General features: G+C 67.4%; 52 protein-coding genes (1 of these 52 running past the window's edge). 24 read left to right on the top strand and 28 right to left on the bottom strand.

Going from position 1 to position 55,850, the window contains the following annotated elements:
- A protein-coding gene (lplT, locus tag AACH00_RS09845; protein WP_341398945.1) for a lysophospholipid transporter LplT crosses the window boundary here: on the bottom strand, positions 1 to 1,154 show its 5' portion. Its footprint begins 64 nt before the window's first position; only the first 1,154 of its 1,218 coding nucleotides appear in the window; it begins with the start codon at positions 1,152 to 1,154; its stop codon lies off the left edge, out of view.
- Positions 1,155 to 1,265: 111 nt separating this feature from the next.
- On the opposite strand from lplT, the gene AACH00_RS09850 reads away from it, so the two are divergent.
- Genes AACH00_RS09850 through AACH00_RS09860 form a run of 3 tightly spaced genes read left to right on the top strand, consistent with a single transcriptional unit; the run spans position 1,266 to position 2,519 of the window.
- Positions 1,266 to 1,823, top strand: a complete 558-nt coding sequence (locus AACH00_RS09850; protein WP_341398946.1) for a hypothetical protein — start codon at positions 1,266 to 1,268, stop codon at positions 1,821 to 1,823.
- A 22-nt stretch (positions 1,824 to 1,845) separates the two neighbouring features.
- Positions 1,846 to 2,061 (top strand): DUF4287 domain-containing protein, encoded by a 216-nt coding sequence (locus tag AACH00_RS09855; protein ID WP_341398947.1) that lies wholly within the window; start codon positions 1,846 to 1,848, stop codon positions 2,059 to 2,061.
- 11 nt (positions 2,062 to 2,072) lie between these two features.
- Entirely contained in the window at positions 2,073 to 2,519 is a 447-nt protein-coding gene (locus tag AACH00_RS09860) for an SRPBCC family protein (RefSeq protein ID WP_341398948.1), read from the top strand.
- 16 nt (positions 2,520 to 2,535) lie between these two features.
- Here the strand turns inward: AACH00_RS09860 and AACH00_RS09865 are convergent, their stop codons facing one another.
- A complete protein-coding gene (locus AACH00_RS09865) occupies positions 2,536 to 3,282 on the bottom strand; it encodes a type 1 glutamine amidotransferase (RefSeq protein ID WP_341398949.1) in 747 nt (248 codons plus the stop codon).
- 25 nt (positions 3,283 to 3,307) lie between these two features.
- Positions 3,308 to 5,155: a sensor histidine kinase gene (locus AACH00_RS09870; RefSeq protein ID WP_341398950.1), complete on the bottom strand. Its 1,848-nt coding sequence runs from the start codon at positions 5,153 to 5,155 to the stop codon at positions 3,308 to 3,310.
- A gap of 210 nt (positions 5,156 to 5,365) precedes the next feature.
- On the opposite strand from AACH00_RS09870, the gene AACH00_RS09875 reads away from it, so the two are divergent.
- Entirely contained in the window at positions 5,366 to 5,947 is a 582-nt protein-coding gene (locus tag AACH00_RS09875; RefSeq protein WP_341398951.1) for a thioredoxin fold domain-containing protein, read from the top strand.
- On the opposite strand, the gene mnmA is transcribed toward AACH00_RS09875, so the two are convergent.
- Positions 5,948 to 7,051 carry a tRNA 2-thiouridine(34) synthase MnmA gene (gene mnmA / locus AACH00_RS09880; protein WP_341398952.1) on the bottom strand — a complete coding sequence of 368 codons (1,104 nt, stop codon included), beginning with the start codon at positions 7,049 to 7,051 and terminating at the stop codon, positions 5,948 to 5,950.
- A gap of 132 nt (positions 7,052 to 7,183) precedes the next feature.
- On the bottom strand, positions 7,184 to 7,672 hold the full coding sequence (locus AACH00_RS09885; RefSeq protein WP_341398953.1) for an NUDIX hydrolase: 489 nt from the start codon (positions 7,670 to 7,672) through the stop codon (positions 7,184 to 7,186).
- A 203-nt stretch (positions 7,673 to 7,875) separates the two neighbouring features.
- Here AACH00_RS09885 and AACH00_RS09890 point away from each other — a divergent pair, with 203 nt between their 5' ends.
- The 9 genes from AACH00_RS09890 to AACH00_RS09930 all read left to right on the top strand — a co-directional run bounded on the left by AACH00_RS09890 (position 7,876) and on the right by AACH00_RS09930 (position 16,790).
- Positions 7,876 to 9,006 carry a Re/Si-specific NAD(P)(+) transhydrogenase subunit alpha gene (locus AACH00_RS09890; RefSeq protein ID WP_341398954.1) on the top strand — a complete coding sequence of 377 codons (1,131 nt, stop codon included), beginning with the start codon at positions 7,876 to 7,878 and terminating at the stop codon, positions 9,004 to 9,006.
- 5 nt (positions 9,007 to 9,011) lie between these two features.
- On the top strand, positions 9,012 to 9,335 hold the full coding sequence (locus AACH00_RS09895) for an NAD(P) transhydrogenase subunit alpha part 2 (RefSeq protein ID WP_341398955.1): 324 nt from the start codon (positions 9,012 to 9,014) through the stop codon (positions 9,333 to 9,335).
- Positions 9,332 to 10,768 (top strand): NAD(P)(+) transhydrogenase (Re/Si-specific) subunit beta, encoded by a 1,437-nt coding sequence (locus tag AACH00_RS09900; protein WP_341398956.1) that lies wholly within the window; start codon positions 9,332 to 9,334, stop codon positions 10,766 to 10,768. Before AACH00_RS09895 ends, AACH00_RS09900 begins: the two co-directional genes overlap by 4 nt.
- Before the next feature lie 166 nt (positions 10,769 to 10,934).
- On the top strand, positions 10,935 to 12,617 hold the full coding sequence (locus AACH00_RS09905; protein ID WP_341398957.1) for a long-chain-fatty-acid--CoA ligase: 1,683 nt from the start codon (positions 10,935 to 10,937) through the stop codon (positions 12,615 to 12,617).
- 88 nt (positions 12,618 to 12,705) lie between these two features.
- A complete protein-coding gene (locus AACH00_RS09910; protein ID WP_341398958.1) occupies positions 12,706 to 13,311 on the top strand; it encodes a hypothetical protein in 606 nt (201 codons plus the stop codon).
- A gap of 28 nt (positions 13,312 to 13,339) precedes the next feature.
- Positions 13,340 to 14,077, top strand: a complete 738-nt coding sequence (locus AACH00_RS09915) for a 16S rRNA (uracil(1498)-N(3))-methyltransferase (protein ID WP_341398959.1) — start codon at positions 13,340 to 13,342, stop codon at positions 14,075 to 14,077.
- A gap of 168 nt (positions 14,078 to 14,245) precedes the next feature.
- Positions 14,246 to 14,665: a YidB family protein gene (locus AACH00_RS09920; RefSeq protein WP_479723910.1), complete on the top strand. Its 420-nt coding sequence runs from the start codon at positions 14,246 to 14,248 to the stop codon at positions 14,663 to 14,665.
- A 192-nt stretch (positions 14,666 to 14,857) separates the two neighbouring features.
- Entirely contained in the window at positions 14,858 to 16,438 is a 1,581-nt protein-coding gene (locus AACH00_RS09925) for a methyl-accepting chemotaxis protein (protein WP_341398961.1), read from the top strand.
- 13 nt (positions 16,439 to 16,451) lie between these two features.
- Positions 16,452 to 16,790, top strand: coding sequence for an energy transducer TonB (locus AACH00_RS09930; RefSeq protein ID WP_341398962.1), 339 nt, complete (start codon positions 16,452 to 16,454; stop codon positions 16,788 to 16,790).
- Here AACH00_RS09930 and AACH00_RS09935 read toward each other — a convergent pair.
- The 7 genes from AACH00_RS09935 to argS form a co-directional block, all read right to left on the bottom strand.
- The gene (locus AACH00_RS09935; protein WP_341398964.1) at positions 16,765 to 18,102 is read right to left on the bottom strand and encodes a THUMP domain-containing class I SAM-dependent RNA methyltransferase; all 1,338 of its coding nucleotides are present in this window, start codon (positions 18,100 to 18,102) and stop codon (positions 16,765 to 16,767) included. The two genes, AACH00_RS09930 and AACH00_RS09935, sit on opposite strands and share 26 nt — an antisense overlap.
- Positions 18,099 to 19,613 carry an RNA polymerase factor sigma-54 gene (locus AACH00_RS09940; RefSeq protein WP_341398966.1) on the bottom strand — a complete coding sequence of 505 codons (1,515 nt, stop codon included), beginning with the start codon at positions 19,611 to 19,613 and terminating at the stop codon, positions 18,099 to 18,101. The genes AACH00_RS09935 and AACH00_RS09940 overlap by 4 nt, the downstream gene beginning before the upstream one ends.
- Positions 19,614 to 19,619: 6 nt before the next feature.
- The gene (gene lptB, locus AACH00_RS09945; RefSeq protein ID WP_341398967.1) at positions 19,620 to 20,390 is read right to left on the bottom strand and encodes an LPS export ABC transporter ATP-binding protein; all 771 of its coding nucleotides are present in this window, start codon (positions 20,388 to 20,390) and stop codon (positions 19,620 to 19,622) included.
- Positions 20,387 to 20,992, bottom strand: a complete 606-nt coding sequence (lptA, locus tag AACH00_RS09950; protein ID WP_341398968.1) for a lipopolysaccharide transport periplasmic protein LptA — start codon at positions 20,990 to 20,992, stop codon at positions 20,387 to 20,389. Before lptA ends, lptB begins: the two co-directional genes overlap by 4 nt.
- A 196-nt stretch (positions 20,993 to 21,188) precedes the next feature.
- The gene (locus AACH00_RS09955; protein WP_341398969.1) at positions 21,189 to 21,833 is read right to left on the bottom strand and encodes a thiol:disulfide interchange protein DsbA/DsbL; all 645 of its coding nucleotides are present in this window, start codon (positions 21,831 to 21,833) and stop codon (positions 21,189 to 21,191) included.
- 41 nt (positions 21,834 to 21,874) lie between these two features.
- Positions 21,875 to 22,576 (bottom strand): SPOR domain-containing protein, encoded by a 702-nt coding sequence (locus AACH00_RS09960; RefSeq protein WP_341398970.1) that lies wholly within the window; start codon positions 22,574 to 22,576, stop codon positions 21,875 to 21,877.
- A complete protein-coding gene (gene argS, locus AACH00_RS09965; RefSeq protein WP_341398972.1) occupies positions 22,573 to 24,285 on the bottom strand; it encodes an arginine--tRNA ligase in 1,713 nt (570 codons plus the stop codon). Before argS ends, AACH00_RS09960 begins: the two co-directional genes overlap by 4 nt.
- Before the next feature lie 187 nt (positions 24,286 to 24,472).
- Here argS and AACH00_RS09970 point away from each other — a divergent pair, with 187 nt between their 5' ends.
- Positions 24,473 to 25,837 carry a serine/threonine-protein kinase gene (locus tag AACH00_RS09970; RefSeq protein WP_341398973.1) on the top strand — a complete coding sequence of 455 codons (1,365 nt, stop codon included), beginning with the start codon at positions 24,473 to 24,475 and terminating at the stop codon, positions 25,835 to 25,837.
- A 137-nt stretch (positions 25,838 to 25,974) separates the two neighbouring features.
- Complete coding sequence (locus tag AACH00_RS09975; protein ID WP_341398974.1) at positions 25,975 to 26,289, top strand: PsiF family protein; 315 nt, start codon at positions 25,975 to 25,977, stop codon at positions 26,287 to 26,289.
- Positions 26,290 to 26,361: 72 nt separating this feature from the next.
- Here the strand turns inward: AACH00_RS09975 and AACH00_RS09980 are convergent, their stop codons facing one another.
- Positions 26,362 to 27,285, bottom strand: coding sequence for a LysR family transcriptional regulator (locus AACH00_RS09980; protein ID WP_341398975.1), 924 nt, complete (start codon positions 27,283 to 27,285; stop codon positions 26,362 to 26,364).
- Between the two features lie 97 nt (positions 27,286 to 27,382).
- On the opposite strand from AACH00_RS09980, the gene AACH00_RS09985 reads away from it, so the two are divergent.
- On the top strand, positions 27,383 to 28,072 hold the full coding sequence (locus AACH00_RS09985; RefSeq protein WP_341398976.1) for a haloacid dehalogenase type II: 690 nt from the start codon (positions 27,383 to 27,385) through the stop codon (positions 28,070 to 28,072).
- A 55-nt stretch (positions 28,073 to 28,127) separates the two neighbouring features.
- On the top strand, positions 28,128 to 30,329 hold the full coding sequence (locus AACH00_RS09990) for a malate synthase G (protein ID WP_341398977.1): 2,202 nt from the start codon (positions 28,128 to 28,130) through the stop codon (positions 30,327 to 30,329).
- 77 nt (positions 30,330 to 30,406) lie between these two features.
- Here AACH00_RS09990 and AACH00_RS09995 read toward each other — a convergent pair whose 3' ends face one another.
- Together AACH00_RS09995 and AACH00_RS10000 are read right to left on the bottom strand one after the other, a co-directional pair.
- On the bottom strand, positions 30,407 to 31,171 hold the full coding sequence (locus tag AACH00_RS09995) for a sulfite exporter TauE/SafE family protein (RefSeq protein WP_341398978.1): 765 nt from the start codon (positions 31,169 to 31,171) through the stop codon (positions 30,407 to 30,409).
- Between the two features lie 241 nt (positions 31,172 to 31,412).
- Positions 31,413 to 33,080: a GMC family oxidoreductase gene (locus AACH00_RS10000; RefSeq protein WP_341398979.1), complete on the bottom strand. Its 1,668-nt coding sequence runs from the start codon at positions 33,078 to 33,080 to the stop codon at positions 31,413 to 31,415.
- Positions 33,081 to 33,172: 92 nt separating this feature from the next.
- Between AACH00_RS10000 and AACH00_RS10005 the strand changes: the two genes are divergently transcribed.
- Positions 33,173 to 34,171: a LysR family transcriptional regulator gene (locus tag AACH00_RS10005; RefSeq protein WP_341398980.1), complete on the top strand. Its 999-nt coding sequence runs from the start codon at positions 33,173 to 33,175 to the stop codon at positions 34,169 to 34,171.
- Here AACH00_RS10005 and AACH00_RS10010 read toward each other — a convergent pair.
- Positions 34,131 to 34,772, bottom strand: coding sequence for a MarC family protein (locus AACH00_RS10010; RefSeq protein ID WP_341398981.1), 642 nt, complete (start codon positions 34,770 to 34,772; stop codon positions 34,131 to 34,133). The genes AACH00_RS10005 and AACH00_RS10010 overlap by 41 nt on opposite strands.
- A gap of 70 nt (positions 34,773 to 34,842) precedes the next feature.
- Positions 34,843 to 35,625, bottom strand: a complete 783-nt coding sequence (locus tag AACH00_RS10015) for a helical backbone metal receptor (protein WP_341398982.1) — start codon at positions 35,623 to 35,625, stop codon at positions 34,843 to 34,845.
- 217 nt (positions 35,626 to 35,842) lie between these two features.
- Here AACH00_RS10015 and AACH00_RS10020 point away from each other — a divergent pair, with 217 nt between their 5' ends.
- Complete coding sequence (locus AACH00_RS10020; RefSeq protein ID WP_341398983.1) at positions 35,843 to 36,319, top strand: RNA recognition motif domain-containing protein; 477 nt, start codon at positions 35,843 to 35,845, stop codon at positions 36,317 to 36,319.
- Positions 36,320 to 36,446: 127 nt separating this feature from the next.
- Here AACH00_RS10020 and AACH00_RS10025 read toward each other — a convergent pair whose 3' ends face one another.
- The 4 genes from AACH00_RS10025 to AACH00_RS10040 are packed head-to-tail and all read right to left on the bottom strand — an operon-like array spanning position 36,447 to position 39,536.
- Entirely contained in the window at positions 36,447 to 37,259 is an 813-nt protein-coding gene (locus AACH00_RS10025; protein WP_341399187.1) for an SDR family oxidoreductase, read from the bottom strand.
- A gap of 2 nt (positions 37,260 to 37,261) precedes the next feature.
- Positions 37,262 to 37,948, bottom strand: coding sequence for an LPS export ABC transporter periplasmic protein LptC (gene lptC, locus AACH00_RS10030; protein WP_341398984.1), 687 nt, complete (start codon positions 37,946 to 37,948; stop codon positions 37,262 to 37,264).
- A 12-nt stretch (positions 37,949 to 37,960) separates the two neighbouring features.
- A complete protein-coding gene (locus AACH00_RS10035; protein WP_341398985.1) occupies positions 37,961 to 38,548 on the bottom strand; it encodes a KdsC family phosphatase in 588 nt (195 codons plus the stop codon).
- 1 nt (position 38,549) lies between these two features.
- Positions 38,550 to 39,536: a KpsF/GutQ family sugar-phosphate isomerase gene (locus AACH00_RS10040; protein ID WP_341398986.1), complete on the bottom strand. Its 987-nt coding sequence runs from the start codon at positions 39,534 to 39,536 to the stop codon at positions 38,550 to 38,552.
- A gap of 74 nt (positions 39,537 to 39,610) precedes the next feature.
- Between AACH00_RS10040 and AACH00_RS10045 the strand changes: the two genes are divergently transcribed.
- Together AACH00_RS10045 and AACH00_RS10050 are read left to right on the top strand one after the other, a co-directional pair.
- Entirely contained in the window at positions 39,611 to 41,608 is a 1,998-nt protein-coding gene (locus AACH00_RS10045; RefSeq protein ID WP_341398987.1) for a monovalent cation:proton antiporter-2 (CPA2) family protein, read from the top strand.
- A gap of 119 nt (positions 41,609 to 41,727) precedes the next feature.
- A complete protein-coding gene (locus tag AACH00_RS10050) occupies positions 41,728 to 42,684 on the top strand; it encodes an MBL fold metallo-hydrolase (RefSeq protein WP_341398988.1) in 957 nt (318 codons plus the stop codon).
- Positions 42,685 to 42,724: 40 nt separating this feature from the next.
- Here the strand turns inward: AACH00_RS10050 and AACH00_RS10055 are convergent, their stop codons facing one another.
- The 7 genes from AACH00_RS10055 to rpmH form a co-directional block, all read right to left on the bottom strand.
- Positions 42,725 to 43,192, bottom strand: a complete 468-nt coding sequence (locus AACH00_RS10055; protein ID WP_341398989.1) for a cyclic nucleotide-binding domain-containing protein — start codon at positions 43,190 to 43,192, stop codon at positions 42,725 to 42,727.
- Positions 43,193 to 43,348: 156 nt separating this feature from the next.
- Positions 43,349 to 44,734: a tRNA uridine-5-carboxymethylaminomethyl(34) synthesis GTPase MnmE gene (gene mnmE / locus AACH00_RS10060; RefSeq protein ID WP_341398990.1), complete on the bottom strand. Its 1,386-nt coding sequence runs from the start codon at positions 44,732 to 44,734 to the stop codon at positions 43,349 to 43,351.
- A gap of 21 nt (positions 44,735 to 44,755) precedes the next feature.
- A complete protein-coding gene (locus AACH00_RS10065; RefSeq protein WP_341398991.1) occupies positions 44,756 to 46,771 on the bottom strand; it encodes a DUF945 family protein in 2,016 nt (671 codons plus the stop codon).
- A gap of 192 nt (positions 46,772 to 46,963) precedes the next feature.
- Positions 46,964 to 48,631 (bottom strand): membrane protein insertase YidC, encoded by a 1,668-nt coding sequence (yidC, locus tag AACH00_RS10070; protein WP_341398992.1) that lies wholly within the window; start codon positions 48,629 to 48,631, stop codon positions 46,964 to 46,966.
- Positions 48,628 to 48,957, bottom strand: coding sequence for a membrane protein insertion efficiency factor YidD (gene yidD, locus AACH00_RS10075; protein WP_341398993.1), 330 nt, complete (start codon positions 48,955 to 48,957; stop codon positions 48,628 to 48,630). The genes yidC and yidD overlap by 4 nt, the downstream gene beginning before the upstream one ends.
- A 41-nt stretch (positions 48,958 to 48,998) precedes the next feature.
- On the bottom strand, positions 48,999 to 49,502 hold the full coding sequence (gene rnpA, locus AACH00_RS10080; RefSeq protein ID WP_341398994.1) for a ribonuclease P protein component: 504 nt from the start codon (positions 49,500 to 49,502) through the stop codon (positions 48,999 to 49,001).
- A 13-nt stretch (positions 49,503 to 49,515) separates the two neighbouring features.
- The gene (gene rpmH, locus AACH00_RS10085) at positions 49,516 to 49,653 is read right to left on the bottom strand and encodes a 50S ribosomal protein L34 (RefSeq protein WP_210805824.1); all 138 of its coding nucleotides are present in this window, start codon (positions 49,651 to 49,653) and stop codon (positions 49,516 to 49,518) included.
- A gap of 265 nt (positions 49,654 to 49,918) precedes the next feature.
- Here rpmH and dnaA point away from each other — a divergent pair, with 265 nt between their 5' ends.
- The 3 genes from dnaA (at position 49,919) to gyrB (ending at position 55,503) form a co-directional block, all read left to right on the top strand.
- Positions 49,919 to 51,577 carry a chromosomal replication initiator protein DnaA gene (gene dnaA, locus AACH00_RS10090; RefSeq protein WP_341398995.1) on the top strand — a complete coding sequence of 553 codons (1,659 nt, stop codon included), beginning with the start codon at positions 49,919 to 49,921 and terminating at the stop codon, positions 51,575 to 51,577.
- Between the two features lie 103 nt (positions 51,578 to 51,680).
- A complete protein-coding gene (gene dnaN, locus AACH00_RS10095) occupies positions 51,681 to 52,808 on the top strand; it encodes a DNA polymerase III subunit beta (protein WP_341398996.1) in 1,128 nt (375 codons plus the stop codon).
- A gap of 109 nt (positions 52,809 to 52,917) precedes the next feature.
- Positions 52,918 to 55,503: a DNA topoisomerase (ATP-hydrolyzing) subunit B gene (gene gyrB / locus AACH00_RS10100; protein ID WP_423221919.1), complete on the top strand. Its 2,586-nt coding sequence runs from the start codon at positions 52,918 to 52,920 to the stop codon at positions 55,501 to 55,503.
- The last annotated feature ends 347 nt before the right edge of the window (positions 55,504 to 55,850 follow it).

A 55,850-nucleotide genomic window follows, 5' to 3' on the forward strand; every position in this document is an offset into this window, starting at 1 on the left:
ATCGCCAGCGCCACCAGCAGGCCCATGCCGGTCATCAGCGCGGGCATGGGCACCTCGAAGCGCAGCACGCCGGCGTAAGCGGCCAGCATCAGCAGCACACTGAGGTTTTCATTGAAGCCCTGCACGGCGATCGACCGGCCGGCACTGAACAACTGCTGGCCCCGGTGTTGCAGCAGCGCATTCATCGGCACCACCAGCAAACCGCCCACCGCCCCCAGCAACACCAGCGCGGGCACGGCCAGCCAGGGCTCAGTGAGCTGCGCGACGCCACACGTCAGCAGGCCCAGCAGCATGCCCAGCGGCAGCACCCGCCGGGCGCGCGCCAGCGGCACCCAGCGCCCCGCCACACCGGCACCGGCCAGCACACCCAAAGCCACCACGGCCTGCATCACCGCGGCCTGGTCCAGCCGCCACTGCAACACCTCGCCAGCCCAGCGCAACACAGCCAGCTGCAGCACCGCACCGATGCCCCAGAACAAGGTGGTGACGGCCAGCGACACACCGCCCTGCGCATCGCGCCACAGCTGCCGGTGGGCCTGCCAGAAGTCGGCCACCAGCTGCTGCGGCCGCACGGTGGCAGGTGTGTGGCGCCAGCCGGTGTCGGGCACCTTGAACTGCACCCAGGCCGCCGCCAGGTAGATGGCAGCCACCAGCAGCAGCGCCACCTGCAGCACCGGCCACGGCGCCATCCAGGTGGTCATCAGCGGGCTGATCAAGGCGCCACCCAGCGTCACGCCGAGCAGGGCCGCGCCCACCACGCTGAGCTCGATCCAGGCATTGGCCGCCACCAGCTGCGGCGCCGGCACCAGCTCGGTGATCAGGCCGTACTTGGCCGGCGCATAGGCCGCTGCGCCCAGGCCGGCCACCGCATAGGCCAGCACCGGGTGCACCTGCATCAGCATGCCCAGCACCGCCAGCAGCTTGATGCCGTTCATCCAGCCCATGATGCGGCCCTTGGGCCAGGCATCGGCCAGCACGCCGGTGAACGGCGCCAGCACCACGAAGAACAGGTTGAAGGCCAGCTTCAGCATCGGCACCCACCAGGCCGGCTCGCCCTGGCTGTGCAGCAGGGCAATGGCCACGATGAGCAGCGCGTTGTCAGCCAGGGCCGACAGGAACTGGGCGAGGATGATGCGATGGAAACCGACAGGCATGGCCGATTGGAAACAGCGCAGCCCGCTGCCTTGATGACAGCCCCGTGGCAAACCCGTGACGCCGCCGCGAAGCACGGCGGCACAATGTGCCGATTGACTTCCGCGTGCCCCATGTCCGTACCCAGCGTTGACGCCAACTACCGTTTCATTGCCGCCTACCAGGAGGTCAATGCGCGCATCGCCCAGCGCCAGCAGGCCCTGGCGCTGTACGTGACGCTGACCGTCAGCCTGCTCGCCGCGCTGGTGGCCCTCGGCAGTTCGGCCAAGGCCGCGTCCGCACCAGTGGAATGGCTGCTGCTCGGGTTTCCGGTGGCCTCGCTCGCACTTGCGCTGCTGAACTACACCTCGGAGCGCGCCATCAGCAACCTGCGCACCTTCCTGGCCTCGCTGGAGCAACTCAACGACGCCCACCTGCGCCTGCCCAGCTACAACACCGACCCGCGTTGGTCGTCAGGGGCCAACAAGGCCCGCCGCTTCCGCGATCTGGCCACGCTGCTGCTGGCCCTGTCCGGCAACGTCATCGGCTTGGGCGCAGCGTGGCGGATCTTCCCGCAGCGCCTTGATGAGCACAGCCATTTCCTGCTGGCAGGCGCCTCGCTCGCCGCCCTGTCCATCGCGGTGATCCTGATCACGCCGCGCTGGAGTTATGCCCCGGCCACCCCGGCCTGACCACCCACTTGAGGAGCAACCCATGGCAAGCAGTGATGACAAGGTGAAAGGCCCGGCCTCGTACTTCCCGTCGATCGAGAAGACGTACGGGCAGCCCATCAGCCACTGGATGGCGGTGCTGGAAGCGGCCGGTCCGCTCAAGCACATGGCCCTGGTGGCGCTGCTGAAGACCGAGCATCAACTCGGGCACGGCCACGCCAACGCGCTGGTCGCCGCCTTCCTGGCCACCCCTCGCTGAAGGCACAGCGCATGTCTGATCGCACCATCCACCTGCACCGCGTGCTGCGTTGCCCGCCGGCCAAGGTGTACCGAGCCTTCCTGGAGGCTGGCGCCTTGGCCCGGTGGCTGCCGCCGCACGGGTTTCTCTGCACGGTGCACCACCTGGACGCCCGCGTGGGCGGCAGCTTCCGGATGTCGTTCCAGAACTTCGGCACGGGCAGCGCGCATTCGTTTGGCGGCGAGTACCTGGAGCTGGTGCCCGATGAGTTCCTGCGCTACACCGACCGCTTCGATGACCCGAACCTGCCCGGCACGCTGGAAGTGACGGTGCGCCTCAAGCCCGTGCTGTGCGGCTGCGAGGTGAGCATCAGCCAGGCCGGCATTCCAGACGTGATTCCGCTGGAGATGTGCTACCTGGGTTGGCAGGAGTCGCTGACGCAGCTGGCCTGGCTGGTGGAGCCGGATATTCCGGGCTGAGCGCGCGACCGCAGACTCAAACGCTGGCTGCCGCCTGCACCAGCGACCACCAGCGCGCATAGATGCGCCGCGCGGTGGCCTGGCTGCTGGCCAGCAGGCGATGCGTGTCGGCGCGCATGCGGGCCTCGTCCTGCACGCTGGCGTGGTGGGCATCGGCCAGCGCCGAGGCGGGCGCTTCCGCACACCAGCGGTTCAGTTTCTCGGCATCCACCTCGATGTGGAACTGCATGCCCAGGTGCGGGCCGAAGGCAAAGGCCTGGTGCGCGCATGCGGCGTTGCTGGCCAGCAGCGTGGCGCCCGCCGGCAGCGCGAAGGTCTGGTAGTGCCACTGGAAGACGGGGAGTGGCTCATCGCTGCCGGAGGCGACGTCACCCAGCCAGTCCCGCGCCAGCGCTTGATCAGCAAGCTCGATGTACGCCCAACCCACCTCGGGCACCGGGTTGTCGGTGGTGGCGGCGCCCAGCGCGCGGGCCAGCATCTGGCCGCCCAGGCAGTGGCCCAGCACCGGCACACCGCGATGCACGGCGTCGCGCAGCAGGGCTTCAGCATCGCGCAGGAAGGGCAGGTCGTCGTTCACGCTCATCGCGCCGCCCAGCATCACCACGCCGCGCCAGCCCGCCGCACTGCGGGGCACGGCTTCACCCGCAAACACACGCACCACCTGGAAGGCAATGCCTTGCTCCTGCAGCCAGGTGGCCAGGAAAGCGGGGCCGTCGTCGGCCATCGGTTGAACAATCAGGACAGCAGGGAGCGTGGAGGACATCAGAACAGGCAGCGACAAGGAAACATCAGGGGGCAGGAGGCGCGTCCACCGAAGTCAGTGGCGCACGGTCAAGGGTAAACCGGAACGTCGCCCCGCCGTTCACCTCGCCCTCGGGCACGATCTCGCCGCCGTGGCGCTGCACGATGCGCAGCACCGTGGCCAGGCCGATGCCGAGCCCCGGAAATTCATCTTGCCGGTGCAGGCGCTCGAAGGCCTTGAACAGCATGCCGGCGTAGGCCATGTTGAAGCCGGCGCCGTTGTCGCGGACGGTGATCCAGCGCCGGCCGTCGATGGTCTCGCCGCGCACCTCGATGCGGGCCGGCGTGCGGCCGGCCGAATACTTCCAGGCATTGCCGAGCAGGTTGCGCATCACCGCATCAATCAGCCGCGCATCGCCATCGATCTGCAGGCCGGGCTGCACCTGCCACTCCACCAGGCGCAGCGGCTCGGCAGCTTCCAGGTCGGCCAGCACGCGCAGGGCCACGGCCGACAAGGCCACCGTGTCCTGGTGCAGCGTGCCGCGGGTCACGCGCGAGAGCACCAGCAAGCCTTCGATGAGGTCGCCCATGCGGTGGCTGGCAGATTCGATGTGGCCCAGGTACTGCAGACCACGCTCGTCGAGCACCGCGGCATGGTCTTCCTTCAGCGCCATGGCAAAGCCGCTCAAGGCCCGCAAAGGTGCCCGCAAGTCATGCGACACGGCATAGGCGAAGCTGTCGAGTTCGGCGTTCGCCGCCTGCAGCTGCGCGGTGCGGTCGGCCACGCGGTGTTCCAGGTCGGCATGCAGCTCGCGCAGTTCATCGTCGAGCTCGGCCAGCGCATTGGCCAGGCGCCCCAGTTCATCGCGCGAATTGCCGGTGGCCGTCGCGAAGCTCACCGCATGGCCGAGCCGACGCCGCTGGGCTGCCGCACTCAATCGCGCGATGGGCCGCGCCACGCGGTCAGCCAGCAGCACACTCAGCGTGACGAAGATCAAGGTCGCCAGCACGCCGGCCCACAGCAGCCGCTGGTGCAGGCTGCGCAACTCGCCAAAGGCCTGGGCCAGGTTCTGCCGCGCCACCACGCTCAGCTCGGCCGAGGGCTCGCCGGCGCGCACGGGGTCAGCGGCCAGCGCGGTGAGGTAGTCCTGCCCGTCAGGCCAGCGCACCACGCCGGGCGCGCCGCCGCGCCGCATCGCCATCACATCGGGCCAGTCGATGGTCTGGCCGATGAGCTCGGCCGGGCCGCTGGCCACCCGGCCGTCGCGGCCCAGCACCAGCGTGTCCAGGCCATGCTGGCGATCGAGCGGATGGCCCAGCGACTGGTGCTGGGTGGTCAGCCAGTCCCAATGCAGCAGGCCGACGATCAGGCCCACATGGCGGCCCTGGTAGTCGATCAGGGGCACGGCCATGTCGAGAAAATCCGGCGGGCGGCCTTCGGTCGTCAGCGGCACATTCGGGGAGAGGCGCGGCATCGGGCCCCGCTTGCCCAGCCAGGGCTGCAGCATGCCGGTGGCGAACCAGGGCTCATGCGCCATCGACTCGCCGATCAGCAGGTTGCCGGTCGACACCTGCACCAGCCCGTCGGCACCCACCATGGCCAGCCAGGCGAGCTCGGGCTGGGTGGCGCGCAGCCGCTCCAGCCGGTCGCGCACATCGGCGGTCTCCATCACGCCGCTGGCCAGCACGGGGTCGGCCGCCAGATGGCGCAGCAGATTCAGGCGATCAGACAGCTGGGCGGCGAGGGCGCGGCCCACGAGGTCAGCCTCGCGGCGCACGGCCTGGCCGGCATTGGCTTCGAGTTGCTGGGTGGTGAGGTGCTCCACCACGAAGGCCGCCGTCACCGCAAACAGCAAGCCGCTCGCGCCAAGTACCAGGGCGAAACGGACACGCAAGCTGCGACGGGGATCAAGCGAGGCGAACAACGTTGGACTGCTGAGGTGGCCTGGTGAGCTGGCCAGTATCGGGTTCGCACCCGCGGCCAGCCATCGGCTGCTTGGGGGGACACAATGGCGGGGAACTCGGCGCGGGCACCTGCACTCCACCCCACAGTGAGTGCCGGATTGCCCGGCACGCCCCCCACCCAGTTTTCAAGGAATTGCACCGTGAAAAGACGCGACTTCGCCCTGCGCACCCTGCCCGCCCTGACCGCCTTCGGCCTGGTGGCCTGCGGCCAGCCCAGCGCCGAAGCAGCCGGCAACGGCAACGGCGGCCTGACCAGCAAGGCGGTCTACGACCTGGCAGCCACCGGCAACGGCTTCACGACCGGCCCGGTGATGGCAGCCAACACGATGTACGTGTTCTTCGACACCACCTGCCCGCACTGCGCGCACCTGTGGGCCTCGGCCAAGCCGCTGCAGGGCAAGCTGAAGATCGTCTGGATGCCGGTGGCTTACCTGCGTCCGCAGTCGCTGACGCAGGGTGCGGCCATCCTGAGTGCGGCCAACCCGGCCGCGGCGATGGAAGAGAACGAATCGCTGCTGCTGGCGCGCAAGGGCGGCATCAGCGTGCCGGGCGATCTGCCCGAAGCGGCCCTGGCCAAGGTCAAGGCGAACACCGAGATCCTGCGCAAGCTGCAGGCCGAGTCGGTGCCGCTGATCGTCTTCCGCAATGGCAAGTCGGGCGTGTTCGGCAAGACCGAAGGTGCGCTCGAAACCGGCCAGCTGGCCGAGATGACCGGCGTCTGATCAGCCGGCGGCGCTGATCACGCCGCCGCCCAGGCACACCTCGCCGTCGTACAGCACGGCCGACTGGCCCGGCGTGACGGCCCACTGCAGCTCCGAGAAATCGAGCCGCATCGCATCACCCGCACCCGGCGCCAGCGTGCAGGCCGCATCGGCCTGGCGATAACGCGACTTGGCACCCAGCGCGCCCGGCGCATGGGCCTCACCGGCCACCCAGCTGGTGTCTGCGGCTTCCAGCCAGCGGTATTGCAGCCAGGGGTGATCATGGCCCTGCACCACGACCAGCGTGTTGCGGTCGAGGTCTTTGCGCGCCACGTACCAGGGCAGGTGTTCGGCACCGCCGCGCACGCCCTTCTTGTCTTTCACGCCGCCAATGCCCAGGCCCTGGCGCTGGCCCAGGGTGTAGAAGCTCAGGCCGACGTGCTCGCCCACCTTGCGGCCGCGGTCATCCACCACCGGGCCGGGAGCGTGGCTCAGGTAGCGGTTGAGGAATTCGCGGAACGGGCGCTCGCCGATGAAGCAGATGCCGGTGGAGTCCTTCTTGCGCGCGTTCGGCAGGCCGATCTCCTCGGCCAGGCGGCGCACTTCCGTCTTGGGCAGCTCACCCACCGGGAACAGCGTCTTCGACAGCTGCGCCTGGTTGAGGCGATGCAGGAAGTAGCTCTGGTCCTTCAGCGGGTCCAGGCCCTTGAGCAGCTCGAAACGGCCATCGCGCTCACGCACCCGGGTGTAGTGGCCGGTGGCGATCTTCTCTGCGCCCAGCCGCATGGCGTGGTCGAGGAAGGCCTTGAACTTGATCTCGGCGTTGCACAGCACGTCGGGGTTGGGCGTGCGGCCGGCCTGGTACTCACGCAGGAACTCGGCAAAGACGCGGTCCTTGTAGTCGGCCGCGAAATTGACGTGCTCGATCTCGATGCCCAGCACATCGGCCACGGCAGCGGCATCGACGAAGTCGATGTTCGACGAGCAGTACTCGCTGTCGTCATCGTCTTCCCAGTTCTTCATGAAGATGCCGACCACCTCGTGGCCCTGCTGCTTGAGCAGCCACGCCGACACCGCGGAGTCCACGCCCCCGCTCAAACCCACCACCACACGCTGCTTCAACATCGCGCAATTTTAGGCGCTGGGGCCGAGCCCGTGCCGGCGCAAGGCCGGGATCAGGCAGCGACGCGATCGGGCCGCCGACGCCACATCTGATGAATGGGCATTCCGGATTGTAAAAAGCACGAACGTGCGTGCCTATTTTTGCAGCAGCGCCACGCTAGGGTGCGTACTCAAAACCTCCAGCGGGAAGCGCTGTCCGGCGGCATGTTCTTTGACACACTGCAACACCAGCGGGCTGCGGTGGCGGGCGGTGCTGGAGCGCACCTCATCCAGACTCATCCACAGCGTGCGAACCACCGGCGTGTCGAGCACACGGCCGGCAATTTCCTCGCCCACCGCACCGCAGAAAGCGAAGCGCAGGTAGGTGATGTCCTCAGCAGTCTGGTGCCGTTCCAGCCGGGCCAGGTGGATGCCCGTCAGCGCCTCTGGCACGAAGGGGCGGGCGGTCTCTTCCAGGGTCTCGCGCACCACCGCCTGCAGCAGCGATTCGCCCGGGTCCAGATGGCCCGCCGGGTTGTTCAAGCGCAGCCCTTCCGGGGTCATTTCCTCGACCAGCAGGTAGCGGCCATCACGCTCGATGACGGCGGCCACGGTGACGCTGGGTTTCCATCGTTCTTGTGCCATGGGCGGATGGTAACGACGCGTGAAGTGCGTCGTTTTTGTATTGCAGGACAGGCTCGTCTACACCGGCTTTCCGACACCTGGCTGACAAGGCCCTGCTGCGCACCTTCTGCGGTTAAGCTTTGCTGCAAAGCAAGCAGGGCGCACGACCGCCACGGCCGCCGCTCGAGTGCAGACAGACACAAGGCGTTGGAGAGGAGATCCACATGTTGATAGGCGTTCCGCTGGAAACAGCGGCCGGAGAAACACGCGTCGCAGTCACTCCGGAGACTGCGAAGAAATACGTGGCGCAAGGCCACACGGTGCTGGTACAGACCGGTGCCGGCGTCGCAGCCAGCATCACCGACGCGGCCTTTGAAGCCGCCGGTGCCCGCATCGTCGACCGGGCCGAAGCCCTGGGCGCCGAGCTGGTGCTGAAGGTGCAGCGGCCCAGTGCGGAGGAGCTTGCGCTGATGAAACCGGGCACCGCGCTGGTGGGCATGCTGAACCCGTTCGACAAGCCGGGCCTGACGGCCATGGCCGCGGCCGGCCTGACCAGCTTTGCCCTCGAAGCCGCGCCGCGCACCACCCGCGCCCAGAGCATGGACGTGCTGAGCTCGCAGGCCAACATCGCCGGCTACAAGGCCGTGATCATGGCGGCCGACCGCTACCAGAAGTTCTTCCCCATGTTGATGACCGCTGCCGGCACCGTGAAGGCGGCCCGCGTGGTCATCCTCGGCGTGGGCGTGGCGGGCCTGCAGGCCATCGCCACGGCCAAGCGCCTGGGTGCCGTCATCGAGGCGTCGGATGTGCGCCCCTCGGTGAAGGAGCAGGTCGAGTCGCTGGGCGCCAAGTTCATCGACGTGGCCTTCGAGACCGCCGAGGAAAAGGAAGCGGCGGAAGGCGTGGGCGGTTATGCCCGCCCGATGCCGGCCTCGTGGCTGGAGCGCCAGAAGATCGAGGTGGCCAAGCGCGTGGCCGCGGCCGACGTGGTCATTTCCACGGCGCTGATTCCCGGCCGCGCAGCGCCGGTGCTGATCACCGAAGAGATGGTCAAGGCCATGAAGCCCGGCTCGGTGATCATCGACATCGCCGCCGGCAAGGGCCCGGCCGGCCACGACGGCAACTGCCCGCTGACTGAAGCGGGCCGCACCGTGACGAAGCACGGCGTGCACATCGTCGGCGAGACCAACCTGCCCGGCCTGGTGGCTGCAGACGCGTCGGCGCTGTATGCCCGCAACGTGCTGGATTTCCTGAAGCTGGTGCTGCCCAAGGACGGCGGTTTCCAGGTGCCGATGGACGATGACATCGTCGCAGCCTGCCTCATGACGCAGGCCGGTGACGTGAAGAAGGCGTGAACACCATGGACCTCATTTCCCCCACCATCACCAACCTGATCATCTTCGTGCTGGCCATCTATGTCGGCTACCACGTGGTCTGGACCGTGACGCCCGCGCTGCACACGCCGCTGATGGCCGTCACCAATGCCGTGTCGGCCATCGTCATCGTCGGCGCCATGCTGGCGGCGGCGCTCACCGTCACGCCCACGGGCAAGGTCTTCGGCGTGCTCGCCGTGGCACTGGCCGCCGTCAATGTGTTTGGCGGCTTCCTCGTCACCCGACGGATGCTCGAGATGTTCAGGAAGAAAGACAAGAAGCCCGCAGCAGACAAGGGAGCATCGGCATGAGCATGAACCTCGTCACGCTGCTGTACCTGATCGCCAGCGTCTGCTTCATCCAGGCCTTGAAGGGCCTGTCGCACCCGACCACCTCGATCCGCGGCAACCTGTTCGGCATGATCGGCATGACGATCGCCGTGCTGACCACCGCGGCGCTCATCCAGCGCCAGGCCGTCGCGCTTGACGTCGGCTTCGGCGAAGGCCTGGCCTGGGTGCTGGGCGCACTGGTCGTGGGCGGCGCCGCCGGTGCCACCATGGCCCGCCGGGTTGAAATGACCAAGATGCCAGAGCTGGTCGCCTTCATGCACAGCATGATCGGCCTGGCGGCGGTGTTCATCGCGGCCGCGGCCGTGGCTGAACCCTGGGCCTTCGCCATCACCACCAAGGGCGGCGCCATTCCGGGCGGCAACCGGGTCGAACTGGCACTGGGCGCCTTCATCGGTGCGGTCACGTTCAGCGGCTCGGTCATCGCCTTCGGCAAGCTGAGCGGCAAGTACAAGTTCCGCCTGTTCCAGGGCGCACCGGTCACCTTCACCGGCCAGCACAAGCTCAACGCCGCCCTGGCGCTGGCATCGCTGTTTTTCCTGTTCGGTTTCTGGCACTCGGAAAGCGCGCTCGACTTCGGGCTGATCTGCGCCCTGGGCTTCGTGATGGGCGTGCTCATCATCATCCCGATCGGCGGCGCCGACATGCCGGTCGTGGTGTCGATGCTGAACAGCTACTCGGGCTGGGCAGCGGCCGGCATCGGCTTCTCGCTGAACAACTCGATGCTGATCATTGCCGGCTCGCTGGTGGGCAGCTCGGGGGCCATCCTGAGCTACATCATGTGCAAGGCCATGAACCGCTCGTTCTTCAGCGTGATCCTGGGTGGCTTCGGCGGTGACGCCACGGCCGCCACCGGCAGCGCGCAACCGCAACGCAGCGTGAAGAGCGGCAGTGCAGACGACGCCGCCTTCATCCTGGGCAACGCCGAGACCGTGGTGATCGTGCCCGGCTACGGCCTGGCCGTGGCCCGCGCGCAGCACGCGGTGAAGGAGCTGGCCGAGAAGCTGACCCACAAGGGCATCACGGTGAAGTACGCCATCCACCCGGTGGCCGGCCGCATGCCCGGCCACATGAACGTGCTGCTGGCCGAGGCCGAAGTGCCGTATGACCAGGTCTTCGAAATGGAAGACATCAACGGTGAGTTCGGCCAGGCCGATGTGGCCATCATCCTGGGCGCGAATGACGTGGTGAACCCGGCCGCGATGACCAAGGGCAGCCCGATCTACGGCATGCCCATCCTCGAGGCCTACAAGGCCAAGACGGTGATCGTGAACAAGCGCTCGATGGCCGCCGGTTATGCCGGCCTCGACAACGAGCTGTTCTACATGGACAAGACCATGATGGTCTTCGGCGACGCCAAGAAGGTGGTCGAGGACATGGTCAAGGCCATCGAATAAGCGGGGCTTCGCGTCCTGCCGGCCGGGCTGCTGCCCGGCCTTTTTGCGTCTGTCGGCCGGGCAGCGTGGCACCTGGGGAGCAGCCTCCAATGAGCGCTATCGAATCCCCTGATGACCGCCCCCGGACTGACAGCGAGAATGCACTGTCGTTGACGGAGTTACACGGATGGAAAAGACCTGGCTGAAGCAATACCCGGAGGGCGTGCCCGCTGAAGTGAAGACCGACGTCTTCCCTTCACTCGTGGCCCTGCTGGAAGAGAGCTTCCGCAAATTCGCCCGCCTGCCGGCCTACAAGTTCATGGGCAAGGCGTTCAGCTTCGAGCAGATCGATGACCTGTCGCGCGCGTTCGCGGCCCACCTGCAGTCGGCAGGCCTGGTGCGTGGCGACCGTGTGGCGGTGATGCTGCCCAACGTGCCGCAGTACCCGGTGGTGGTGGGCGGCATCCTGCGCGCCGGCCTGGTGGTGGTGAACGTCAACCCGCTCTACACCCCGCGCGAGCTGGAACACCAGCTCAAGGATTCGGGCGCCAAGGCGCTGATCGTGCTGGAGAATTTCGCCAGCACCTTCCAGCAGGTGCAGGACCAGGTGCCGACCAAGCACGTGGTGGTGGCCGCCATGGGCGACATGCTCGGCCTGATCAAGGGCACGCTGGTGAACCACGTCGTGCGCAAGGTCAAGAAGCTGGTGCCGGCCTTCGAGCTGCCGGGCAGCGTGCGCTTCAATGACGCACTCTCCAGCGGCCGCGGCAAGACCTTCACCGCAGCGCAAGTCGGCCCCGACGACATCGCCGTGCTGCAGTACACCGGCGGCACCACCGGCGTCAGCAAGGGCGCCGTGCTGCTGCACCGCAACCTCGTGGCCAACGTGCTGCAGTCCGAAGCCTGGTACCAGCCGGCGCTTAAGAAAATCCCGGCCGGCGAGCAGATCACCACCATCTGCGCGCTGCCGATCTATCACATCTTCGGCTTCAACACGAACATGATGCTGGGCCTGCGCATGGGCGGCTGCAACATCCTGATCGCGAACCCGCGTGACCTGCCTGCGGTGCTGAAAGAGCTCTCGAAAGAGCGCTTCCACAGCTTCCCGGCCGTCAACACCTTGTTCAATGCCCTGGCCAACCACGCTGACTTCGACAAGGTGGACTGGAGCCACCTGAAGATCTCGGTGGGCGGCGGCATGGCCGTGCAGCAAGCCACGGCACGCCTGTGGCTCGAAAAGACCGGCTGCCCGATCTGCGAAGGTTACGGCCTGTCGGAAACCTCGCCGGTGGCTTCGTGCAACCGCGTGGATACCACCGCCTACACCGGCACCATCGGCCTGCCCGTCTCGAATACCGAGCTGAAGTTGCTGGACGACGACGGCAACGAAGTGCCGCTGGGCACGGCGGGTGAAATCGCCATCCGCGGCCCGCAGGTGATGGCCGGCTACTGGCAGCGCCCTGACGAAACCGCCAAGGTGATGACCGCCGACGGCTTCTTCCGCTCGGGCGACGTGGGCGTGATGGACGAACGCGGCTACTTCCGCATCGTCGACCGCAAGAAGGACATGATCCTGGTGTCCGGCTTCAACGTCTATCCGAACGAGGTCGAAGACGTCATCACGCAGCTGCCGGGCGTGATGGAGTGCGCCGCCGTGGGCGTGGCCGACGACAAGGCCGGCGAGGCGGTGAAGGTCGTCATCGTCAAGAAAGACCCGGCGCTGACCGAAGCGGACGTGCGTGCCTGGTGCGAAACCAACCTCACCGGTTACAAACGGCCACGTGTGGTTGAGTTCCGGGCTGACCTGCCGAAGACGCCGGTAGGTAAAGTGCTGCGACGCGAGTTGCGGGACAAGCCCGCAGCGCACTGAGGTTGCGGCAGCCAGGCCACCCGGCCTGGCGTGCAGGCAACCATGAGGCCGGGCATCCCGGCCTGTTTGCTTTTTCAGCCCACGGATCATGATGCAGTATCGATTGATCAAGACGGCCGCCGGACATGCGGAGATCCAGTCGCGCAGTCGGCCACTCTCCAGGTCCGTGCGCAACCTGTTGCTCGTCATCAACGACAGCCAGCCCGCGAGCTATTGGCTGGAGAAGGTGCAGGGCGTGACCGACGCCGACCTCCAGCACCTGCTGGATGAAGGGCTGCTCGGCAAGGCCACGGCCGGCTCGGCGCCAGCGCCGTCGCCTGCACCGTCGCCGTCCTCTTCGCCGGCTCAGGGGCAGGCGACGGCACCACGCCCCGCATCGTCTGCATCGCCCGCGCCGGCCACGCCACCGGCACCACCGGCGCCCCAGGCACTCGACCCCGAAGTCGCCAGCCTGATGGATGTGGTGCGGGCCACCAGCTACAGCGTGCTGTACGACACCCTCAACAGCCAGGGCAAGGCTGAGCTGGGTTTGGTCGGCGGCTTCCGCTTCGTGCTGGAGGTGGAGCGCTGCAACGGCCTGAGCGAGCTGATTCCGCTGGCCCAGCGTTTTCTGGTCCAGGTTCGCGAGGAACGCGGCTTGTCTGCGCTGCGGCGCTTCGAGCTGGCCCTGAACCTGGCTGCCAAGCCGGCTTGAGCACCCCGGATGAGGCAAACTGGCGATCATGCCTGTTCGCCTTTATCTGGATGCGCCGCTCACTGAAGGCGCGCTGCTGACCCTGCCCCCCGAGCCCTCACGCCATGTGCAGGTGCTGCGCATGCAACCCGGTGACGACCTGTTGATCTTCAACGGGCACGACGACGGCGTGGAGTGGCTGGCTGAAGTCACCCGCATGGGCCGCCAGGACGTGGACGTGCGCATCGGCGCCAGCCAGACCTGCCACCGTGAACTGCCGCGTACCGTGGTGCTCGCCGTGGGCATGCCGGCCAACGAGCGCATGGACGCGCTGGTTGAAAAGGCCACCGAGCTGGGCGCCCGCGGCATGCAACCGCTGCAGTGCGCGCGCAGCGTGCTCAAGCTCAGCGGTGAGCGGGCTGAAAAGCGCCGGGCGCATTGGCAGGGCGTGGCCGTGGCTGCGTCCGAGCAGAGCGGCCGCACCCGGGTGCCCCTGATCGAACCCATCCGCACGATCGACGCGTGGCTGGCCGCCCTGCCGGCGGAGCCCGCCCCCGGCGAGGTGCGCCATGTGCTGAGTTTTGCGCCTGATGCCGTCCAGGTGAAAGACCTGCCGGCCGATGCGCGGCACATCACCTTCCTGAGCGGCCCGGAAGGTGGCCTCGACCCGCGCGAGGAAGCGCTGGCGCGGCAACGCGGCTTCATTCCGCTGAGCCTCGGGCCACGCGTGTTGCGGGCCGATACCGCGCCGCTGGCGGCACTGACCCTGGTGGGCGCGCTGGGCTGAGCTGCTGCGCCTGACGCCCTGCGCGGCAGCGTCCGTCTGGCGCCACGGCGGCCCCCACAAAGTCTCAAGCCCAGCCAGGGCGACAAGGGGGGTGTCACACCAGTGCCCCTGCAGGGCGGCATGCTGCGGGCATCGCAACGCAACGCGCCGCTGGCGCAGGGGAAACACATGGGATTGCTCGATTCGATGGTCGGCATGCTGGGCCAGGCGGCCGGTGGCCAGAACGGTGGCCAGGGCGCATTGCTGCAAGTGGTGGCGGGCCTGCTGGACAACAACGCGCCCGGCGGCGGGCTGGCCGGTCTGGTGCAGCAGTTCCAGCAAGGTGGCCTGGGTGACGTGGTGAGCTCGTGGATTTCCACCGGCCAGAACCTGCCGATCAACCCGTCGCAGCTGCAATCGGTGCTCGAGCAGCATCCGCAGTGGGCCGGGCTGGCGCAACAGGCCGGCCTCGACAACGGCCAGCTCATGGGTCAGCTCAGCCAGATGCTGCCGCAGGTCATCGACCAGATGACCCCGAACGGCCAGCTGCCCGGCGGCAACGGCACGCCCGATCTCGGTGCCCTGCTGGGCGGCCTGCTCGGCCGTTGAGGTGCATGCGCGCGCAGTTGGTGCAAGTGGCGCACCAACTGCGCGCCACTTGAGAGCGCCTGCCCGCCCGGCCGTGAACTAGCGCACCAATGGCTGGTTTTTCGGCCTCATTGAACACATAAGCCCTTCCGATACTCCAGAGACCTCCCGGCATTTGCATCCAGGGAGGATTCAATTTCTTTGGAGTACCCGATGATCTGGCTTTGGAAGTTCCGCATCGGCACACGACTCGCGATGGCGTTTGGCGCCATGATCGTGCTGCTGCTGGCCATCTGCGCTTACGGCGTTCAGAACACCCGTTCGCTGGCCCGCGACCTTGAAGCCACCGCCACCGTCGACCTCGCCCGGCTTGGCCATGCCCATGCGCTGGACAAGAACGCCAGCGTGGTCGCGCAATCAGCCCGCGAGCTCCTGCTGCTGGACGCTGCCGGACCGATCAAGAAGCAACGCGAGCTGATCAATCGCACCCTCGCCGACACCGACACCCAGTTCACCGCCCTGCAGGCGCTGGGTGGCGACGGTGACCTGCCGGCACTGGTAAGCGAGGTGGACACCACCCGCAAAGCCTTCGTCAAGGCGATTGCCAGCTACCTCGACATCCTGGAAAACGGCAGCCCGGACGATGCACGGCGCGCGCTGCTGGTGGAACTGCGGCCGGTGCAGGGCGCCTACGAGAAGGCCCTGCTGGCGATGACCACCGCCGTGCAGGGCAATGCCGCCAGCCGTGCCGAGGCCGGACACCAGATGGCCGCCAGCGACAGCCTGAAGATGATGGTGCTGGGCGGTGTGGCCGTGGTGCTGGCGATTGCCGCCGCCTTGGTCATCACGCGCTCGATCGCGCTGCCGCTGTCACGTGCGATCGCGGCCGCACGCAGCATCCGCGAAGGCCACCTGAGCTACCGCATCGACGTGCGCACGCAGGACGAAGTCGGCGAAGTGCTGACTGCCATCGGCGAGATGCAGACCCACCTGACCGGCGTGATCGAGTCGGTGCACCATGCGGCCCGCGACGTGGCCATCAGCACCGAGGAGATCGCCCAGGGCAACGCCGACCTGTCGAACCGCACCGAGCGCGCTTCCAGCAACCTGCAGGAAACCGCGTCCGCGATGTCAGGCATGGCCCAGACCGTGGCCGACGGCAGCCTGAAATCCCGCGAAGCCTCGGACGTGGCCAACCGCGCCCGCAATGCCGTGGTCGAAGGCGGCCAGGCGGTCGAGAGCCTGGTCGACACCATGACGCGCATTGCCGATTCGAGCAACCGCATCAAGGACATCATCGGCGTGATCGACGGCATCGCCTTCCAGACCAACATCCTGGCGCTGAACGCGGCTGTCGAGGCCGCACGGGCCGGCGAGCATGGCCGCGGCTTTGCCGTCGTGGCCAGCGAGGTGCGCACGCTGGCGGCCCGCGCCGCCGCCGCCGCCAAGGAAATCAAGGGCCTGATCGACGACTCGGCCCAGAAGGTGGCCAGCGGCAACCAGACCGTGACGGAGGTGGGCCAGCGCATCCGCGGCATCGTGACCGAGGTGGTGAGCGTGCGCGAGCTGATCGAGGCCGTGTCGAGTTCCGGCCACCACCAGGAAGCCGGCATCGGCCAGATCAACCAGCGTGTGGCCGATCTGGACCAGACCACTCAACAAAACGCGGCTTTGGTCGAACAACTGGCCGCCACCACCGAATCGTTGAAGAGCCACGCCAACCGGCTGGTCAGCACGGTCGAGTTTTTTCGCATCGACAACACCCCCCGCGCGGCCCTGGCGGCCCCGGTCTGAAGGAGCATTACCCATGTACAAGCGTTCCATCTCCAGCCTGCTGGCCGCCACCCTGCTGGGTGGCCTGATCGTGGCGGCACCGGCCGCCCACGCTGATCCGAAGATCATCAAGAAGGTGCCGCCGGAGTTTCCGGACGAAGCCATCCGCCGCAAGGTGAACGACGGCGTGCTGAAGACCAAGGTGAGCATCGACGGCGCCGGCAACGTGACCGACGTTCAGATCGTCGAAGCGATTCCCGCACCCGCCAAGGTGTTCTCGGGGGCCGCCACCGCAGCGCTGATGAAGTGGAAGTTCGAAGGGTCCGGCAAGCCGGACTCCGCCGACATCAGACTGGTGTTTTCTCAGGAGTGACGCGGCTGTCGCGGGCGGAGCCCGCGACCATGTCGAAGCGGAACATGCGGCACTCGATGGCGCCGTTCCACATCGGCACGCGGCGGCTTTCCTTCAGCCGCATCAGCGTCGGCAGCTTGGCCTCGGGTGTGAGCACCCAGGCGGTCCAGCCGGCGTACTGCTTCTTCCAGTGCGCTGCCAGGCGGGCGTAGAACTCGCCTGCATCGGCCGCGCCTTCAAACTTTTCGCCCGCGGTGTCGCGCTCGGCAAACCGACCAGGCCGCGCCATGCCGGCCGGGCCCTGGCCCGTGCCCTTGGGCGCAATCCGCTCACCATACGGCGGGTTCATCATGATCACGCCGTGGTCCGCCGGGGCGGGCCGTTGCAGCGCATCGCCGGTCTTGAAATCGATGGCCTTCAGCACGCCGGCGCGCTCGGCGTTGCGGGTGGCGAAGTCGGTCATGCGGAACGACACGTCGCCGGTCCAGATGGGCACGCGCGGCGCATGGATGGCGTCTTCGGCGTCTTCGCGCAGGCGGCGCAGGTCGCCCAGGTGGTCACGGAAGGGCAGCAGCTTCTCGAAGGCGAAGCGGCGGTTCATGCCGGGCGCAATGCCGCAGGCGATCTGCGCCGCCTCGATGGCGATGGTGCCGGCGCCGCAGCAGGGGTCGAGCAAGCCGCCGTCTTCCTCGCGGCCATGCCAGCCGGCCGCAGCCAGCATCGCGGCGGCCAGGGTTTCCTTCAGCGGGGCCTCGCCCTTGACCTCGCGCCAGCCGCGCTTGAACAGCGCCTCGCCGGAGAGGTCGATCGACAGGCTCGCGTATTCGGGCCCGAGGTGCAGCACCAGCGCCAGATCGGGGAAACGCGTGTCGACGCTGGGGCGCTCGCCGCAGGCGTTGCGCATCACGTCGCAGACACCGTCCTTGATGCGCAGGGCCGCGAAATTCAGGCTCTGCAGCGGTGAACGCCAGGCCGACGCATCCACCCGCAGCGTGTTGCGCGGCGTGATCCAGTCGTCCCAGCGCACCCGGCAGGCCATGTCGTACAGGTCGTGCTCGTCGCGGTACTGGCCGTCGATGACCTGCCACAGCACGCGCTGGGCCAGGCGGCTGCCCAGGTTCAGGCGCATCGCCATGTCGATGTCGCCGTCCACATACACGCCGCCGCGGCCGGCCTCCAGCTGGGTGCCGGGGGGCAGCAGGCGGGCGCATTCGTCGAGCAGGAAGGGCTCGGTGCCCACCGCGCAGGTGAGGAACAGCACGCCGGTCTCGATGTCCGACGCGGTGCGGGCGGGTGCGGCCACGCGGCGCGGTGCGGAGTTGTCTTCAGTCATAGCGCCTTGCGCAGGTTGGCGGGCGCGATCTTCAGCGCTTCGCGGTATTTGGCGACGGTGCGGCGGGCCACCTGGATGCCCTGCTCTTCGAGCATGTCAGCGATCTGGCTGTCCGACAAGGGCTTGACGGTGCTTTCAGCCGCGACGAACTGCTTGATCAGGGCGCGCACCGCCGTGCTGGAGGCGTTGCCGCCCGCATCGGTGTTGAGCGACGAGCCGAAGAAGTACTTCAGCTCGAAGGTGCCGTAGGGCGTGGTCATGTACTTCGCGGTGGTGACGCGCGAAATGGTCGATTCGTGCAGGCCGAGTTCGTCAGCGATCTCGCGCAGCACCAGCGGCTTCATCGCAATCTCACCGTGGGTGAAAAACGCCTTCTGCCGCTCGACGATGGCCTGCGACACACGCTGGATGGTCTCGAAGCGCTGCTGGATGTTGCGGATGAACCAGCGGGCCTCCTGCAGCCGGGCAGACAAGTGCCCCGCGCCGCGCTGGCCGCGGATGGCCTGGGCGTACAGGTCGCTGACCTTCAGCTTGGGCATCACGTCGGGGTTCAGCACCACCTTCCAGTTGCGGCCCGACTTCATCACGATGACATCCGGCACGATGACCAGACTCTCGGCATGCACAAACGGCCGGCCGGGCTTGGGTTCGCACGCCACGATCATGGCCTGCGCCGCCTTCACCGTCGGCTCGTCGCAGTTGGTCAGGGACATCAGCTTCTTGATGTCGCGGCGGGCCAGCAGGTCCAGGTGGCCCTGAGCGATGGTGATGGCGCAGGCGCGCCCCGGGCTGGCCGCGCGCTGGCGAAGCTGCAGCACCAGGCACTCAGACAGGTTGGCCGCACCGACGCCGGTGGGCTCCATGCTCTGCAACCAGCGCAGGCCGCAGCGCAGCTGATCGAGCAGTTCCTCGCGTGCTTCATCGCCGGTGATGCCCAGCACGTCGGCCACCCGCGAGGCGATGTCTTCCAGCGTGCCGTCGAGGTAGCCGTCGTCATCCAGCGATTCGATCAGCACATGCACCGCGGCGGCGTCCTGCGCGTTCAGGCGCATGCCCAGCAGTTGCTGGCGCAGATGATCCTGCAGCGACGGGCCGTGGCGATTGCGCTCCTGAGGCTCGAAGTCCTCGTCGCCGCTGGCGGTGCCGCTGCCGGCGCTGGGCGTCTCGCGGATGCCGTCGAAGTCATCGCGCTCGGTCCCGTTTTCCCAATCGTCACGCTCGGTCGATCCGAACTCGGCGGCGTCGAGTGTGGCCGGCTCCTCGCCGCCTTCGCCCACGCTGCTGCCGGCCGAGTCCGCTTCTTCGCGGGTGCTGGCCGAGGCGCGGTCGGGGGCGCTGAAATCGAACGGGGTGGCGTCTTCCTCGGGCTCGAGGAAGGGGTTCTGTTCGAGCATCTGCTCGACTTCCTGGTGCAACTCCAGGGTAGACAGCTGCAACAGCCGGATCGATTGCTGCAACTGGGGCGTCAGCGCCAGATGCTGGGACAGGCGAACCTGCAGAGTCGGTTTCATGCCGCCTTACATCTTGAAGTGCTCACCGAGATAGACCCGGCGCACGTCCGGGTTCTCGATGATGTGTTCAGGCGTCCCTTCGGCCAGCACAGCGCCTTCACTGATGATGTAGGCCCGGTCGCAGATACCGAGGGTTTCGCGCACGTTGTGGTCGGTGATCAGCACACCGATGCCACGCGCCTTGAGGAAACTGATGATGCGCTGGATCTCGATCACGGCGATCGGATCAACGCCGGCAAACGGCTCATCCAGCAGGATGAAGCGTGGCTGGGTGGCCAGCGCGCGGGCAATCTCGACTCGCCGACGCTCACCACCCGACAGCGCAGGCGCGGGGGAATCGCGCAGGCCGGTCAGGCTGAGGTCGTTCAGCAGGCCGTCGAGCTGGCGCTGGATCTCGTCAGCCTTGAGCGACTTGCCCTGTGGGTCGTACTGCAGCTCCAGCACGGCGCGGATGTTCTCTTCGACCGTGAGCTTGCGGAAGATCGAGGCTTCCTGCGGCAGGTACGACAGACCCAGGCGCGAGCGCTGGTGGATCGGCTTGCGCTCGATCTGCTGGCCGTCGATGCGGATCTCGCCGGCATCACAGCGCACCAGGCCCACCACCATGTAGAAGGTGGTGGTCTTGCCGGCGCCGTTCGGGCCCAGCAGGCCCACCACTTCACCGGCGCCCACCGACAGGTGCACATTGCGCACCACGGTGCGTGCCCCGTAGGCCTTGCGCAGGCCAGTGGCCTCCAGCCGGCTCTCGGCCGACCCTGCAACCGCCGCGGTGCTCAACGGGCGTCTCCGCCGCCGTTGCGGTTGGTGGCTGGTGCCGGCGCGGGGTCAGGCTCGGCCGCCCGCGGGGTGAACACCAGGCGGGCCTTGCCCGTGGTGCCCGGGCCGGTGGCGGCACCGCCTTCGAAGACGATGGTGTCGGCGCGCTGGTCGTAGGTGATGGTGTCGGCGCTGGCTTCGTCGGACACCTTGCCCGCGCGCAGCACGCGCAGCTTGGCACTGCCAACGAAGCGCACGCGCTCATTGCCGCCGTCGTAGTCGATGCGGTCAGCCTCGGCCTCGACCACTTCGTCCGGCCGGTCACGGCGCTGGCGGAAGCTGGCGGCCTCGCCAGCCTGGCCCACGGCGCGGGCGGTGAAACGGCCCGGCGCCTCTTCACGCACCTCGATGCGGTCGGCCTTGATCAGCAAGCTGCCCTGGGTGACCGAGACATTGCCCTTGATGAGCGTGGTCTTGGTCTTCAGGTCGACGGAGGCCGCCTGCTTGCCGTCGCTTTCAACCACCATCGGCTTGTTGCGATCAGCCTTCTCCGCCCATGCCGCAGCCGTTGCGAGCAACGCAGCAGTGGCCAGCAGGGCACGAAACAGAGGGTGTGAAGTCATTGGCGGGGCATGAAACTTGCAGACGATTCTACGCGCCTGAGCCCCGCCCTCGCGCACCACGGTGGCAAATGGGGGGCACAAACAACGGGCAGCGTGTCACGCACGGACGCCCTGCGTGCAGCTTGCAGGCTGCCGCGGGCCGCCAACATCAAGCCGGGCGCCGCCAGCCATCAGTCGCCGGCACGGCCCCGGTTGTTCAGCCGCGTGCCTTGCGGGCCTGCGCCACCAGGTAGTCGGTCACGGCCAGCGCCGCAGCGTGGCTGCCCGTCAGCGCAGCCGAGGTCAGGAACTTGCCCTGCACGCCGATGGCCGGCACGCCGTCGAGACGCCAGGCTTCGGTCAGCTGCTTGGCCTGGCGGGCCTTGCCGATCACGCTGAACGACTTCATGGTCTCGACCAGCTTGGCGCCGTCGACGCCGTTGGCCGCGGCAAACGCCAGCACGTCGGCTTCGGTGTTCAGGCGCTTGCGTTCCACATGGATGGCGTTGAACACCTTGCGGTGCAGGCTGTCGAGCAGGCCCAGCGCCTCCAGGGCGTAGAACAGCTTCTGGTGAAACTCATGGCTGGGCGTGAAGCCGACCGGCACGCGGCGCACCTGCACATCGGCCGGCTGCTTGCGGGCCCAGGCGTCGAACTCGGGCTCCAGCGCATTGCAATGCGGGCAGCCGTACCAGAAGAACTCGGCCACATCGATCTTGCCGCTGGCCGCCACCGGCACCGGCTGGGCCAGGCGGGTGTACTGCGCCCCTTCCGCCGGGGCGCCCTGCGCGCGGGCCGCTTGAGGCAGGCCGATGGCTGCCGATGCAGCCAGGGATAGGGCAGAAAAGTCGCGACGGTTCATGGCAGGCAATGGGTGAGGTGAAAAACAGCCGGGCAAAAAGCTCAGGGCTTCGGCCGGTCCACGGCCACCAGCGCCGACTCAGCGCCGGCAGACTTCAGACGCTCCTGCTGGGCACGGGCGTCGTCCTTGGTTTCAAACGGGCCGATGCGCACACGGTGCACCGTGCGGCCGCTCTGCTCACGCTCGCTGACCTTGGCGGCAAAGCCCTGCATGGCCAGCTTGGCGCGCTGCTGTTCGGCGTCGTCGGCGCTGGAGAAAGCGCCGGCCTGCACGAAGTAGATCGAGCCGTCCTTCACCGAACCGGGCGACGGCGTGGCCGCGGCGGCCGGTGCCGGCGACTGGCCCGCCAGGATGGCGGCCGGGTCACGGCTGGACTTGGCCGGCTCGGCGGCGGCGTCAGGACGCGACGCCGGCTTGGCGGCTGCCGTGGCCGCAGAGGCCGGCGCAGCCACGATGGGCGCAGCCGCAGCGGGTGCCGAAGCGCCCGAAGCCGGCATGGCCGGACGCGGGGCCTGCTTGCCCGCCAAGCCGGCATTCGGATCCCAGGTCTTGAGCTTCTCGGCCTCGGCGGCGTCTTGCTCGGCACTGCGGTGACCGACCTTGTCGACAAAGGGCACGGGCACCTTGGCGATGTAGAGGGCCACGCCCAGCGCCAGCGCCAGGCCAATCAGCAGGCCGACGATCAGGCCGAGCGCAAAACCGCCGCGCTGACGCGACAAGGACCGGGAAGCCAGGGCGTTCATGCCGTCTCCTGCGCGGGGGTGTCGCGCGACATCTGGTTGGGGGCGCTGACGCCCAGCAGCGCCAGCGCATTGCGCAGCACCGTGCGGGTGGCAGCCAGCAGCGACAGCCGCGCGCGGGCCAGGGCCGCGTCGTCGACCAGGAAGCGCTCGGCGCCGTAATAGCTGTGGAAGGCCGCGGCGAGGTCGCGCAGGTAGAACGCCACGTCGTGCGGCGCCAGATCGCGGGCCGCGTTCGCCAGCATCTCGGGGTAGTCGGCCAGCTTCAGCATCAGCGACAGCTCGGTCGGCGCGGTCAGCAGGCTGCGGTCAGCCTGGGTCAGCGCGTCGGCCGTGATGCCTTGCGTTTCGCCCTGGGCCAGCACCGAGCAGATGCGGGCGTGGGCGTACTGGACGTAGAACACCGGGTTCTCGTCGTTCTGCTTCAGGGCCAGGTCGATGTCGAAGGTGAATTCGGTGTCGGCCTTGCGGCTGATCAGGAAGAAGCGCACGGCGTCGCGGCTGGTCCACTCGATCAGGTCGCGCAAGGTGACGTAGCTGCCGGCGCGCTTGCTGATCTTCACCTCGGCGCCGTCACGCACGACGCGCACCATGGTGTTGAGCACGTAGCTCGGGAAGCCTTCCGGAATGCCAAGACCCACGGCCTGCAGGCCTGCGCGCACCCGGGCAATCGTGCCGTGGTGGTCGGTGCCCTGGCAGTTGATGCAGGTGGTGTAGCCGCGCTCGAACTTGGCCACGTGGTAGCCCACGTCCGGCAGGAAGTAGGTGAACGAGCCGTCGGACTTGCGCATCACGCGGTCCTTGTCGTCGCCGTAGTCGGTCGACTTCAGCCACAGCGCGCCGTCTTGCTCGTAGGTCTTGCCCGAAGCCACCAGCTTGTCCACGGTGTCGGCCACGCGGCCCGAGCTGTAGAGGCTGGATTCGAGGAAGTAGCTGTCGAACTTCACGCCGAAGGCCTGCAGGTCCAGATCCTGTTCATGGCGCAGGTAGGCCACGGCGAACTGACGGATGCTGTCGAGGTCGTCCGGATCACCGGAAGCGGTGAACTCGCGGTCATCGGCCTTGACGGTCTTGCGGGCAAGAAAGTCAGCGGCGATGTCGGCGATGTAATCACCGTTGTAGGCGCTCTCGGGCCATCCGGCGTCACCGGGCTTCAGGCCCTTGATGCGGCACTGCGTGGAGGTCGCCAGCGTGGCGATCTGCACGCCCGCGTCGTTGTAATAGAACTCGCGCAGCACGTCGAAACCCTGGGTTTCGAACAGGTGGCTCAGGCTGTCGCCCAGCGCGCCCTGGCGGGCATGGCCCACGTGCAGCGGGCCGGTCGGGTTGGCCGAGACGAACTCGAGCATCAGCTTCTGGCCGTTCGCGTCCTTCCAGCCGAATCGCTCGCCGGCGCCCAGCACCTCGTCGACCACGGCCTGCTTGGCCGCGGGGGCCAGGCGCAGGTTGATGAAACCCGGACCGGCGATCTCGAGGCTGCTGACCCAGCGCTGCACGGCAGGCTGCTGGTTCAGGGCGGCGATCAGTTGTTCGGCCACGGCGCGCGGGTTCGAGCGCATGGGCTTGGCCAGCTGCATGGCAGCGGTGATCGCCAGGTCGCCATGGGCGGCCTGCTTGGGCGATTCGAATTGGGGGGTGAGGGCGGCGTCAGGGGCCAGCTGCGCGACCGCAGCGGCCAGCGCGCGCTGGAGCTCTGCCTTGGCTTGGATCATGCGCTGATTCTACGTTTGCCCTCTGCCACCAACGCACCGGCCCGGAAAAGACTGCGCTCAGCCCGCCTGTTCGGCGCACTGCACCGCCGCGAGCCGGGCGACGATCGGGGCCCGGACTGCCGCCCGGCGGCCTCGCCGCCTGCGGGTGTCGCCGCTGTCCTTGACCCATCACCAAGCCCCGCTGAACGTGAACGACTCTTCCGACCATGTGGTGACCACCGTGCCGATGGCGCGCAGCGGCTTGCCGACCCACATCGGCAAGTACACGGTGCAGAGCCGCCTGGGGGAAGGGGCGACCAGCGAGGTGTTTCTCGCCCACGACGACTTTCACCACCGTGACGTGGCCATCAAGCAGGCCCGCGACAAGGCCGGGCAGTCGGCGCTGGAGCAGCGTTTCTCCAGCCGCTTCTTCGCCGCCGAGGCCGAGCTGGTCGGCCGCCTGAACCATCCGAACGTGGTGCAGATTTTTGACGCGGTGAACGACCCCGTCGCCCCATACCTGGTGATGGAGTACGTGCCCGGTGTGACGCTGCGCGAGTTCTGCAGCCCGGCGAAGCTGCTGCCGCTGGAGCAGGTGGTGGAAATCGGCTTCAAGTGCGCGATGGCGCTGGGCTATGTCTACCGGCAGGGCATCATCCACCGCGATGTGAAGCCGGCCAACATCCTGGCCGTGATGGACGGCGACGAGGTCATCGACATCAAGCTGACGGACTTCGGCAGCGCCCTGAACCTGACCGCCGACCAGACCCAGGTGCACCGCGTGGGCTCGCTGGCCTACATGTCGCCCGAGCAGCTCGACGGCGCGACGCTCGATTGCCGCGCTGACATCTATGCGCTGGCCGCCGTGCTGTACCACCTGGTGGCAGGTCGTCCGCCCTTCCAGGCCGAGACCCAGGGCGCGCTGCTGCAGCAGGTCTGGCATTCAGACCCGCCCTCGCTGATCGGCTGCCGTGAAGGCGTGAGTGCGGCGCTGGACGGCGTCATCCAGAGCGCGCTGAACAAATCGCGTGAAGGCCGGCCGGCCGATTGGGAAAGCTTCGCCGCGTCGCTGTCGGCGCTGATTGCGCAGCACCTGGTGCCGCGCGGCCGGCTGCAGAAGGTGCTCGACTCGGAGCGCTTCACGCTGCTGCGCTCGCTCGAGTTTTTCACCGGCTTCGACGATGTGGCCCTGTGGGAAGTCGTGCACCGCGCCCGCTGGCAACGCTTCCATTACGGCCACAAGCTGTTCAAGCGGGGCCAGGAGGGCCGCAGCTTCCACATCATTGCCCAGGGCGAGGTGGAGGTGTTCCGCGACGGGCAGCGCGTGGCGCGGCTGGGCGCGGGCACTTCGGTGGGCGAGATGGCCTACCTCGCGCCCAACCCCGACCTGCGCCGCCACGCCACCGACGTCACCGTGGCCGAACCGGCCACCACGCTGTGCTTCACGCCGGACACGCTGGGCGCGCTGTCGGGCGAAACCCGGCACCGCTTCGACGAAGCCTTCATCAAGGTGCTGGTGCGCCGGCTGCATGCCGCGCACGAGGCGCTGGCGCACCCTAGACGCATTCTGTGAACAAGCCGTGATCTGTTTGGGCGCGGTGTGCACCAAACGCCACGTCCGCGCGTTTCTAGTGCTTGCCAGCACGGCGCGGGTCTGATTCCATGACGTGTGGCACTCATGCCCACCCACATCCCTAGGAAGGAGCACCCATGAAAAAGCTGTTCACCGCTGTTCTGTTGTCTGGCGCCGCACTGAGCGTCTTCGCCCAAGCCGCCGCCCCGGCCGCCCCCGCCGCCGAGAAGGCCCCGACCGCGCAGCAAAGCAAGATGGGCTCGTGCAACAAGAACGCCGGCGACAAGAAGGGCGACGAGCGCAAGGCCTTCATGAAGGAATGCCTGAGCGCCAAGGCCGATGGCAAGACCGCCCAGCAGAACAAGATGAAGACCTGCAACGCCGACGCCAAGACCAAGGCACTGAAGGGCGACGAACGCAAGGCCTTCATGAAGGAATGCCTGAGCAAGTAAGCGCTTCCGGCGCAATCTGCGCCGCCTGCCAACGCCCGGTTCAGCCGGGCGTTTTTCATTGGTGTCGCGCTTTCAGGGCGTCATGCTGGGCGGGCGGCTCCAGTAGGCCGCGTCGCCATAGCTGTGCTTGAGGAAGTCGATCCACAGGCGCACGCGCAGCGGCAGGTGCCGGGCGCTCGGGAACACGGCGTAGATGCCGTTGGGGGGTGCTGCGAACTGATCGAGCACGCTGACCAGCCGGCCAGCGGCCAGATCGCCCTGCACCTCCCACGTGCTGCGCCAGGCCAGCCCCATGCCCTGCAGACACCAGGCGTGCAGCACCTGGCCATCGCTGCAGTCCAGCCGGGCGCCGGGGCGCAAATGGGTCACGCTGCCATCCACCGCAAAGGCCCAGCCGCGGGTCTGGCTGGCGTCCGAGCTGAGCGTCAGGCAGGCGTGGCGCGACAACTCGGACGGATGTGCGGGCGTGCCGGCCCGTTGCAGGTATTCAGGCGTGGCCACGCACAGGCGGCGGTTGTCGGCCAGGCGCACGCTGATCAGCGACGAATCCGGCAGATCACCGACCCGCACCGCGCAGTCAAAGCCTTCGTTGACGATGTCGACCACGCGGTCAGACAGGTTCAGCGACAGGCTCACATCGGGGTGCTGGGCGAGAAAGCGCGGCACCAGCGGCGCCACGTGCCGCCGGCCAAAACCGGCCGGCCCGGTGATACGCAAGTGGCCACTCGCTTTCACGCCACCCTCCGAAACGCTGGCCTCCGCGTTGTTGAAGTCAACGATCAGGCGCTGGCAATCTTCCAGAAAGGCGCTGCCCTCGTGGGTCAGGGTGATGCGCCGGGTGGTGCGCAGCAGCAGCTTCACCCCCAACCGCGCTTCCAGCGCGTCCATGCGGCGCCCGATGATGGCGGGCGCGACGCCCTCGGCCTGCGCGGCCGCCGTCAGGCTGCCCTTGGCGGCGACGGCCACGAAGGTTTCAATCTGCTTGAGTCGGTCCATGGCTGCGGGGGCCCTCGCCGGATTTGTGCGTCAAAGTCACAAATCCATGACTTTTCAGGTTGGTAATGTATTGCCAAGTATGGAATAAATTGGCGACATGGAAAAGAGCCTCGCTCCCCGCGCTGTCTTGTTCGACGCGTACGGCACCTTGTTCGACGTCTACAGCGTCGGGCTGACGGCCGGGCAGCTCTTTCCCGGCGCCGGTGAAGCGCTGGCCCGGCTGTGGCGCGACAAGCAGATCGACTACACCCGCCTGGTGTCGATGAGCGGCACCTACCAGCCCTTCTGGGACCTGACCCGCGCCGCGTTGCAGGCCAGCGCCAGCCAGCTGGGCCTGGCCCTGACGGCCGAGAGCGAAGACCAGCTGATGAACCAGTACCGGCATCTCTCGGCTTTCCCGGAGAACCGCGAGGTGCTGCAGGCGCTGAAGGCGCGCGGCATTCCGACCGGCATCCTCTCGAACGGCGACCCGGACATGCTGGCTGTCGCCGTGCGCAGCGCCGGCTTCACCGGCCTGCTCGACCATGTGCTGAGCGTGCACGCCACGCGCCGCTTCAAGACCGACCCGGCCGCTTACCAGGTGGGCGTCGACGCCCTGGGGCTGCCGGCCCGCGACGTGCTGTTCGTCTCCAGCAACGGCTGGGACGCGATCGGCGCCACCTGGTTCGGCTACCGCACCCTGTGGGTCAACCGCAGCGGCGCGCCGCTGGAGCGCCTGGGCACCACCCCGCATCACCAGGGCACGACGCTGCGCGACGTGCTCGACATCGTGGCTTCCGACGCCTGAACGTCGCGCCACACCCTGCTTTCATTCACCGATTCATCTTCCTGACGAGGCTCTCATGACTGCACGCACCACCATCCACGGCCTGCAAGTGGCCACCGAACTGTTCCGCTTCATCGAAGACCAGGTGCTGCCCGGCACCGGCATCGACAGCGCGAGCTTCTGGGCCGGCTTCGACAAGATCGTGGCCGATCTGGCCCCGAAGAACGCCGCCCTGCTGGCCGAGCGTGACCGCATCCAGACCGAGATGGACAGCTGGCACCGCGCCCACCCCGGCCCCATCACCGACATGCCGGCCTACCGCGCCTTCCTGACGCAGATCGGCTACCTCGTGCCGGTGCCCGCGCAGGTGCAGGCCACGGCCACCAACGTTGATGCCGAGCTGGCCACGCAGGCCGGCCCGCAGCTGGTGGTGCCCATCCTGAACGCGCGCTACGCGCTGAACGCCGCCAACGCCCGCTGGGGCAGCCTGTATGACGCGCTGTACGGCACCGACGCCATCAGCGAAGCCGGCGGCGCCGAGAAGTCAGGCGGCTACAACCCGGTGCGTGGCGCACGCGTCATCGAGTTCGCCCGCAACTTCCTCGACCAGGCCGTGCCGCTGGCCGGCACCAGCCACAAGGAAGCGACCGGCTACCGCGTCGAGGGCGGCCAGCTGGTGGTCAGCCTGAAGAACGGCCAGACCGCCGGCCTCGAAACCCCGGCCCAGTTCGCCGGCTACCAGGGCGACGCGGCTGCCCCGCGCAGCGTGCTGCTGGCCCACAACGGCCTGCACATCGACATCCAGATCAACCGCGACACCGCCATCGGCAAGACCGACGCCGCCGGCGTGGCTGACGTGGTGCTTGAAGCCGCACTGTCGACCATCCTCGACCTGGAAGACTCGGTGGCGGCCGTGGACGCCGAAGACAAGGTGCTGGCCTACAGCAACTGGCTGGGCATCCAGAAGGGCACGCTGAGCGAGCAGGTTGCCAAGGGCGGCACCACCTTCACCCGCACGCTGAACGCCGACCGCCTCTACACCGGCCCGCAAGGCGGCGAAGTGCGCCTGCACGGCCGCTCGCTGATGTTCGTGCGCAATGTGGGCCACCTGATGACCAACCCGGCCATCCTGTGGGGCGCTGAAGGCCGCGAGATTCCGGAAGGCATCATGGACGCGGTGGTGACCACCACCATCGCCCTGCACGACCTGCAGCGTCACGGCGCCAACGGCCTGTGCAACTCGCGCCAGGGCTCGGTCTACATCGTGAAGCCGAAGATGCACGGCCCGACCGAAGTGGCCTTCGCCGCCGAGCTGTTCACCCGCGTCGAGCTGCTGCTGGGCCTGCCAGACAGCACCGTCAAGCTGGGCATCATGGACGAAGAGCGCCGCACCAGCGTCAACCTGAAGGCCTGCATTGCCGCAGCCGCCAGCCGCGTGGCGTTCATCAACACCGGCTTCCTCGACCGCACCGGCGACGAGATGCACACCGCCATGCTGGCCGGCCCGATGATGCGCAAGGGCGACATCAAGTCGAGTGCCTGGATTGCCGCCTATGAGCGCCGCAACGTGCTGATCGGCCTGCAATGCGGCCTGCGCGGCCGCGCCCAGATCGGCAAGGGCATGTGGGCCATGCCCGACCTGATGGCCGCCATGCTGGAGCAGAAGGTGGGCCATCCGAAGTCGGGCGCCAACACCGCCTGGGTGCCGAGCCCGACGGCCGCCACGCTGCATGCGCTGCACTACCACCAGGTCAGCGTGGCCGGTGTCCAGCAGCAGCTGGAGCAGGGCGACGCCGCAGCGGCATCGACCGTCAGCGAAGACCTGATGAACAACCTGCTGACCATTCCGGTGGTGGCACAGGCCAACTGGTCGGACGCCGAGCGCCAGCAGGAACTCGACAACAACGTGCAGGGCATCCTCGGCTATGTGGTGCGCTGGGTCGACCAGGGCGTGGGCTGCTCCAAGGTGCTCGACATCCACAACGTCGGCCTGATGGAAGACCGCGCCACGCTGCGCATCTCCAGCCAGCACATCGCCAACTGGCTGCACCACGGCGTGATCAGCGAGACGCAGGTGCGCGACTCCTTCCAGCGCATGGCCGCCGTGGTCGACGGCCAGAACGCCGGCGACGCTGCCTACAAGCCGCTGGTGGCCAACCCGCAGGGCGCCGCCTTCCAGGCTGCCCTGGACCTGGTCTTCAAGGGCAAGGAGCAACCGAGCGGCTACACCGAGCCGCTGCTGCACGCCTGGCGTCTGAAGGTCAAGGCCGGCGCCTGAGTTGCCCTTGCGCCACTTTTGATCTGACGTGACAACGGCGCCCTCGGGCGCCGTTTTTCATGGGGCAAGGTGGTTGATCAGCCGCGCAGGAACGCGTCGTAGCCGGTCTTGCAGATCAGCGCGCCCACCACCACGATGAAGACGCCGCGCACAAAGCCCGCGCCGTGGCGCAGCGCCAGCCGGGTGCCGAGCAGGCTGCCGATGACATTGGTGACTGCCATGACCGCCGCCACATGCCACCAGATGTGGCCCTTGCTGATCAGCAGCACCAGCGCGGCGGCGTTGGTGGCCGTGTTCATCAGCTTGGCCGACGCCGAGGCGTGCAGGAAGTCGTAACCCAGCAGGCGCACGAACAGGAAGACGAAGAAGCTGCCGGTGCCGGGGCCGAAGAAGCCGTCGTAAAAGCCGATGGCCAGGCCGATGCTGCCCGCCAGCACCGCTTCCCGGCGGCCTTCGAAGCGCGGCGCGTGCTCGCGCCCCAGCTCTTTCTTGGCCAGGGTGTAGGCCAGGATGCCCAGCAGCACGAGCGGCAGCGCCTTGCGCATGCCCGCCGGGTTGACGATCGTGAGCATCCACGCGCCACCGAAGCTGCCGATCAGCGCCGCGGCCACGCCGTACCCGAGCGCCTGCCAGCGCAGCGTGACCCGCTGCGCGTACTGCCGCGCCGCCCAGGCCGTGCCCCAGATGGCCGCGCCCTTGTTGCTGCCCGAAAGCGTCGCAGGGTGTGCCGTCGGGAACACGGCGAACAAGGCCGGCAGCAGCACCAGTCCACCACCACCCACGATCGCGTCGATAAAACCGGCGAGCCCCGAGGCGGCCGCAACAATCATCAGTTCAAGCATGGGGGGAGGGGATCAGACAGGTGGGCGGCCCGGAAAAGACAAAGGCGCCGGGGGTAGCCGGCGCCTTTTCATTTTCACACTGTCATCGCGCGGGGCCTGGATAAGGCTGCGCGGGGCATTCGAGTTCTCTTTGTTGTTGGCCCGGTTTGTCTCCTCGGACCCCCTTCTGCGCGCACCATTTGAGGGCGCTGCGCCGAAAGTTGATGCACTGTAAAGGCGCACGACCCTCAGCGCATCAGGGCTAACCCCGGGCCTGTGTGATCCATGCCGCAGCCCGCTCGGCGATCATCAAGGTGGGCGAATTGGTGTTGCCGCTGGTGATCGTGGGCATGACGCTGGCATCGGCCACCCGCAGGCCCACCACGCCGCGCACCCGCAGCCGGCTGTCGACCACAGCCTGGGCGTCGTCGTCACGGCCCATCTTGCAGGTGCCCACCGGGTGGAAGATGGTGGTGCCGATGTCACCGGCCAGTCGCGCCAGGTCGTCATCGCTCTGGAACTGCACGCCGGGCTTCACCTCGCGCGGCTGGTAGGGCGCCAGGGCCGGCATGGCGGCGATGCGCCGGGTCAGCCGCAGGGAATCGGCCGCCACGCGCCGGTCGCTGTCGGTGGACAGGTAGTTCGCCAGGATGGACGGCGCCGCCTGCGGATCCGGCGAGGTGATGGCCACCCGCCCGCGTGACGTCGGATTGAGGTTGCACACGCTGGCCGTGAATGCGTTGAAGTGGTGCAAGGGCTCGCCGAAGGCGTCCAGCGACAGCGGCTGGACGTGGTACTGCACATTGGGCCAGGCGTGGTCTGGCGACGACCGCGTGAAGGCGCCGAGCTGCGACGGCGCCATGCTCATCGGCCCGCTGCGCGACCAGAGGTATTGCAGGCCGATCTGCGCCTTGCCCCACCAGGAATTGGCCATCGTGTTGAGGGTCTTGACGCCGCTCACCTCGAAGACCGCCCGGATCTGCAGGTGGTCTTGCAGGTTGCCGCCGACGCCCGGCAGGTCCAGCCTCGGCGTGATGCCGTGCTGGTGCAACAGCGCGCCGGGGCCGATGCCCGAGCGCTGCAGGATGGCGGGCGTGCCCACTGCGCCCGCTGCCATCACCACCTCGCCCGTGCAACGCGCCTGCACCGGCTCACCGCCGTTCACGGGCACGGCTTCGATGCCCACGGCGCGCAGGCGGCCGCCGGGCAGGTCTTCCAGCAGCACGCGGCTGACATTCGCCCCGGTCCAGACCTGCAGATTGGGTCGACCCACGACCGGCCGCAGAAACGCCTTGGCCGCATTCCAGCGCAGGCCGGAGCGCTGGTTCACCTCGAAGTAGCCCACGCCTTCATTGCTGCCGCGGTTGAAATCGGGCGACGCCGGAATGCCGGATTGCTGCGCGGCGGACGAGAACGCGTCGAGGATCTCCCAGGACAGGCGCTGCTTTTCGACCCGCCACTCACCGCCCGCCCGCTGGCCCTTGGCATCGAAGCCGGGCGCGGCGTGGTACTCATCGCTGCCCCGCCAATGGTCTTCGTGCTGCTTGAACGCCGGCAGGCAGTTGTCCCAGCGCCAGGCGGCATCACCCACCTGCTCGGCCCAGCCGTCGTAGTCGCGCGATTGACCGCGCATGTAGATCATGCCGTTGATGCTGGAGCAGCCGCCCAGCACCTTGCCGCGCGGGTAGCGCAGCTGGCGGCCGTTCAGGCCCGGGTCGGCATCGGTCTTGTAGAGCCAGTCGGTGCGCGGGTTGCCGATGCAATACAGGTAGCCGACCGGGATGTGGATCCAGAGGTAGTCGTCATGACCACCCGCCTCGATCAGCAGCACGCGGCAGTTCGGATCGGCCGAGAGGCGGTTGGCCAGCAGGCAGCCGGCGGTACCGGCCCCCACCACGATGTGGTCATAAACCGGGGCGCTTTGCGTCATGTTCTGTTTGTCTCCTCAGCCCACTGTAGGGCCTGGGCCACGGCTCGGGCACACTTGTGCACCCGCTCTGATCTCAAATTCATTGAAATCAAATGACACCTGACTTGCGCCAACTGCAAGCTCTGCTGGCCGTGGCCACCCACGGCACGCTCGGGCGCGCCGCCGACGCCCTGCATTGCAGCGCCACCGCGGTGTCGATGCAGCTGACCGGCTTGCAGCACCGCCTGGGGGTGACCCTGCTGCGCCGCACGGGCCGCGGCCTGGCGCTGACGCCCGAGGGCGAGCAACTGCTGCCCATGGCCCGCGACGCTGTCGAGGCCGTGGCACGCTTGAGCGCCATGGCCGCCGGCCAGCAGGCTGGGCAGACGACACGCTCCGCCGGCTCGCCCACCGTGCCCGTGGTGCTGGGCACCATCCTCGACCCGGCGGCACTGCGCCTGGGCGAATTCCTGCATGCGGTGCGTCAGCAGGGGCCGCAGCTGCACCCGGAGCTGCGCCACGGCGTGTCGGGCTGGGTGCAGCGGGAAGTGCGCGAAGGCCAGCTGCACGCCGGCTTCTGCCTGGGGCAGCCCGATGCCACGCGCCTGCGGGTGCAGCGGCTGGCCACGGTGCGCTATGTGGTGGTGGCGCCGCGCGGCTGGCAATCACGCCTGCACGGCCGCGGCTGGGACGCCCTGGCCGAGTTGCCGTGGATCGACACCCCGCGTGACTCCGTCCATCACCAGCTGCTGCAACCCGTGTTCAAGGCCGCAGGCACACGGCGCCACACGGTGGCCCGGGTCGACCAGGAAGCCTCGATGATGGACCTGGTCAAGGCAGGTTTTGGCTTGAGCCTGGCCCGCGAAGCCGTGGCCCTGCGCGAAGCCGATCAGGCGGGCGTGGCCATCTCGCGCCAGCATGCGCTGGACACGGCCCTGAACCTGGTGGCCCGGCCCGCCTCTGCGATGTCGACCGACCTGGCGGAGGCCGCTGACGCCGTGAACGTGCTGTTCGACGTGGCGGCCACCGTGTGGCAGCCCGGGCCGCTGCCGGGCAAGCCCGCGAGAGCCCTCAGCGTGCCAGGTGAGACGCCAGCACCGGGAACAGCTTGATCAGGCCGTCGGCCAGCAACTCCACCGCCATCGCCGCCAGGATCAAACCCATCAACCGGGTCATCACGTTGATGCCGGTCTGACCCAGCACTTTCGCAATGCGGCCGGATGCCGAGAACGCCACGAAGGTGGCGGCACCGATCACGACGCCATAACCGACAAGCGCCGCATGCTCCCAGAAGGTGCGGGTCTTCTCGGCGTAAATGACCATGGTGGAGATCGTGGCCGGGCCGGTCAGCAGCGGAATGGTCAGCGGCACCACGGCGATCGACGAGCCCGCGTCAGCCTTGGCCTGGCCTTCGTTGACGTCCTCGCTGCGGCTTTCGGCCGGCTGGGCGTTCAGCATGTGCATCGACGAGATCAGCAGCAGCAAGCCCCCGCCGACCTGGAACGAAGCGATGGAAATGCCGAAGAACTCGATGATCTTCAAGCCCGCCACCGCGCTGATGGACACCACGGCAAACGCCGCGAGTGAGCTGGTGCGGATGGTGCGCTGGCGCTCTTCACGCGAAAACGCCTGCGTGAAGTGGATGAAAAACGGCACCACGCCGATGGGGTTCACGATCGCCAGCAAGGCGATCAGCGGTTTGATCAGGTCCATGCGGCGATTCTGTCCTGAACCGGGTCGACTTCACGAGGGGAAGAACACGGTCTTCACGGGGCAGCGGCGCTCACCCGGCAGCTGCGAGGCTGGCCGCATACCGCAAGCCTTCAGGCGCCCGCGGCCCGTACCAGCTGAGCAATTCGCCGTCGACCAGCTGCACGCGCGCGCCGGGGCACAACTGCTGCGCCAGGGCCAGGTGTTCGTGCCGGAAGTTGTAGGGCTCGCTGGAAAGCAGCACCTGCTGCACATCGGCCAGCCAGGGCTCGTCGCCGTTCACCACCGGGTAACGCGACGCCCCCGTCGCACCACCGTCGGCTGGCGGCCAGGTGTGCCAGTTGGCCTGGGCCAGCAGGCGCGAGATGTAGGTGTCACGCGCCACGGTCATCCACGGCTCACGCCAGATCAGATAAAGCACGCGCTGCGGTGCAAACACCTCGGGGCGAACCTCGGCCAGCGCCAGCTGCAGTTCGGTGCGCAGGGCGGCGGCGCGCTCACGCACGCCGGGCAGGTGGCCAAAGGCCAGCTCGCACTGGGTCAGCACACCGTCCAGATCAGCAGGACACAGCGGGTGCGTCACCAGCAGCTCCACGCCCATGTCGCGCAGGGCATCGGCGGTGTCGCGCCGGTTTTCGTCGATGTTGACCAGCACGTGCGTGGGCGCCAGCCGCGCGAGCTTGGCCAGGTTGACGTCCTTGGTGCCGCCAACCTTGGGCACATCGCGCAGCGCCGCGGCAGGGTGAATGCAGAACCCGGTGCGGGCGACGAGGTGTGGTCCGAGACCCAGCGCCACCAGCAATTCGGTCAGGCTGGGCACAAGGCTGGCAATCCGTACAGGCTTGGAAGGTGACATGTGTCACAGCATGCCTTGTTGTCGGATTTTTGAAGTAAAAAAGAGACACAAACCCATTCCGCGCTTTACTAAGCCTCGCCGATTGGTCACATAATGGGTCGGGGCCGTCCTCGTGCGGTCTCGTGTTTGCTGTGTATGGACGCGGCACCTTCGCTTGATGGTTCACGCTGGGTTGAAGCTCCACATGGTCTTTTTGTGATTGATAGGAGCGTTCCCCATGGGAAACAAGCTTTACGTCGGCAACCTCGCTTACAGCGTGCGCGACGACTCCCTGCAACAAGCATTCGGTGAATTCGGCACCGTCACGTCCGCCAAGGTCATGATGGACCGCGAAACCGGCCGTTCCAAGGGCTTCGGCTTCGTGGAAATGGGCTCGGACGCTGAAGCCCAAGCAGCCGTCAACGGCATGAACGGTCAGCCTCTGGAAGGCCGTGCCATCGTCGTGAACGAAGCACGTCCGCGCGAAGAGCGTCCGGGCGGCTTCGGTGGCGGCGGCGGCCGTAGCGGCGGCGGCTACGGTGGTGGCGGCGGCGGTGGCGGCTACGGTGGTGGTGGCGGCGGTGGCCGTAGCCCCTACGGTGGCGGCGGTGCTGGCGGTGGCGGTGGCCGCAGCCCGTACGGCGGCGGCGGCGGTGGCCGTAGCGGCGGCGGCGGTGGTGGCAGCTATGGCGGCGGTGGCCGCGGCGGCTACTGATCCTCGCGATCAGCTGATCTGAAGAAGGCACAGTGGTTTACCGCTGTGCCTTTTTTCTTGGGCGATTCACTGAATGTGATCGCCCTGCCGTACGCCTGGCCGAGCCAAGGCGCGAAGCCTGACGCTGTTATTCGCCCCGGCGCTTCTTGCGGCCGCGCCCGGCCATGACACGGTCATACAGCGGGTTGGGCAACACCCGCAGCAGCTTGGCCACGACGGCCATCTGCCAGGGAATGACGCGGTAGCTGGTGCCGGCGGCAATGGCCCTGAAGGCCTGGTCGGCGAACTCCGACGGCTGCATCAGGAACGGCATGCCGTAGGTGTTGCCGGCTGTCAGTGGCGTGGCGATGTAGCCCGGCACCAAGGTGACCACCTTCACGCCGAACGGACGGCATTCGCCGCGCAGGCTTTCGCAGTAAGCCACCACGCCTGCCTTGCTGGCGCAATACGCGCCATGACCGGGCAAACCGCGGATGGCCGAGACACTGGCGATGCCCACCAGGGTGCCGCGACGCTGCGCCCGCATGGCGGCCACAAACGGGTGGAAGGTGGCGGCCAGGCCGGTGTTGTTGGTGGCGAAGGTGTCGCGCATCACATCGAGGTCATCACGCTCGGCGGAATCCATGCCGACGCTGATGCCGGCATTCGCGATCACCACATCCGGCAAACCGCACTCGGCCAGGCAACGCTGCCCGGCGGCCACGATGCTGTCGATGTCCTGCACATCGGCGGCGTAGACCTGCGCTTTTTCAGCCGGGATGCCGCTGTCGCGCAGCCACTGCTGCACGGCGTCCGTCCGGCGGGCGACCAGCGCCAGCCGCCAGCCGTCTGCATGAAACCGCGCAGCCAGCGCCTGACCGATACCGCTGGACGCCCCGGTGATGAACACCAGAGGCGCGGCAGCCGTATTCGCGGCACCGCTCACGGCGTCAGATTGCATCGTCACTGGCGTGCCTTCATGTCAAAAGTGGCACGTGCCGGGCCCACCAGCACCAGCTGGCGGGTGAGGTTGTTGAACTGCATAGCATCGGCTGAGAACACCGAAGCGCCTTGCTGCACTCGAATCGGCTTGTCGGCCACCACCAGGTTGTCGGCGGCGCGCAGCTCGATATGCTCGCCGGTCAACTCCACCGGCTCCGTGCCCGGGGCGGTACTCACCACATGGGCGCCGCCCATCAGACTGACGTGCTGACCATCGCCGCTCGCCACGGCCGAGCGGGCGGTGGCCTTGGTCAGGCGCCCTTCGGCCCCATGCGCCACGATGGAAACCACGTCGATCTCCAGCTCATCGTTGTCCGGGAAATGGCGGAGGTGTTCGCCTTCCAGCTCTAGGGCCAGTGCGCCATCACGGGCATAGCGCTGCAGGGTGAAGCGCTCCAGGCGGTAATCGGGCTCGTGGCGGGCGGATTTGTCGCCGCCCGGTGCATCGGCCTGTGGGGCGTGCTTCACCAGCCACCAGGTGCCCAGCGCCAGCATCGCCATCAGCAGCAAGGGCAAGGCGGTGGTCAGCACACCGCGCAGGCGCTCTGACCAGGCCGGCGCCAACCGCCGAGGGCCGCCCGGCGCCGGGCCCAGTGGCAGAGCCACGGGCACCTCAGGCAGGTCGGGCAGGTGCAGCTCAACGCTCATCGCGGGCGCGGCTCAACGGCCGTCCAGCGTCTGGCACTGGCTGGCCAGCAGGCCGGCATAGCGGCCGGCGGCCACCAGCAGCAGGTCGGCAAACTCGCGGGCGGCGCCGTCGCCACCGCGCAGGGTGGTGATGTGGTGAGCCACCGCCTTGACCTCGATGTGGGCGTTGGCCGGGGCGCAGGCAAAACCGGCGCGCTGCAGCAGAGGCAAGTCGGGCCAGTCGTCACCGATCACGGCCACATCGGCCCAGGCCACGCCGAACTGGGCGAGCAGGGGCTCGGCCGCAGCCAGCTTGTCGTGCACACCGTACACCGCATGCTTCAGGCCCAGATCGGCCACACGGCGGCGCACGGCCGGGGAATCTCGGCCCGTGATGATCACCGGCGTGATGCCGGCCTGCGCCAGCAGCTTCAGGCCGTGGCCGTCCAGCGTCGAGAACGACTTGAACACCTCGCCGGTCTCGCCGATGAACAAGCGGCCGTCGGTCAGCACCCCGTCGACGTCGAAGATGGCGAGCTGGATGCCCAGGCCGCTGCCCTGGGCCTTGAGCAGCAACTCGGGCGGGAACTGCAGCGCCGGCGTAAGAGGGATGGCAGCCATGTCAGATCACCTTCGCGCGCAGCAGGTCGTTCGTGTTGAGGGCGCCCACCAGGTGGCCGTTGTCGTCCACCGCCAGCACGCTGGTGATGCTGTGCTGCTCCATCAGGCTGGCAGCGTCCACCGCCAGCGCGGTGGCCCGCACCGTGCGCGGGCCGGGGCGCATCACGCCACGGGCATCCAGCGCCCGCAGGTCGGCGCCGGTTTCAATCAGGCGGCGCAGGTCGCCGTCGGTGAAGATGCCGAGCGGCACCTCGCCTTGCATGACCACCGCGAAGCCCAGGCCCTTGCTGCTCATCACATGCATCATGTCGAGGAAGCCGATGTCGGGGGCGACACGCGGCAGGGCATCGCCGCTGCGCATCAGGTCGCTGACGTGCATCAGCAGCTTGCGGCCAAGCGCGCCGCCCGGATGCGAGCGGGCAAAGTCGTTTTCGCGGAAACCGCGCGCGTCGAGCAGCGCCACCGCCAGGGCATCGCCCATGGCGATCTGCGCGGTGGTGCTGGCCGTGGGCGCCAGGTTCAGCGGGCAGGCTTCCTGTTCCACCGCGGTCGACAAAGTGATGTCGGCATGGCGCGCCAGCGAAGACGCCGGGCGGCCGGTCATGGCCACGAGCGTGATGCCCAGGCGGCGCATCGCCGGCAGGATGGCGTTGAGCTCTTCGCTCTCGCCGCTGTTCGAGATGGCAATCACCACATCACCGGCCTGCACCATGCCCAGGTCGCCATGGGCGGCTTCGGCCGGGTGCACGAAGAACGACGGCGTGCCGGTGGAGGCCAGCGTCGCGGCCATCTTCCGGCCCACATGGCCGCTCTTGCCCATGCCCATCACGATGACGCGGCCCTGGGTGGCGAGGATCGCCTGCATGGCTGCCGTGAAGCTGCCGTCCAGACGTGCCTGCATGGCCTGCAGCGCAGCGGCCTCGATGGCCAGGGTCTGACGGGCCAGGGTGAGGGCGCGCTCGGAATCGAAGGGGGCGGATGCGTTCAAGGTGGAGCTCTGATTCAGAATGGGGGTGATTTTAGTTGTCGGACGCCTTGCCGCGCCCCGTGCTTGCCCTCCACATGGCCACCACCCTCGAACTTGTCCTGTTGTACCTGATCGCTGCAGTGGCTGGTGTGGTGATCTGCCGCAGCCTGAAACTGCCGCCGATGCTGGGCTATCTGGCGGTGGGCGTGCTGATCGGCCCCAATGCGCTGGCCCTGGCGAAAGACTCCGCCGGCGTGAAGTACCTGGCCGAGTTCGGCGTGGTGTTCCTGATGTTCGTGATCGGGCTGGAGTTCAACCTGCCCAAGCTCAAGAGCATGCGCACGCTGGTGTTCGGGCTCGGGCTCTCGCAGGTGCTGCTGACCACGCTCGGTGCGCTGGCAGGCAACGCCTTGCTGATCTGGGCCTTTGCCATGGCCGGACGCGCCTGGGATCTGTCATGGCAAGGCGCGGTGGTGCTGGGCAGCGCGATGGCGATGTCCTCCACGGCGATCGTCGTGAAGCTGATGGCTGAGCGGCTGGAGCTGGAATCCGAGCACGGCAAACGCGTGATGGGCGTGCTGCTGTTCCAGGATCTGGCCGTGGTGCCGCTGCTGGTGCTGATCCCGGCACTGAACTCCAGCGGCGAGGACATGGCCTGGTCGCTCGGCCTGGCGCTGCTGAAGGCCGTGGTGCTGCTGACGCTGCTGCTGGTCGGCGGCCAGCGCGTGATGCGCTGGTGGCTGACGCTGGTCGCCCGCCGCAAGAGCGACGAGCTGTTCATCCTGAACCTGCTGCTGGTCACGCTGGGGCTGTCGTGGCTGACCGAGCACGCCGGCCTGTCACTGGCGCTGGGGGCTTTCGTGGCCGGCATGCTGATCGCTGAAACCGAATACAAGCACCAGGTGGAAACCGACATCCGGCCGTTCCACGACGTGCTGCTGGGCCTGTTCTTCATCACGATCGGCATGAAGCTCGACTGGCGCCCGGTGTGGGAGCAATGGTTCCTGGTGCTGCTGCTCACGCTGGTGCCGGTGGTGGCCAAGACGGCGCTGGTGGCCGGACTGGCGCGCGGCTTCCGGGCGGCCCCCGGCGTGGCCATTCGCACGGGCCTGTACCTGGCCCAGGCGGGCGAGTTCGGCTTCGTGCTGCTCACGCTGGGCGCCGACAACCACCTGCTGGGCGCGCAGTGGGTGAGCCCGGTGCTGGCCTCGATGGTGCTGTCGATGCTGGCCACGCCCTTCATCATCATGCACAGCGACCGCATCGTCATGCGCCTGGCCAGCAGCGACTGGCTGATGCAGTCGGTGCAGTTGACCAGCATCGCCAAGAAGTCGATCCGCAATGAAGCGCACATCATCATCTGCGGCTACGGGCGCAGCGGCCAGAACCTGGCGCAGCTGCTGGAGCAGGAACACATGCCGTACATGGCGCTCGACCTCGACCCCGACCGGGTGCGGCAAGCTGCCGCGGCCGGCCAGAGCGTGGTGTTCGGCGATGCGGCTCGGCTGCAAAGCCTGATGGCGGCGGGCCTGGCCCGGGCCAGCGCGGTGGTCATCTCGTACCACGACACGCCGTCGGCATTGAAGATCCTGCAGCTGGTGCGGCAACACGCGCCGCAGGTGCCGGTGGTGGTGCGCACCATTGACGACACCGATCTGGAACGCCTGCGCGCAGCCGGCGCCACCGAGGTGGTACCCGAGGCCGTGGAAGGCTCGCTGATGCTGGCCAGCCATGCGCTGGCCCTGGTGGGCGTGCCGATGCGCCGGGTGATTCGCCTGACCCGCGATGCGCGTGACGCCCGCTACCGGCTGTTGCGCGGCTACTTCCACGGCGCCGACGACGACACGGTGGAAGAGCTGCAGCAGGCCCGCCTGCGCACCATCAGCCTGCCCCATGCGGCCGCCTGCGTGGGCGCCACCCTGGGCGACCAGCTGCTGGGCAACCTGAACGTCAACGTGGTGTCGATCCGCCGGGCTGACGGGCATGTGGTGAGCCCTGACAACGCCCTGCGCCTGGCCGGCGGTGACGCCCTGGTGCTGGCCGGCCTGCCCGAAGCGCTGGCCCTGGCCGAAAGCCGGCTGCTGACCGGCTAGACCCGGCTGGTAATGCGGGCTTGGGAAAGCCCTCGGTGGCCCGGTCGCGAATTTGGCGAACATGCGGAGTTGGCGCTTATCGCCACCATCCATGCCCCGAAACGACTGGAGACCTCTCGATGCTGAACCGCCGCTTGTTCCTGACTGCCACCGCAGCCGCCGCAGCCACGTCCATGGTGCCGCTGTGGGCCCAGAACGCCACCGGTCTGGGCACGCCCACGCCGCCGGCGCCCGGCTTCAAGCGCATGGCCCTGGGGGACATCGAGATCATCGCCCTGAACGACGGTGTGGCCCGCCGCCCGCTGGGTGAAGAGTTCGTCAAGAACGCTCCGATCGCCGAAGTGCGCGCGATGCTGGCATCGCAAGGCCTGCCCACCGACCACATCGACATCCCGTTCACGCCCTTCCTGGTGGTGGCGGGTGGCCGCAAGATGCTGATGGACACCGGCCTGGGCGAATTCGGCGGCCCGACCACCGGCAAGCTGCTGGACAACCTGCGCGCTGCCGGCCTGCAAGCCAGCGACATCGACACCGTGCTGATCAGCCACTTCCACGGCGACCACATCAGCGGCCTGCGCAACAAGGCGGGTGATCTGGTGTTCCCGAACGCCAAGGTGATGGTGCCGGCGCCTGAATATGCGTTCTGGATGGACGACGCGCGCATGGCCGCAGCGCCTGAAGGCATGAAGGGCGCGTTCATGGGCGCACGCCGCGTTTTCGGGGCGATGCCGGCCGACAAGCTGGTGCGCTTCGAGCCGGGCAGTGAGGTGGCCCCGGGCGTGAGCACGATGGCCGCCTACGGCCACACGCCGGGCCACAGCCTGTTCCAGGTGAGCTCCGGCCAGCGCAAGTTCATCTATGTGGCCGACCTGACCAACGTGCCGGCGCTGTTCGCCCGCAACCCGGACTGGGCCGTGCAGTTCGACATGGATGCCGAGGCCGCCCGCCTGGTGCGCCGCAAGGTGTTCGACATGATGGCCAACGACAAGGTCATCGCTGGCGGCTTCCACTTCCCCTTCCCGGCCATGGGCGGGATCGAGAAGGCGGGCAACGGCTTCGCTTTCAAGCCGGTGTGATGACGGCGGGCCTGCGGGCCCGCTTTTTTGGGTGCCTGACTCAGGCGACCGGCAGGCCGCGCTCGAGGTTGGCGCGCATGCGCTCGGCCATCACGCCGCCTACGGCGCGCAGGAACTCGATGCCCAGCGACGGTTGGCGGGCGCTCAGTTCCTCAAAGCGCGGGCCGGTCAGCAGCCACACGGTGCAGGGCGACATGGCTTCGACCTGCGCCATGCGCGGGGTTTCGCCGAACAGGCTGGGCTCACCGACCACGGAGCCGGGCCGCAGGATGGCCACCGGGCGGCGCACCGGGGCGCTGTCAGGCACATAGACCTGCAGCGTGCCGCTTTCCAGGAAGTACATGCCGCGGTCCATGTCGCGGAAGCGGATCAGCACGTCACCGCTGCGCAGCGTGTGCTGCTGCAGAAAGCCCACGAGCGTGAGCCATTGCTGCTTGTTGAAACGGGCGCGCAAGGCGTCATCCGCGTTCAGAGTCTGCAGCGCTTCGACCAGATTTTCGACCGCCATGCCTGTCCCTTGTGCACACGACTCGTCGCCGTGAAAAAGGTCGGCGATTCTTGGTGTGACTCGGTTGCAATTATTGACAGGCCCGGCCAGACCGTCCAGCCGTCCAAGTGGGTGATGCCTGTCATTCGGCCGCTGACAACGACCGTTCAGCGGGATTTACTTGCCGATACAGAATCGGCCAAAAATCTCGCCCAGCAAGTCATCGGCCGTGAATTGGCCGGTGATGGACTGCAGCGCCTGGTGCGCCAGTCGCAACTCCTCGGCAAACAGGTCGAGCGCGGCGTCTGACTGTGCGGCGTGGGCCGCCGCCCATTCCAGGTGGTCGCGGGTGCGGTTGAGCGCCTGCACATGGCGCGTGCGCGCAATGAACACGCCCTCGGGCGAGGCCTGCCAGCCGGCACGCTCCAGCAGCGCTTGGCGCAAGGCATCGAGGCCTTCACCGGTGCGGGCGCTGAGGCACAGACCCGAGCGCCCTTCGGGCAAGGTGCTGCCTGCGTCAGCCTTGTTGAAGACCTGCAGCAGCCGGGCCGGGTCGGCCGCACGCAAGCGCTCGGCGATCACGGCATCGGCCGCTTGGTAGTCGGCATCATCAAGCCGGGTCAGGTCATGCAGGAAGACGATGGCGTCGGCGCCGTGGATGGACTCCCAGCTGCGGGCCATGCCGATGCGCTCGACCTCGTCGCTGGCCGCGGCGTCGTCGCGCAGGCCGGCGGTGTCGGTGACATGCACCGGCACGCCGGCAATCTGGATGGTTTCGCTCACCCGGTCACGGGTGGTGCCGGCGATCGGGGTGACGATGGCGAGCTCAGCGCCGGCCAGTGCATTGAGCAGCGAACTCTTGCCCACGTTGGGTTGCCCGGCCAGCACCACGCGCAGGCCCTCTCGCAGCAAGGCGCCCTGGCGGGCGCGGGCCAGCACGGCGGCCACGGCCTGCTGGATGGCGCGCAGCTTGCCGCGGGCATCGGCTTTTTCGAGGAAGTCGATCTCCTCTTCGGGGAAATCAAGCGTGGCCTCGACCAGCATGCGCAGGCTCACGATGCGCTCGGCCAGACCGTTGATCTCGGCGGAAAACGCGCCGCCCAGCGAGCGACTGGCCGACCGCGCCGCAGCCTCGGTGCTGGCGTCGATCAGGTCGGCCACCGCCTCGGCCTGGGCCAGATCAAGCTTGTCATTGAGGAACGCGCGCTCGGTGAACTCGCCCGGCTCGGCCAGGCGCAAACCCATCGTCGAGCCCGCCTCCAGGCAGCGCGCCAGCAGCAGCTGCAGCACCACGGGGCCGCCGTGGGCCTGCAGCTCCAGCACGTCTTCGCCGGTGTAGCTGTGCGGGCCGGGGAAATGCAGGGCCAGACCGTGATCGATGGGCTGGCCGTCGCCGTCCTTGAACGGGCCGTAATGGGCGTGCCGCGGCTTGAGCGGCTGACCGACGATGGCGTCGATCAAGGGCTGCAGCCCGCGACCGGAGACACGGACCATGCCAACCGCCCCGCGCCCGGGGGCGGTGGCGATGGCTACGACGGGATCATGATGGCGACCAAGTGACACGCCTGGATTGTCGACGATCCTTCAGCGCCCGGCGGCCACTTGCTGCTGGGCCACGCGACTCATGTGGCTGTAGAGGGCCTGCAGCGGAGCCCGGCTTTCCTTGGCGGCGCGGTCCTCGTAGTAGGCCAGCGACTTGTCGCGGTTGCCCGACCACTGGAACGACACCCACAGCGCGGCCTTGGCATCGTCGGCGCGGCCACTCAGGGCCAGGGCCTCGGCCAGCGGCGTCCAGGTGGAGCTGCGGCGGGGGTCGAGCACCAGAGCGGTCTGCAGCACGTCGATGGCCTCGGCCGCCAATCCAGCCTTGGCCATGGCAAAGCCAAGGTTGCCCGCCACTTCCACGTCGCGCGGGTTCTCCTTCAGCGCCAGCCGCAACTTGGCCACGGCTTCGGCCAGGTCGTCGCGCTTGAGGGCGTCGAGGCCGGCCGTGTTGAGCTGGCGTGACACCGCGCGGTTGCCCATGTCGGGCTTGGGCAGGTTGTCGATCCGGCTGGCGACACGGCGCACGGCATCGATGTCGTCGCGGCGGGCTGCGGCCAGGCTTTGCTGGAAGCAGGCGCCCAGCGCCGCACAGTCAGCTGCCGGTGCGGCAACGGGGGCCATGGTGGGTGCGGTGGCGGGGGCCAGCGCCTGCGCCGGCGCAGCTTCGGGTGCGGGCGGCGGGGCCTCGGCCGGGGCGGCCGGCATGGCGGGCTCGGCGGGGGCTGGTGCGGCCACCGGGGCTTGCGCCACGGCAGGGTTGGACATCGAGCCCCATTGCGTCAGCGCGGTCTGGAGGGCCATGTCCGCCTGCTTGAGGCCGGCCTGGAAGCTGCCCGCATCCAGCGCACGGCCATTCACCTTGAGCAGCCCGACGCCGTAGTCGTAACTCGCACGCAAGCCATCGCCCTGCGCCACGGCGAAGCCCATGGCGATGGCCATGTCGCGCTTGTCCTGGGGCAGCAGCTTGCCGGTCAGATTCAGCTGGCCCGAGGACTTCAGCTGCTCCGCCAGCGAGGGCGTGCCGCCCTTGGCCGGTGCCAGCTCAACCATCATCGAGCCCTGGATGCCGCCGTCAGCGCCCTTGCCGGCGAGCTTCGGAATGCCCATCGAGAAGCCACGGGTCAGCAAGGTGACGGCCGCATCGCGCATCCGCTTGCCCTCGGCGGCGGTCATGCTCTGCAGGCCGCAGGTGGCCTGGAAGACGGTGGTCAGTGTCTCGACGCTGCGGGTGTCCATGCCCTTGGCGGCCAGCTCCATCGTCAAATCCGACAGGTCGACGCCATTGCCTTGCAGGCGCTTGATGGACGGGGTGATTGTCATGTCCAGGCGATCGCCGTTTTCGCTGGCCTCCGACTTGAACGAGACGCCTTCGAGGGAGCCGATGCCGATCGCCACGTTGCCGATGGTCAGGCTGGCGGTGCCGGTGCCCAGGTAGCGGTTCTTCAGGTCCAGGTCGATCGCCATGTCCTTCATCTCGACCGCCTCACCGTTGCCGCGGGTGACCAGCCGGTCCACCTTCCAGCCGAAGGCGAAGGCCTTGTCCTTGACGGTGATGAAGCCCTTGGACGGCGACATCTGCATCGCCTCACCGGCGCGGCTGACCGACAGCTCGGGCAGTGCCATGTCGGTGCGCAGCGCGCCGCCGAGCGTGACCGCGCCCGTGCCCGTGAGCGCGCTGGCACTGCCGAACAAGGCCTTGAGTTCATCAGCCGAGGTGCCCGAAGGCGCAGCCTGCCAGTCGAAGCGGGTCAGCGAGGTGGGCAGCACGAGGTGGGACATGGTGTAGTCCACCTTCATCGTCACCGGCTCATCGGCGCCCGCCTCGGCGGCGCAGCCGGGCTCAAAGCTCAGCTCCAGCTGCCCTTTCGATCCGATCAGGCCGCGTTCATGGCTGAGCCGCGTGATGCGCAGACCACCACCCGGCTGGGTGGGCGCAGCCTGCAATTCCTTGAGCGCGCTTTCGGCACGCTGGCCGACGACGACGGCCGCGCCCAGCCAGCCAGCTGCTGCCAGGCCGACGGCACCTGCCGCGATGAACACTGTCTTGTTGGCCATGATCTGCTCCTCTTCGGGGTGGGGTTGTGGCCCGTGCAGTCGTCACCGGAGCGGATGAATTGAGCAGGTCAGTCGCCCGAACCTCAAGAAATGTAAAAAAAATGACAGTCGCTGCAGCCTGCGCCAGACAAGAAAAAACCCCCGCCGCCGGGCAGGCGTGCGGGGGTTCAGGTCAGCCGAGCTGACGCGGTGTCAGTTCACACCGAGGCGCTTGTTGATGACCCACTGCTGGGCGATCGACAGGATGTTGTTCACCAGCCAGTACAGCACCAGGCCGGACGGGAAGAAGAAGAACATGAAGCTGAAAGCCAGCGGCATGATCCACATCATCTTGGCCTGCATCGGGTCGGTCGGAGCCGGGTTCAGCCAGACCTGGAACAGGCTGGAGGCGGTCATCAGCACCGGCAGGATGAACAGCGGATCCTTGGCCGACAGGTCAGTGATCCAGCCCAGCCACGGCGCGCCGCGCATTTCAACCGTCGACAGCAGCACCCAGTACAGCGCCATGAAGAACGGCATCTGGATGAAGATCGGCAGGCAGCCACCCAGCGGGTTGACCTTCTCCTCGCGGTAGATGCGCATCATTTCCTGCTGCATCTTCTGCGGCTCGTCCTTGTAACGCTCGCGCAGCTCCATCACCTTCGGGTTGATGGCCTTCATCTTGGCCATCGACTTGTAGGCCTTGGCATTCAGCCAGTAGAAGGCGATCTTCAGCAGCACCACCAGGGCGATGATCGACCAGCCCCAGTTGTGCAGCAGGGCGTTGAGCTGGGTCAGCAGCCAGAACAGCGGCTTGGACAGCAGGTGGAACATGCCGTAGTCCTTCACCAGCTCCAGGCCCGGGGCCAGGGCAGCCAGCTTGAACTCTTCCTGCGGGCCGACGTAGAGGCGGGCCTCGTTGGCGACGCTGGCGCCCGGGGCGATGACGCCCAGCGGTTGCACCATGGCCACCGAGAACAGGTTGTCCTTCACCTTGCTGGTGCGGAACTCGCGCGGGCTGCCATCAGCCACCAGCCAGGCGCTGGTGAAGTAATGCTGGACCATCGCGATCCAGCCTTCGTTGGCCGAGGTCTGGTGCGCAGGCTTCTCGCCTTCGGCGCGCTTGGCGATGTCCTTGAACTCGACCTTCTCGAACTTCTTGGCTTCGGTGTAGAGCGCCGGGCCGGTGAAGGTGGAGTAGAACGACGAGCCACCGGGAGGCGCATTGCCGTCGCGCAGCAATTGCAGGTAGAGCTGCGGCTGCACCGGAGCGGCACCCACGTTCTGCACTTCGTGCTTCACACCGATGGTGTAGTCGCCGCGCTTGAGCGTGTAGGTCTTGATCAGCTTGACGCCGCCGACTTCGGGCGACTCGAACTTGACCTCCAGCTGATCAACGCCGTCCTTCAGCACGCGCTCACCCGGCAGGGCCTTGAGCTGGGTGAAGTGCGTCGGCAGCGCTGCGCCGCCGGCCGACGGGATCAGGCCGGTCTGGGCCAGATACACGCGGTCCTTGCTGTCATCGAGCAGCACGACCTGGCGGGTCGGGTCGATGTCGTCCTTGAACTTCAGCAACTCGGCGCGGGCCAGATCACCGCCGCGGGCGTCAAAGCTCAGCTTGTAGACGTCGGTGGTGACGTCGAACTTTTCGCTCGGCGCGGTGGCCGGTGCGGCCGCGATCGCGCCCGCAGGGCCCGCCACGGCGGCAGCCGCCGGTGCAGGCACACCCGCCGGAGCACTGCCCGGGGCCGACGCGCCGGCAACGGCGATCGGCGCACCGAACAGCGTGGGCTGGCCGTTGTGCTTGTTCCACGCGTCCCACAGCAGGACGAGCGACATCGTGAACACCACCCAAAGCAGGGTACGGCGCATATCGGTCATGGCAAAGGCCCGGAAGAAGTCAGGGAAGAAGAATCGGTGGCATCGGCAAACAAGTGCCGAAACAGGCGCGGCCGCTGGGCCGGCACCGGGTCACACCCACCGGCGCACCAGGGGTGGCACCGCAGGATGCGGCCAGCCGCGAGGTAAGTGCCCGCTGCGGCCCCGTGCGCCGCCAGCGCATCAAGCGCGTAGCGGGAGCAGGTGGGCTCGAAGCGGCAATTGCTGCCCAGCCAGGGGCTGAGCAACAGGCGATAGCCATGCACCAACGCGGACAGCCCCCGGCGCGGCCAGAGGCGCAGCGGAGGCAGGGGCGGCAGTGCAGGCATGGCGCGGAACATGAGGATCAGCCGGCCGAACTCAAGCGCCATCAGGTCCGCGAACGCGGACGATAGGGCACGGGAGGCAGCGGCGAACGCGCCGCACGGTCAAACAACACGTCGACTTCCTCGTGTGCCGTGGCACGCAAATGGTCAGAACCCGGGCTGAGAAACTGCTGGCGGTCGAAGGGCGCACGCAGGCGAACCACCCACAAACCTGCGGGAAGTTCAGCAGCGTGACGCGCCATCGCGGCGCGCACCTGACGCTTGATCAGGTTGCGGGTGACTGCTCGCTTCGCATGCCGCTTTGGCACCACCAGACCCAGCCAGTGGCCGGACTCATCCACAATGGTGCATGCTGCACCGGCCTGGTCTGTGGATAACTCTGGTGACAACCCTGGAATAACTGCTTCCGGGGCGGCTTTCGCCAACGCTGCGTTCGGCCGCGAGGGCACGCCAGCAACGTAGTGAACAGCGAAGTGAGCACTTCGCGAGCGCTGAGGCGCCGCGAGCACGCGTTCGAAATCGGCCGGACGCACGATGCGGCCGATCATGGTGCGTCTGGGATCAGACCTGCGACAGCTTCTTGCGGCCCTTGGCGCGGCGCGCAGCGATCACGGCGCGGCCACCACGGGTCTTCATGCGGACGAGGAAGCCGTGCGTACGGGCGCGACGGACCTTGGAAGGCTGATAGGTGCGCTTCATTTTTCTTACCTTGTAGGGGTTGAATGCGGCAGTTAACGGTTGAACCGCCGCCTGGTGCTGAAATGCGCAAGCACGGCCATGCCGCACCCGCCCAATCCGGGAAACCCACGATTAGAGCAAAAAAGACCACAGGCGTCAAACAAAGGTCTTGCAAGGGTGTGGGCAGGTGCCGGGTTTGTCCTTGGATCAAAAACTGTGGATAACCATGGACAGCAGCCCCCCTTCCATGCGTAGAATCCGGCCGCTCGATAAGAACTTGTCCACAATGAGCCCTGACCTGTGGCAGCGCGCCTGCGAACGACTCGCAGCCGAGATGCCTGAACAGCAATTCAACACCTGGATTCGCCCACTGCCGCCTGCCGACATCGCTTCAGATGACGGTGAGCAAGGTGCGGTGGCGTCTCTTCGTGTGCCCAACCGATTCAAGCTCGACTGGATCCGGTCGCAATACAGCACGCGCATCGAGAACGTGCTGACCGAACTTGCCGGCGTGCCGACCCGTCTTGAGCTGACCCTGGCCCCGCGAGAAGCCGGCGCCGTGGCCGCACCGCGCCCGATGCCGGCCCGCCCGAACAGCGCCGCCCGCGTGCTGGCTGGCGCTCTGGCTTCCGTGGCGCCCGCGGCTGCTGCCGCCCAAGCGGCACCGGCGGCCAGCCGCCCGCTGGCTCGCAGTCCGGCTGCCGCCACCGCCGCCGTGCCTGCCACTCCGCCAGCATTGAGCGTCCCTGACGCGACGACCCCCGCGGACACCGCGACGCCCATCCAGGCGCCCTTGTTCGAAGCCGGCTCCGCTGCCGCCAAGGCCGCGGCACTGGCCGCCGCCGTGCAGGCCGCCACGCCGCCAGCCCCTGCCGCACCGCGCATCGTCAAGGCCAGCACGCTGCCAACGCCGCCGGTCATCAACCGCCACCGGCTGAACACGGCCCTGACGTTCGACACCCTGGTGGCCGGCCGCGCCAACCAGATGGCCCGCACGGCCGCCCTGCACGTGGCAGGCGCACCGGGCCAGATGTACAACCCGCTGTTCATCTACGGCGGCGTCGGTCTGGGCAAGACCCACCTGGTGCATGCCGTGGGCAATGCCCTGCTGCACGACAACCCGAACGCCAAGGTGCTGTACCTGCACGCCGAGCAGTTCATCACCGACGTGGTGAAGAACTACCAGCGCAAGACCTTCGATGAACTAAAGGCCAAGTACCACCAGCTCGACCTGCTGCTGATCGACGATGTGCAGTTCTTCGCCGGCAAGGAGCGCACCCAGGAGGAGTTCTTCAACGCCTTCGAAGCGCTGCTCGCCAAGCGGGCCCACATCATCATGACCAGCGACACCTACCCGAAGGGGTTGGTGGACATTGATGAGCGCCTGACCAGCCGCTTCGACTCCGGCCTGACGGTGGCGATCGAGCCGCCGGAGCTGGAAATGCGCGTGGCCATCCTGCTGAGCAAGGCGCGCGCTGAAGGCACGCCGCTGCCCGAGGACGTGGCCTTCTTCGTCGCCAAGAACGTGCGCGCCAATGTGCGTGAGCTCGAAGGTGCGCTGCGCAAGGTGCTGGCCTACGCCAAGTTCAGCCACAAGGAAATCACCATCCATCTGGCCCGCGAGGCCCTGAAAGACCTGCTGTCGATCCAGAACCGGCAGATTTCGGTGGAGAACATCCAGAAGACGGTGGCGGACTTCTACAAGATCAAGATCGCCGACATGTACAGCAAGAAGCGCCCGGCCAGCATTGCCCGCCCGCGCCAGATTGCCATGTACCTGGCGAAAGAGCTGACCCAGAAGAGCCTGCCGGAGATCGGCGAGCTCTTTGGTGGCCGCGACCACACGACCGTGCTGCACGCCGTGCGCAAGATCGGTGGCGAGCGCCAGAAGAACACCGAGTTGAACCAGCAACTGCACGTGCTGGAGCAAACGCTGAAGGGTTGAAGACGGCCCCGGGAAACCGTGCCGCGGAAACCTGTGAAAAACAGGCGAAAATGCCTCGCAGGGCCTTCTGACCGCCCGAACGGCAACGCTGAAAGAGGAAGACATGATTGTTCTGAAAGCCGCACAAAACAACCTGCTGGGCGCCCTTCAAGCGGTGGCCGGCATCGTCGAGCGGCGTCACACCCTGCCCATCCTGGCCAATGTGCTGGTGCGCAAGACGGGCGAGAGCATCGAATTCACGACCAGCGACCTGGAAATCCAGGTGCGCACCACGGCCCAGTTGGGCGGCGACGCCGGCTCTTTCAGCACCACCGTCGGTGCGCGCAAGCTGATCGACATCCTGCGCACCCTGCCGGGTGACCAGGTCGTCAGCCTCACGGCCAATGCCAACAAGCTGACGCTGCAGGGCGGCAAGAGCCGCTTCACGCTGCAGACGCTGCCGTCGGAAGACTTCCCGCTGGTGAACGAGGCCGTTGATTTCGGCCCGGCCTTCAGCGTGCCCCAGAAGACCCTGAAGATGTTGATCGACCAGGTGCACTTCGCCATGGCCGTCCACGACATCCGCTACTACCTGAACGGCATCCTGTTCGTGGCCGAAGGCAAGACGCTGACCCTGGTGGCCACCGACGGCAGCCGCCTGGCGCTGGCGCAAGCCGAGCTGGAAACCGACATTCCGAAGCAGGAAGTCATCCTGCCGCGCAAGACGGTGCTGGAGCTGATGCGCCTGCTGAAGGACGGCAAGGACGCCAAGGACGGCGAAGCCGACCAGATCGAGATGCGCTTTGCCGGCAACCAGGCCAAGTTCAGCTTCAGCGGCATGGAGTTCGTGACCAAGCTGGTCGAGGGCAAGTACCCCGACTACAACCGCGTCATCCCGAAGAACCACAAGAACATCATCACGCTGGGCCGTCAGGCCCTGCTGTCGAGCCTGCAGCGCGCGGCCATCCTGACCAGCGAGAAGTTCAAGGGCGTGCGCCTGAACATCGATCCGGGCGCGCTGCGCATCGCGTCGAGCAACGCCGAGCAGGAAGAAGCCAAGGAAGAGCTGGAAATCGACTACGACGGCCCGAGCATCGAGATCGGCTTCAACGTGACCTACCTGATGGACGCCCTGGCGAACATCGGTGAAGAGATGGTGCGTCTGGAAATGCACGACGGCTCGTCCGCCGCCCTCGTCACGGTGCCGGAACAGGCCGGCTTCAAGTACGTCGTGATGCCGATGCGCATCTGAGGCCAGCACACACCTCGAAGACACACCGGCGGGCTCAGGCCCGCCAAGCCGTTTTTAAAGGGGTCCGCCGGCACCACCGGCTGCGGGCCCAACCAGCAGATCCGAAGCCATGAGCGACCCGAAAAACCTTCCGCAAGACAGCCAGCAGCCTGGTGACGACGGCGTCACCCGCCGTGACATTCCGTCCGCCGAAGGCCAGACGGTGTCCACCGGTTCGGAGGCCTCAGCGGCTTACGGCGAAGGCAGCATCCAGATCCTGGAAGGCCTGGAGGCCGTGCGCAAGCGCCCGGGCATGTACATCGGCGACACGTCCGACGGCACCGGCCTGCACCACCTGGTGTTCGAAGTGGTGGACAACTCCATCGACGAAGCCCTGGCCGGCCATTGCGACGACATCGTCGTCACCATCCACACCGACAACTCCATCAGCGTCACTGACAACGGCCGCGGCATTCCGACCGGCGTGAAGATGGACGACAAGCACGAGCCCAAGCGCAGTGCCGCTGAAATTGCCCTGACCGAGCTGCACGCCGGCGGCAAGTTCAACCAGAACAGCTACAAGGTGTCGGGCGGCCTGCACGGCGTGGGCGTGAGCTGCGTGAACGGCCTCTCCAAGTGGCTGCGCCTGATGGTGCGCCGCGACGGCAAGATCCACCAGATCGACTTCAAGCAGGGCGTGCCGCAAGACCGCCTGATCGAAGTGCGGGACGGCGTGGAAACCAGCCCGATGCGCATCACCGGTGACACCGACAAGCGCGGCACCGAAGTGCACTTCCTGCCGGACACGGAAATCTTCCAGCAGAACAACGAGTTCCACTACGACATCCTGGCCAAGCGCCTGCGTGAACTCTCGTTCCTGAACAACGGCGTGAAGATCCGCCTGGTCGATGAGCGCAACAACAAGGAAGACAACTTCGCCTACGCCGGCGGCGTGAAGGGCTTTGTCGAGTTCGTGAACAAGGGCAAGAAGGTCCTGCACCCGAACATCTTCCACGCGGTGGGCGACAAGACCAGCGACCAGGGCACCAACGTCGGTGTGGAAGTGGCGATGCAGTGGAACGAGTCGTTCAGCGAGAACGTGCTCTGCTTCACCAACAACATTCCGCAGCGTGATGGCGGCACCCACCTGACCGGCCTGCGCGCCGCGATGACCCGCGTCATCAACAAGTACATCGAAGACAACGAGATCGCCAAGAAGGCGAAGGTCGACATCACCGGCGACGACATGCGCGAAGGCCTGGCCTGCGTGGTGAGCGTGAAGGTGCCCGAGCCGAAGTTCTCGAGCCAGACCAAGGACAAGCTGGTGTCGAGCGAAGTGCGCGCGCCGGTGGAAGACATCGTCAGCCGCCTGCTGACCGACTGGCTGCTGGAGAACCCGACCGACGCCAAGACCATCTGCGGCAAGATCGTTGACGCCGCCCGCGCCCGTGACGCCGCCCGCAAGGCCCGCGAAATGACGCGCCGCAAGGGCGTGCTCGACGGCATGGGCCTGCCCGGCAAGCTGGCCGACTGCCAGGAAAAAGACCCGGCAATGTGCGAGATCTACATCGTGGAGGGTGACTCCGCAGGTGGCTCGGCCAAGCAGGGCCGCGACCGGAAGTTCCAGGCCATCCTGCCGCTGCGCGGCAAGATCCTGAACGTGGAAAAGGCGCGCTACGAAAAGCTGCTGTCGTCGAACGAAATCCTGACGCTGATCACGGCGCTCGGCACCGGCATCGGCAAGGGCATGGGGGGCGATGACTTCAACCCCGACAAGCTGCGCTACCACCGCATCATCATCATGACCGACGCCGACGTTGACGGCGCCCACATCCGCACCCTGCTGCTGACGTTCTTCTACCGCCAGATGCCGGACCTGGTCGAGCGCGGCCACATCTACATCGCGCAGCCGCCGCTGTACAAGGTCAAGCAAGGCAAGCACGAGCAGTACCTGAAGGACGGCACCGAGCTGGACGCCTACCTGCTGAAGGTGGCGCTCGACAGCGCCATCATCGAGCCAGGCGCCGGCAAGCCCGCCCTGCAAGGCGATGCACTGAACGAGCTGGCCCGCGCCTACGTGCTGGCCACCAACGTCATCAACCGCCTGAGCAACTGGATGGACGTGGAAGCGCTGCGCGCCATCAGCGACGGCCTGGTGCTGAACCTCGACGACCTGGCGCAAGCTGAAACCAGCGCAGCCGCCCTCAAGGCCATGCTGCATGACGCGGAAGTGGACGCGGTGTTCGACGAGCGCACCGACAAGCACCTGCTGCGCATCAGCCGCCGCCACCACGGCAACATCAAGAGCAGCACCATCAGCCCGGACTTCGTGCACGGTGGTGACTACGAAGCCCTGGCCACGGCCGGCCGCACCTTCAAGGGCCTGCTGACGGCCGACGCCGTCGTCAAGCGCGGCGAAGGAGAGAAGCAGAAAGAAAGCAAGGTCGGCGCCGACTTCCGCGCAGCCATGGCCTGGCTGATGACCCAGGCCGAAAACGCCGTGGGCCGCCAGCGCTACAAGGGCCTGGGCGAAATGAACCCCAGCCAGCTCTGGGAAACGACGATGGACCCGACCGTGCGCCGCCTGCTGCGCGTGCAGATCGAAGACGCCATCGAAGCCGACAAGGTCTTCACGATGCTCATGGGCGATGAGGTGGAGCCGCGTCGCGACTTCATCGAGACCAATGCGCTGAGGGCGGCGAATATTGATGCTTGATGGGTTTGTCGGCGTAGGGCGCCAAAGTAATTGCGACTGGCGCCACTCGTTTGCGACTGGCGGACGCTAGTTGTTGCGACTGGCCTACGAAGGCCTTGCGGAGGCCGGCTCAGCATCTCTTGTCGGATGCCGCTAGCTAGCCCGCGCAGACTAGCCAGACGGGGCTGTAAACGCTACATAGCTCCGCGCCACTGCCAAAGTGATCGTTCCGCCCCACCCGGTCGCCCAGACTGGTGGAGCGGATTGCCTCGGTCTGCACGCGGTGGCGACGGAAGCAGGCAACACCCCTGCCTAAGGCATATTTGGACTTACGACCTAGCGGCTATGTGTTGAGGGTCGCGTCTGAT

It is taken from the genome of Ideonella margarita (assembly GCF_038066635.1).
GTDB lineage: Bacteria > Pseudomonadota > Gammaproteobacteria > Burkholderiales > Burkholderiaceae_C > Ideonella > Ideonella margarita.

Excerpts from the sequence above, each read along its gene's own strand:
- AACH00_RS09850 (WP_341398946.1), top strand. The coding sequence starts at position 1,266 with ATGTCCGTACCCAGCGTTGACGCCAACTACCGTTTCATTGCCGCCTAC.
- AACH00_RS09855 (WP_341398947.1), top strand. The coding sequence starts at position 1,846 with ATGGCAAGCAGTGATGACAAGGTGAAAGGCCCGGCCTCGTACTTCCCG.
- AACH00_RS09860 (WP_341398948.1), top strand. The coding sequence starts at position 2,073 with ATGTCTGATCGCACCATCCACCTGCACCGCGTGCTGCGTTGCCCGCCG.
- AACH00_RS09865 (WP_341398949.1), bottom strand. The coding sequence starts at position 3,282 with ATGTCCTCCACGCTCCCTGCTGTCCTGATTGTTCAACCGATGGCCGAC.
- mnmA (WP_341398952.1), bottom strand. The coding sequence starts at position 7,051 with ATGTTGAAGCAGCGTGTGGTGGTGGGTTTGAGCGGGGGCGTGGACTCC.
- AACH00_RS09885 (WP_341398953.1), bottom strand. The coding sequence starts at position 7,672 with ATGGCACAAGAACGATGGAAACCCAGCGTCACCGTGGCCGCCGTCATC.
- AACH00_RS09890 (WP_341398954.1), top strand. The coding sequence starts at position 7,876 with ATGTTGATAGGCGTTCCGCTGGAAACAGCGGCCGGAGAAACACGCGTC.
- AACH00_RS09895 (WP_341398955.1), top strand. The coding sequence starts at position 9,012 with ATGGACCTCATTTCCCCCACCATCACCAACCTGATCATCTTCGTGCTG.
- AACH00_RS09900 (WP_341398956.1), top strand. The coding sequence starts at position 9,332 with ATGAGCATGAACCTCGTCACGCTGCTGTACCTGATCGCCAGCGTCTGC.
- AACH00_RS09905 (WP_341398957.1), top strand. The coding sequence starts at position 10,935 with ATGGAAAAGACCTGGCTGAAGCAATACCCGGAGGGCGTGCCCGCTGAA.
- AACH00_RS09910 (WP_341398958.1), top strand. The coding sequence starts at position 12,706 with ATGATGCAGTATCGATTGATCAAGACGGCCGCCGGACATGCGGAGATC.
- AACH00_RS09915 (WP_341398959.1), top strand. The coding sequence starts at position 13,340 with ATGCCTGTTCGCCTTTATCTGGATGCGCCGCTCACTGAAGGCGCGCTG.
- AACH00_RS09920 (WP_479723910.1), top strand. The coding sequence starts at position 14,246 with ATGGGATTGCTCGATTCGATGGTCGGCATGCTGGGCCAGGCGGCCGGT.
- AACH00_RS09925 (WP_341398961.1), top strand. The coding sequence starts at position 14,858 with ATGATCTGGCTTTGGAAGTTCCGCATCGGCACACGACTCGCGATGGCG.
- AACH00_RS09930 (WP_341398962.1), top strand. The coding sequence starts at position 16,452 with ATGTACAAGCGTTCCATCTCCAGCCTGCTGGCCGCCACCCTGCTGGGT.
- AACH00_RS09935 (WP_341398964.1), bottom strand. The coding sequence starts at position 18,102 with ATGACTGAAGACAACTCCGCACCGCGCCGCGTGGCCGCACCCGCCCGC.
- AACH00_RS09940 (WP_341398966.1), bottom strand. The coding sequence starts at position 19,613 with ATGAAACCGACTCTGCAGGTTCGCCTGTCCCAGCATCTGGCGCTGACG.
- lptA (WP_341398968.1), bottom strand. The coding sequence starts at position 20,992 with ATGACTTCACACCCTCTGTTTCGTGCCCTGCTGGCCACTGCTGCGTTG.
- AACH00_RS09955 (WP_341398969.1), bottom strand. The coding sequence starts at position 21,833 with ATGAACCGTCGCGACTTTTCTGCCCTATCCCTGGCTGCATCGGCAGCC.
- AACH00_RS09960 (WP_341398970.1), bottom strand. The coding sequence starts at position 22,576 with ATGAACGCCCTGGCTTCCCGGTCCTTGTCGCGTCAGCGCGGCGGTTTT.
- argS (WP_341398972.1), bottom strand. The coding sequence starts at position 24,285 with ATGATCCAAGCCAAGGCAGAGCTCCAGCGCGCGCTGGCCGCTGCGGTC.
- AACH00_RS09975 (WP_341398974.1), top strand. The coding sequence starts at position 25,975 with ATGAAAAAGCTGTTCACCGCTGTTCTGTTGTCTGGCGCCGCACTGAGC.
- AACH00_RS09980 (WP_341398975.1), bottom strand. The coding sequence starts at position 27,285 with ATGGACCGACTCAAGCAGATTGAAACCTTCGTGGCCGTCGCCGCCAAG.
- AACH00_RS09985 (WP_341398976.1), top strand. The coding sequence starts at position 27,383 with ATGGAAAAGAGCCTCGCTCCCCGCGCTGTCTTGTTCGACGCGTACGGC.
- AACH00_RS09990 (WP_341398977.1), top strand. The coding sequence starts at position 28,128 with ATGACTGCACGCACCACCATCCACGGCCTGCAAGTGGCCACCGAACTG.
- AACH00_RS09995 (WP_341398978.1), bottom strand. The coding sequence starts at position 31,171 with ATGCTTGAACTGATGATTGTTGCGGCCGCCTCGGGGCTCGCCGGTTTT.
- AACH00_RS10000 (WP_341398979.1), bottom strand. The coding sequence starts at position 33,080 with ATGACGCAAAGCGCCCCGGTTTATGACCACATCGTGGTGGGGGCCGGT.
- AACH00_RS10005 (WP_341398980.1), top strand. The coding sequence starts at position 33,173 with ATGACACCTGACTTGCGCCAACTGCAAGCTCTGCTGGCCGTGGCCACC.
- AACH00_RS10010 (WP_341398981.1), bottom strand. The coding sequence starts at position 34,772 with ATGGACCTGATCAAACCGCTGATCGCCTTGCTGGCGATCGTGAACCCC.
- AACH00_RS10015 (WP_341398982.1), bottom strand. The coding sequence starts at position 35,625 with ATGTCACCTTCCAAGCCTGTACGGATTGCCAGCCTTGTGCCCAGCCTG.
- AACH00_RS10020 (WP_341398983.1), top strand. The coding sequence starts at position 35,843 with ATGGGAAACAAGCTTTACGTCGGCAACCTCGCTTACAGCGTGCGCGAC.
- AACH00_RS10025 (WP_341399187.1), bottom strand. The coding sequence starts at position 37,259 with ATGCAATCTGACGCCGTGAGCGGTGCCGCGAATACGGCTGCCGCGCCT.
- lptC (WP_341398984.1), bottom strand. The coding sequence starts at position 37,948 with ATGAGCGTTGAGCTGCACCTGCCCGACCTGCCTGAGGTGCCCGTGGCT.
- AACH00_RS10035 (WP_341398985.1), bottom strand. The coding sequence starts at position 38,548 with ATGGCTGCCATCCCTCTTACGCCGGCGCTGCAGTTCCCGCCCGAGTTG.
- AACH00_RS10045 (WP_341398987.1), top strand. The coding sequence starts at position 39,611 with ATGGCCACCACCCTCGAACTTGTCCTGTTGTACCTGATCGCTGCAGTG.
- AACH00_RS10050 (WP_341398988.1), top strand. The coding sequence starts at position 41,728 with ATGCTGAACCGCCGCTTGTTCCTGACTGCCACCGCAGCCGCCGCAGCC.
- AACH00_RS10055 (WP_341398989.1), bottom strand. The coding sequence starts at position 43,192 with ATGGCGGTCGAAAATCTGGTCGAAGCGCTGCAGACTCTGAACGCGGAT.
- AACH00_RS10065 (WP_341398991.1), bottom strand. The coding sequence starts at position 46,771 with ATGGCCAACAAGACAGTGTTCATCGCGGCAGGTGCCGTCGGCCTGGCA.
- yidC (WP_341398992.1), bottom strand. The coding sequence starts at position 48,631 with ATGACCGATATGCGCCGTACCCTGCTTTGGGTGGTGTTCACGATGTCG.
- yidD (WP_341398993.1), bottom strand. The coding sequence starts at position 48,957 with ATGCCTGCACTGCCGCCCCTGCCTCCGCTGCGCCTCTGGCCGCGCCGG.
- rnpA (WP_341398994.1), bottom strand. The coding sequence starts at position 49,502 with ATGATCGGCCGCATCGTGCGTCCGGCCGATTTCGAACGCGTGCTCGCG.
- rpmH (WP_210805824.1), bottom strand. The coding sequence starts at position 49,653 with ATGAAGCGCACCTATCAGCCTTCCAAGGTCCGTCGCGCCCGTACGCAC.
- dnaA (WP_341398995.1), top strand. The coding sequence starts at position 49,919 with ATGAGCCCTGACCTGTGGCAGCGCGCCTGCGAACGACTCGCAGCCGAG.
- dnaN (WP_341398996.1), top strand. The coding sequence starts at position 51,681 with ATGATTGTTCTGAAAGCCGCACAAAACAACCTGCTGGGCGCCCTTCAA.
- gyrB (WP_423221919.1), top strand. The coding sequence starts at position 52,918 with ATGAGCGACCCGAAAAACCTTCCGCAAGACAGCCAGCAGCCTGGTGAC.